This window comes from Geodermatophilus chilensis (assembly GCF_002802985.1).
In the GTDB taxonomy this organism is placed as follows: Bacteria; Actinomycetota; Actinomycetes; order Mycobacteriales; family Geodermatophilaceae; genus Geodermatophilus; species Geodermatophilus chilensis.
The window spans coordinates 1-57,671 of sequence record NZ_NVPT01000004.1 but is presented as its reverse complement, the minus strand read 5'-3'; the positions used below and the strand labels follow the sequence as shown (position 1 = coordinate 57,671).

Below are 57,671 nucleotides of genomic sequence, written 5' to 3'. Positions count from 1 at the left end.
CCTGGTCGAGCTGGCGTAGTGACATCGCCGTCCTACCGGACGGCACCGCGGCCACGGGCCGTCCCCGTCCACCGTTGAGCCGCTGCCCGTGTCCCGGTCGGGAGGCCCTCCGGGCCCCCGCGACCGTGCCACCCCGGCCGGGTGCCGTCCCCCTGTTGCGTCGACCCCGTGCCATCCCTGGATGCCGCTGGACCGGGCCCGCCGGCACCTGTGACGGCTCGTCATCGCCCGGCGCACGGTGTACGGCGTCCCAAGCGCGCACGGGGGCGCGAGGTGCCCGCGCGGCACGCTTCGGAGCCGTCCTGGCACCGTCGATCGGCGACCTCCCAGCTTCCTGTCTCCTTCGCGTGGCCGGTGTCGCCCGTCCGGGTGATCATGAGGTGGTGGGACGCCGAGGTCAGCGGGGCCCGGCGCCGACGGGACGAGCAGCCGCGCCGGGCCACGGGCCCGCGGCTGGTTGCTGACGGAGGGGAGTCATGGCCGACTCGAGCACCGCGGATCTCGGCAAGGGCAAGCGCATCACCGGGGGCGACCGCACCTCGCTGGCCGACGAGCTGCGCAAGCGCTACGACGGCGGCGAGAGCATCCGGTCGCTGGCGTCGTCGACCAACCGGTCCTACGGCTTCGTGCACCGGCTCCTGTCGGAGTCCGGTGCGACCCTGCGCAGTCGCGGGGGAGCCAACCGGAACAGCAAGAAGAGTTGACCGGGGTCGACCAGGACGGGTGGGTGAGGACGGCCCGCGACGGCGCCGTCCTCACCGTCACCCTCGACCGGCCGGAGCAGCTCAACGCGCAGACCCCGGCCACCTGGGCGGCCCTGGCCGCCGTCGGCGCCTCGCTGGACGACGACGTACGGGTCGTCGTGGTCCGCGGCGAGGGGCGCTCCTTCTCCGCGGGCCTGGACCGCAGCCTGTTCAGCACCGACCCCGGCACCGCCGGCGGCCTCGGTGAGCTGGGCCGGCTGCCCGCCGAGGAGACCCAGGAGCGCATCCGCCGCTACCAGGGCGGCTTCCGGTGGCTGCGCTCGCCGGGGATCGTCTCGATCGCCGCGGTGCAGGGGCACGCCATCGGTGCCGGCGCACAGCTGGCGCTCGCCTGCGACCTGCGCGTGCTGGCCGAGGACGCCCACCTGCGGCTGCCCGAGGCCACCCTCGGGCTGGTGCCCGACCTCACCGGCACCAGCACGCTGACCGAGCTGATGGGCTACTCGCGGGCGATGGAGATCTGCCTGACCGGCCGCCCGGTGCCCGCCGCGGAGGCGCTCGCGCTCGGGCTGGCCAACGCCGTCGTCCCGGCCGCCGCGCTGGACGAGGCGGTGGGCGCGCTGGTCGCGGCCATCACGGCAGCCCCCGTGGGCGCCAGCCGGGAGACCGCGGCGCTGGTCCGCTCCGCCGTCCGCAACGACCCGGAGGCCCAGGACGCCGCCGAGCGGGCCGCGCAGACCCGCCGCCTGGCCGAGCTGGTCGGGGGCCGCTGAACCGTCGGAGGGCGCTGCCAGACTCCCCGCGGAACAGCCCGCCCGGGAGGGGTGTTGGCCGGTCGGGAGAGGGGGTGGCAGCGACATGAGCGGTCCCATGACCTCCATGGCGGCGATGCGGTCGTTCCGCCGCGACCCGTCGGTCGTCGCGCGCGAGCTTCCCAAGGGCACCGTCCGGCGCATCCTCGGCATCGCCCGGCCCTACCGGCGCGAGCTGACCTGGTTCCTGCTGCTGGTGGTCGGCTCGTCGGTCATCGGCGTGCTGACCCCGCTGCTGGCCGGGCAGATCGTCAACCGGATCGCCGGCCTGGAGGGGACGGCGGGCGACATCGTCCGCATCGCGCTGCTCATCGCCGGCCTCGCCGTCGTCGACGCCGGCATCTCCCTGGCCACCCGCTGGTACTCGGCGCGGATCGGCGAGGGCGTCATCTACGACCTGCGCAGCCGGGTGTTCGAGCACGTGCAGCGGATGCCGGTCGCCTTCTTCACCCGCACCCAGACCGGCGCGCTGGTCAGCCGGCTGAACAACGACGTCATCGGCGCCCAGCAGGCCTTCACCTCGACGCTGTCCGGGGTGCTCTCCAACGTCATCGGCCTGGTGCTCACCGCCGGCGTCATGTTCTCGCTGTCCTGGCAGATCACCGCGCTCTCGCTGGTGCTGGTGCCGGTGTTCGTGCTGCCCGCCCGCCGGATCGGCCGGCGGCTGCAGGAGATCACCCGGGAGTCCTACGGGCTCAACGCCTCGATGAACGCGACGATGACCGAGCGGTTCAACGTCGCCGGCGCGCTGCTGGTCAAGCTGTTCGGCCGGCCCGAGGCCGAGGCGGAGGGCTTCCGCGGCCGGGCGGCCCGCGTCCGCGACATCGGCGTCCTGTCGGCCATGTACGGCCGCACCTTCTTCACCGCGCTCACGCTCGTCGCGGCGCTGGCCACCGCGCTGGTCTACGGCCTCGGCGGCTGGTTGGCCTTCACCGGGTCACTCAGCCCCGGTGACGTGGTGGCCCTGGCGCTGCTGCTGTCCCGGCTCTACGGCCCGCTGACGGCGCTGTCCAACGTCCGGGTCGACGTGATGAGCGCGATGGTCAGCTTCGACCGGGTCTTCGAGGTGCTCGACCTGCGGCCGATGATCCGCGAGGCGCCCGACGCCGTCCCGCTGCCCCCGGACGACCGGTCGATCGAGTTCGAGCACGTCTCCTTCAGCTACCCGTCGGCCGCGGACGTCTCGTTACCGTCACTGGAAGACGTGTCGCTGCCCGAGCACGGCGGGCCCACGGCGGTCCTGCACGACGTGTCCTTCCGCGTCGAGCCCGGCCAGCTCGTCGCGCTGGTCGGCCACTCCGGAGCCGGCAAATCCACGATCGCCAACCTGGTACCGCGGCTGTACGACGCGACCAGTGGCACCGTGCGGGTCGGGGGCATCGACGTCCGGCAGGCCACGCTGGCCTCGCTGCGCGACACGATCGGCGTGGTCAGCCAGGACGCGCACCTGTTCCACGACATGATCCGCGCCAACCTGCTCTACGCCCGCCCGACGGCGACCGACGACGAGCTGTGGGCCGCGCTCGGCGGCGCCCGCATCGCCGGCCTGGTCCGGTCGCTGCCCGACGGACTGGACACCGTGGTCGGCGACCGCGGCCACCGGCTCTCCGGCGGGGAGAAGCAGCGGCTGGCGATCGCCCGGGTGCTGCTCAAGGCGCCGGGCGTCGTGATCCTCGACGAGGCCACCGCCCACCTCGACAGCGAGTCGGAGGTGGCGGTGCAGCACGCGCTGGACACCGCGCTGGCCGGTCGGACGTCGCTGGTGATCGCGCACCGGCTGTCCACGATCCGCAGCGCCGACCAGATCCTCGTGGTCGACGACGGTCGCATCGCGGAGTCGGGTACACACAAGGAGTTGCTGGCGCTCGGCGGCCGGTACGCCGACCTGTACCGGACCCAGTTCGCCGTCGGGGAGGGGCGAACGGTGGGCGCGGCCTGACCACTACCGTTCCTCCTGTCCCAGCAACGCAGGAGGAGCCAGCGTGACGTCCGCGCACCCGAACGACGCCCAGATCCGCGCGCTCTACGCCCAGTTCCTCGACGGCTGGAACCGGCGCAGCGGCGCCGCGGTCGCCGCTGCCTTCGCCGACGACGGGGACATCATCGGCTACGACGGCACCCACCACCACGGGCGCCTGGCCATCGCCGCCGACTTCCGGCAGATCTTCGCCAGCCACCAGACGGCCGCCTACACCGCGGTGATCCGCTCCGTGCGCCCGGTGGCGTCGGGCGTCGCGGTGCTCCTGGCGCACGCCGGGATGATCCCGCCGGGGAACAACGACATCGACCCGCGTTACCACACGGTGCACACGGTGACCGCGGTCGACGAGGGCGCCGGCCGCTGGCGGATCTCCCTGCTCCAGGCCACCCCGGCGGCCTGGCACCAGCACCCCGGGGCGCGCGAGGCGCTCACCCGGGAGCTGCGCGGGCTGCTCGCACCGCAGTGACCTGCGGTTCGTCATCCCCGGTACAGCGACTGTAAGCGGCGTACCGGGGCGACGGCCGCCTCAGTGCAGGACCTTGAGCCCCACGACGCAGCCGACGATCCCGGCGAGCAGCAGCAGCCGCACCGCCGACACCGGCTCCTCGCCGGACACCATGGCGATCACGACGGTCAGCACCGCGCCGATGCCCACCCACACCGCATACGCCGTCCCGACGGGCAGCTCGCGCATGGCGTAGGCCAGACCGACCATGCTCAGCGTCATGGCGACGCCGAAGACCACCGACGGGACGAGGCGGCTGAACCCCTCCGAGCGGCCCAGCGCGGTGGCCCAGACGGCCTCCAGCACACCGGACAGGACGAGCACCAGCCAGGACACGACGGCCTCCACAGGCGCCGTCTTGTCGCTGTCCGGGTACGGCACCGCTCGTCCGGGGGCCTGGAGGAGGCCCGGGCCCCATGGTCCCAGACCCGGCTGCGGGCGTCAGCCCGCGGCGGACCAGGCGGCGACCGCGGCGTCGTAGCGGTCGAGCAGCACGGCGGCGATGCGGTCGTCGGGCAGCAGGGGAGCGGTGACCACGTCGGCGCCCGCACCGCCGAGCTTGTCGTGGAAGTGACCGGGCGCCAGCAGGTAGGCCGCGAGCACGACCCGCCGGGCGCCCGCGGACCGGGCGGCGGCGACCGCGTCGGGCACCGGGGGCTGCGCGGCCGACCCGTAGCCGGTCGTCACCGGACCGGTCCAGCGCTCCTGCAGCGCGGCGGCCGTGGCGTCGACGTCGGCGACCGAGCGCGGGTCGCTGGAGCCGGCGGCGGCGAGCACCACAGCGGTGGCCGGGTCGTCGGGGTCGGCGTCGGCGGCGAGCACCCGGTCGTGCAGGACGGCGACCAGCCGCGGGTCGGGGCCCAGCGGGCGGGCGGCGCGGGCCGCGGCGTGCTCGCGCACGGCCCGGGCGATGTCCACGTGCACGTGGTAGCCGCCGGAGAGCAGCAAGGGGACGACGACCGAGGGTCGCCCGTCGTCGGCCAGGCCCGCCACGACGTCGGCCACCGTGGGCGGCTGCACGTCGACGAACGCGGCGGTGGTGACCAGGCCGGGGCGCAGGGTCCGGGCGGCGAGGGCCAGCTCGGCGACCAGCCGGCGGCCGGTGGGGTTGCGGGTGCCGTGCGCACAGGCGACCAGTACGGGAGCGTCGGTCACGGTGTCCTCAGCCGGCCGCCGTCGACCGCGACGGTGGTGCCGGTGACGGAGGAGGCGGCGGGGGAGAGCAGGGAGGCGGCCACCCGGTCGAACCCGGCGGGGTCGCCGACCCGGCCGGGCGGGGTGTCCACGGCGTCGGTGGAGGGTGCGTCCGCCGGCGCCCGCGCCCCGTCAGCGACGAGGGCCCGGGCCGCCGCGGACCCCAGTCCCCGGCTCGCGCCGGTGACCAGGTGTCCGCGGCCGCCCAGGCCCAGGTCCATGCGGGGGATCAGCCGCGCAGCGAGCGCAGCACGTACTGCATGATCCCGCCGTTGCGGTAGTAGTTCGCCTCGCCGGGGGTGTCGATCCGCACGGTGGCGTCGAACTCGACGTCGCCGGCCTGCACCTTGACCGTGCGCGGCGTCTCGCCGTCGTTGAGCGCGGTGATCCCGGTGATGGTGAACTCCTCGTCGCCGGTCAGGCCGAGCGACTCCCGGTTCTGGCCGGCGGGGAACTGCAGCGGCAGCACGCCCATGCCGATGAGGTTGGAGCGGTGGATCCGCTCGTAGCTCTCGGCGATGACCGCCTTGACGCCCAGCAGCGCCGTCCCCTTGGCCGCCCAGTCGCGCGAGGACCCGGAGCCGTACTCCTTGCCGGCCAGCACGACCAGCGGGATGCCCTGCTCCTGGTAGGCGACCGACGCGTCGTAGATCGCCGTCGTCTCGCCGGTAAGGTGGTTCTTGGTGACCCCACCCTCGGTGCCGGGCACCACCAGGTTGTGCAGCCGGATGTTGGCGAAGGTGCCGCGGATCATCACCTCGTGGTTCCCGCGGCGGGAGCCGTAGGAGTTGAAGTCGCGCCGCTCGACGCCGTGCTCGCGCAGGTACTGCCCGGCCGGGCTGTCGGGCTTGATCGACCCGGCGGGGGAGATGTGGTCGGTGGTCACCGAGTCGCCGAGGACGGCGAGGGTGCGGGCACCGGTGATGTCCTCCACCGGGGTGGGCTCGGCCGGCATGCCCTCGAAGTACGGGGGCTTGCGGACGTAGGTGCTCTGCGGATCCCACGCGAAGGTGTCGCCTTCCGGCGTGGGCAGCGCCTGCCACTGCTCGGTGCCGGCGAAGACGTCGGCGTAGTCCTTGGCGAACATCTCCGCGGAGACGGCGTGGTCGATGACCCGCTGGACCTCCTGCGGGGAGGGCCAGATGTCGTGCAGGAAGACGTCGTTGCCGTCGGTGTCCTGACCAAGGGGGTCGGTGTTGAGGTCGACGTCCATCGACCCGGCGAGCGCGTAGGCGATCACCAGGGGCGGGCTGGCCAGGTAGTTCATCTTGACGTCGGGGTTGATGCGGCCCTCGAAGTTGCGGTTGCCCGACAGCACCGAGACGACGGCGAGGTCGGCCTCGTTGACGGCGTTGGACACCGGCTCGGGCAGCGGGCCGGAGTTGCCGATGCAGGTCGTGCAGCCGTAGCCGACCAGGTAGAAGCCGAGCTTCTCCAGGTACGGGGTGAGCTCGGCCTTCTCGTAGTAGTCCATGACGACCTTGGACCCGGGGGCCAGTGTGGTCTTCACCCACGGCTTGGAGGTCAGCCCCCGCTCGACGGCGTTCTTGGCCAGGAGGGCCGCACCGATCATCACCTGAGGGTTGGACGTGTTGGTGCAGGAGGTGATCGCGGCGATCACCACGTGGCCGTGGTCGGCGTAGGTCTCGGTGCCGTCCTCCATGACCACCCGGGTCGGCTTGGAGGGGCGGTCGGGCACCTGGTCGGGGACGACGGTGTGCGGCTTCCCCGCCTCGCCGTTGCCGTGCCCGCTGCCCGGCGCCGGGGTGGCCGGGTCGGAGGCGGGGAAGGACTCGGCCGAGGCCTCGTCGACGGCGGACTCGACGCCGTAGGGCTGCTCGTTGGCCGGCACGCCGGGCTTGCGGTCCTCGCCGCCGGTCTCGTCGTCCTGCACGTAATTGGCCAGCGCGGCACGGAAGGCGGTCTTGGCGTCGGTGATGGCGACGCGGTCCTGCGGCCGCTTCGGTCCGGCGATGCTCGGCACGACCGTGGACAGGTCGAGCTCGAGGTACTCCGAGAACGCCGGCTCGCGGGAGGCGTCGTGCCAGAGGCCCTGCTCCTTGGCGTAGGCCTCGACCAGCGCGACCTGCTCCTCGCTGCGGCCGGTCAGCTGCAGATAGGTGATGGTCTCCTCATCGATCGGGAACATCGCCGCGGTGGAGCCGAACTCCGGGCTCATGTTGCCGATCGTGGCGCGGTTGGCCAGCGGCACCGCGGAGACACCGGCGCCGTAGAACTCGACGAACTTCCCGACCACGCCGTGCTGGCGGAGCATCTCGGTGATCGTGAGGACCAGGTCGGTCGCGGTGGCGCCGTCGGGCAGCTCACCGGTCAGCTTGAAGCCGACGACGCGGGGGATGAGCATCGAGACCGGCTGGCCGAGCATCGCTGCCTCGGCCTCGATGCCGCCGACGCCCCAGCCCAGGACGCCCAGGCCGTTGACCATCGTGGTGTGCGAGTCGGTGCCCACGCAGGTGTCGGGGTAGGCCACGACGCGGTCGCCCTCGGGGCGCGGGAAGACCACGCGGGCCAGGTGCTCGATGTTGACCTGGTGCACGATGCCGGTGCCCGGCGGGACGACCTTGAAGTCACTGAAGGCGCCCTGGCCCCACCGCAGGAACTGGTAGCGCTCGCCGTTGCGCTCGTACTCGATCTCGACGTTGCGCTCGAAGGATTCCGGCGTGCCGAAGACGTCGGCGATGACCGAGTGGTCGATGACCAGCTCGGCGGGGGCCAGCGGGTTGATCTTCTGGGGATCGCCGCCGATCTCGGCCATGGCCTCGCGCATGGTGGCCAGGTCGACGATGCAGGGGACACCGGTGAAGTCCTGCATGACCACGCGGGCCGGGGTGAACTGGATCTCCTGGTCGGGCTCCGCGTTCGGGTCCCAGTTCGCCAGTGCGCGGATGTGGTCGGCGGTGATGTTCGCGCCGTCCTCGGTCCGGAGCAGGTTCTCCAGGAGGACCTTGAGGCTGAAGGGCAGCTTCTCGGAGCCCTCCACCGCGTCGAGTCGGTAGATGTCGTAATCGGTGCCGTCGACGCTGAGCGTCGCCCGGGCCCCGAAGCTGTCCTTGCTGGCTGCCACTTCTGCGCCCACCCCTCAGCTGGTCCGTCACGCTGCTGTCCACCCCGCATCATTTCAGGAGCCCGGCCGCCTGGGGGAGTGAGGCGACCCTTGCCGGCCCGGAGAGCGCCGGTCGGACCCCGCCGCCGGCCAGGGCGCGGGGTTTTTTCGCCGCGGGAGGCGGGGTAACGTCGCTAGGTGTCCCTCGGCCCGAGCCTCCAGGTCGACGGCGGCTCGGACAGGGACCGACGTGTCGTCGCCGGCCGGTACGAGCTGCACGAGCGGCTGGGCACGGGCGGCATGGGCACGGTCTGGCGGGGGCAGGACGTCCTCCTCGGGCGTCAGGTCGCCGTCAAGGAGCTGACCGTCCCGGTCGGGGCGTCGGCCGCCGACCGCGAGGTGCTGCGCGAGCGCATGCGGCGGGAGGCCCGAGCCGCCGCTCAGCTCGACCACCCCGACACCGTCACCGTCCACGACGTCGTCGAGGAGGGGGCGGCCACCTACCTCGTGATGCAGTACGTCGAGGCCCGGAGCCTGACCGAGGTCGTCGAGCAGGACGGGCCGCTGTCGCCGCAGGGTGCGGCCCAGGTGGGTCTCGTCGTGCTCGGCGCCCTCCGGGCGGCGCACGCGCAGGGCATCGTGCACCGGGACGTGAAGCCCTCCAACGTGCTGGTGGGCCGGCCGCGGGGCGGAGCGCCCGGCCGGGTCCTCCTCACCGACTTCGGCATCGCGTCCGTGCCCGGGAACCCGAGCCTGACCTCGACCGGCCTGCTGATCGGCTCCCCGGCCTACATCGCGCCGGAGCGCGCCCGGGGTGACACGCCGGATCCGCCGTCGGACCTCTGGGGGCTGGGCGCCACGCTGTTCACCGCGGTGGAGGGCCGGCCGGCCTACGACGGCGGCGACCCGATGACGACACTCGCCCTGGTGATGGTCGGCGAGCACGCGCCGTACGTCCGCGCCGGCATCCTCCGGCCGGTGCTCGAGGGCCTGCTGGAGCGCGACCCCGCCCGGCGCTACACCGCCGACCAGGCGGAGACGGCGCTGCGCGAGATCGCCGCTGCGCCGGCCGACGGCGACACCCGGCCGGCCCCCGCGGTGCCGGGAGCGGTGAACCCCGACGGGTCCGCCCGCACGGCCGTGCTCCAGGTGGGGCAGGGCGCGGACGCCGTCCCGGTCGGTCCGCCGCCGGTCCCGCCGCCGTCCGGTGCCCGCCGCCATCCGGCCGCGGCAGCTCCCGCCGCCCCGAGCGGGACGCAGCCGTCGAGGCGCCGCCGGGTCGCGCCGCTGGTGTGGGCCGGGCTGCTGGTCACGGCCGTGCTCGGGGTGGCACTCGTCCTCCTGCTCCGCGCCGGCGGGGGGGCGCTGCCCGGTGGCGGTGCCGCGACGCAGACCGGCGGTGCGGACTCGGGTGCCGCGACGCAGGCCGGCGGTGCGGACTCCGGTGCCGCGACGCAGACCGGCGGTGCGGACTCCGGTGCCGCGGATCCCGCGCCGTCGCCGGACACGTCTGGTGCGCTGCCGCTGCCGGACTCCGCCGACACCCCGGACGAGCAGTTGGAGGCGACGATCGGCGCGCTCGAGGACCGGGTCGCCACCGACCCCGACGCCGTGGGGCCGGGCGGGGAGCAGCTGCTGGAGGACCTGCGCGAGGTGGCGCGGCTCGACGGGCATCCGCGGCGCCTGGCCGCGGTCGTGACGAACGACTCCGCCGGGACGGCGGCCGAGGCGGGAGAGCTCGACGCCGACGTGGCGCGGCAGGTCCAGCAGGTTCTCGACGCCGTGGCCGCGCCCGCGCGGCTGATCGACGTCGTGCAGCTGGTCGACGAGGACCCGCCCGCGATCGGCCCGGCCGGCCCCGAGCTGTTCGACGCCCTCTTCGCCCTCGACCACGAGGTGCCCGCGGACGAGACGGCCGAGGCGGCCGACGCCCTGGCGCGGCGGGTGACGGAGGCCGTCGCGGACGGCGAGGTCACCGAGGGGTTCGCCAGGACCGCGCTGCCCACGCTGCAGCGGCTGGCCGACCCGGCCGCCTACCGGGCCCTGCAGGACCTCCTCGCCGACGTCGAGCAGGACCCGGGGAGCGCCGGCCCCGCCGGGGACCGGGTGCTGGTGTCCCTGCGCGCGGTCGCCGAGCTGCCGGTCTTCCCCCAGGGCAACGAGGCGTCCGCGCTGCTCGCGCTGGTCCGCGAGGAGGGGCAGGTGACCCCGGCCTTCCGGGACGAGGCGGTGCCGGTCCTCACCGCGCTGGTGCGCTGATGCCCGCCGTGCCGGCCCTCCCGTGACCGTTCACGAGCCGCTGCCCGGCTGGTTGACCGGTGCCCGGCGGATCACCGTCCTCACCGGTGCGGGTATCTCCACCGACAGCGGCATCCCGGACTACCGCGGGCCGAACGGCGTGTGGACGAGGGACCCGGACGCCGAGAAGCTGGTGACGCTGTCGTACTACGTGGCCGATCCCGACATCCGCCGTCGTGCCTGGCTGATGCGGCGGGACACGCAGGCCGGCGACGTCGCCCCCAACGCCGGGCACCGGGCGCTGGTCGACCTGGAGCGGCAGGGGCGGCTGCGGGCGTTGCTCACCCAGAACGTCGACGGGTTGCACCAGGCGGCCGGGTCGTCCCCGGAGCTGGTGGTGGAGCTGCACGGCACGGTGCACGCCGTCGAGTGCCTGGCCTGCGGCGACCGGACGACGATGGCCGAGGCGCTGGCCCGCGTCGACGCCGGGGAGCCCGACCCCGCCTGCCGGCTGTGCGGCGGCATCCTCAAGTCGGCGACGGTCAGCTTCGGCCAGGCCCTCGACCTGGCGGTGGTCGAGGCCGCCGCGGAGGCGACGACCGACTGCGACGTCTTCGTGGCCGTCGGCACCTCGCTGACCGTGCACCCCGCGGCCGGGCTGACCGACCTGGCCGCGCAGGCCGGCGCCCGGGTGGTCGTCGTCAACGCCCAGCCCACCCCCTACGACACCTTCGCCGACCTCGTCGTCCGCGAGCCGATCGGTACGTCGCTGCCCCGGCTGCTGGCCCGGTGACGCTGCTGGCCGTCCACCTGGCGCTGACCGCCGCCTACGCCGGCTTCCAGTGGACGGTGCGCGCGCTGGTCTACCCGCAGTTCGCGCTCGTCCCGGCGGTGGCCTTCCCGGCCTACGAGCGCCGCCACCAGCAGCGGATCACCTGGGTCGTGGGCCCGCTGTTCGGGGGGCAGGGGGTCACGACGCTGTGGCTGCTCGCCGACCGGACCGAGGGGGCGCTGCCCGCGGTGCTGGCCGGCGCGGCCTGTCTGGCCCTCGTGCTGGCGGCCACCGCGCTCGGCGCCGTCCCGCTGCACCGCCGGCTGGGGGAGGGGTGGGACGACGCCGCGCACCGCCGGCTGCTGCGGGTCGACACCGGGCGCGCGGTCGCGGGCACGGCGGGGACCGCCGCCGCACTGGTCGCACTGCTCAGCTGATCCGGGGAGCACCGGGCCGGGATCGGCCGCTAGCGTGACGGTCACCACGTCGAGCGGTGGCCGACCGCTGGTCGGCCCGAGGACCCGGGAGCTCCCCATGCGCGTGCCCTTGACCACCCGAGACTTCCTCGACCGGGCGGAGCTGGTCTACGGCGACCGCGTCGGCATCGTGGACGAGCCAAACCAGCCCGCACCGTCGCTGGGCGAGGTCACCTACCGGGAGGTCGCCCGCCGCGGTCGCGCGCTGCAGGCCGGGCTCGACGCGCTGGGTGTGGGGGAGGGCGAGCGGATCGCCGTCGTCAGCCACAACGCCGGCCGGCTGCTGGAGTGCCTGCTGGCGCTGCCGTCGTCCGGACGGGTCGTCGTCCCGGTGAACTTCCGGCTGCAGCCCGACGAGGTGAGCTACATCGTCGGGCACAGCGGCGCGCGGGTGCTGTTCGTCGACCCGGAGCTGGAGGCCTCGCTCAAGGGTGTGGAGGCCGAGCACCGGTTCACCACCGGCGAGGAGTACGAGCAGCTGCTGCGCTACGACACCGAGCCGGTGCCGTGGTCCGAGCCCGACGAGGACGCCACCGCCACGATCAATTACACCAGCGGCACGACGGCCCGGCCCAAGGGCGTGCAGATGACCCACCGCAACGAGTGGGTCAACGCGGTCACCTTCGCCATGCACATGCAGTTCAGCGACCGCGACGTCTACATGCACACGCTGCCGATGTTCCACTGCAACGGCTGGGGCCTGGCCTACAGCGCCGCCGGCGTCGGCGCCCGCCAGGTGGTGATCCGCAAGATCGACGGCGCGGAGATCCTGCGGCGGGTCGAGCAGCACGGGGTGACCGTCATGGCCGGCGCGCCGGCGGTATGGAACGCCGTCCTGGACGCCGCAGCCGAGTGGGACGGCGAGATCCCCGGGCGCGACCGGGTGCGGATCATCGTCGCCGGCGCCCCGCCGCCCTCGAAGACGATCGCGCGGGTCGAGGCCGAGCTCGGCTGGGAGTTCAACCAGATCTACGGCCTCACCGAGACCGCGCCGCTGCTCACCGTCAACCGGCCGCGGGCCGAGTACGACGACCTCGATCCCGAGGAGCGCGCCAAGCGGCTGTCCCGCGCCGGGGTGCCGGCACTGGGCACCCGCCTGACCACGAGCGAGAGCGGTGAGGTGCTGGCCCGGGGCAACACGGTGCTGGCCGGCTACTGGACCAACCCCGACGCCTCGGCCGAGGCTCTGGAGGGCGGCTGGTTCCACACCGGCGACGGCGGCTCGATCGATGACGGCGGCTACCTGACGATCTCCGACCGCAAGAAGGACGTGATCATCACCGGCGGCGAGAACGTCTCCTCGATCGAGGTCGAGGACGTCGTCTTCAGCCATCCGGCGGTGGCCGAGGTCGCGGTCATCGGCGTCCCCGACGAGAAGTGGGGCGAGATGGTGACCGCGGTGGTCGTCGTCGCCGAGGGTCAGCAGGTCACCGAGGAGGAGATCGTCGCCCACTGCCGCGGCCGGATCGCCGGGTACAAGATCCCCAAGCGGGTGGAGTTCCGCGACGAGCTGGCCCGCACCGCGACCGGCAAGATCCAGAAGTTCAAGCTGCGCGAGGGCTTCTGGTCCGACTCCGACCGCCAGGTGAACTGAAAAGGACCCCGTCCTCCCCACCCTTCGCAGGCTCAGGGTGGGACCCGGGACGGGGCCGCAGTCCTCCCCGCCCTTCGCAGACTCAGGGCGGGACCCGGCCACGCAGGCACCCTGCCTGACACCCCGTTTCCGGCGGCGGCCTCCCCCCAAGTGGGGAGTGCCCGCTCAACCCCTTCCTTGATCTTGTCGTTCCGGCACCGGAGTGCGCCTCCGGGCGCCGGTCGACGAGGTCGTGAGGAAGGTCGGACGTGGGCAGGACGAACGTGCAGGGGAGCCATCCGAGGCGCTCCGGGTGGCTGGTGCGCGCAGCCGGGACGGCGGTCACCGCGCTGGTCCTGGCCGGCCTGGTGCCGGGGACGGCGGTGGCAGCCCCGGGGGACGCCGAGGTCGCCGAGGCGCAGGCCGAGCGCGACGCCGCGGCTGCCCGCGTCGGCGAGATCGGCGCGCAGCTCGCGCAGGCCCAGGAGCGGGTGGACGCCGCCCGCCGGGGCGCGCAGATCGCGCTGCAGGAGTACGAGGTCCAACTGGCCGCCCAGGAGGAGGCGCGCGTCGCGGCCGAGGCCGCCGCCGCGGCCGCCGAGCGGGCCGCCGCCGAGCTGGGGCGCGGCCGCGACCAGGTGGTCGCCTTCGCGCGGTTGAGCTACATGCAGGGCAGCACGAGCCCGGGTGCGGCCGCGCTGGTCACCGCCGAGGGCCCGGCCCAGCTGGTGGAGCGCGCCGCGCTGCTCGAGGCCGCGGGCGACCACCGGGTGGACGTCGTCGCCGAGCTGACCGTCCTCGAGCAGCAGGCCGCCGCCGCAGACGACGCCGCGCGGACCGCGGTGCAGGCCGCCGACCAGGCCGAGGACGCCGCTGCGGTCGCCCTGGCCAGCGCCCAGGAGCAGGAGCTCTCGGCGCGCGCCCAGGCCGCCGCGCTCGCCGACCGGCGCGAGGCGCTGGAGGCCGAGCTCGCCGAGGCGCAGGAGGTCCTCTACGGCGCCCAGGGGGCGGCCGCCGCGGCCGCTGCCGCCGAGGCCGCGGCCGCTGCGGCGCAGGCGCGCCCGCCGGCGCCGCGCACGCCGTCGGTCTCCTCGTCGGCCGGGTCCTCGACGCGGGGCACGTCGTCCTCCGGGTCGTCGTCCTCCTCCGGCTCGTCCTCGGGCTCGTCGTCCTCCGGCGGCGGGTCGCCGACCCCCGTGGACACCACGGCCGGCGAGCCGACGGGGTCGGCGGTGGACCGGGCGATCGCGGCGGCGAAGAGCCAGCGCGGGCTGCCCTACAGCTGGGGCGGCGGCAACGCCACCGGCCCGACGTGGGGCATCCCGCCGGACACCGACGTCTTCGGGTTCGACTGTTCGGGCCTGACCGAGTACGCCTACGCGCAGGCGGGCATCCGGATCGGCGGCACCAGCCGCGAGCAGTACTGGCGCTTCCGCGACCAGACGGTCGCCGCCGACGACCTGCAGCCCGGCGACCTGGTGTTCTGGGGCGAGACCGCGGACTACACGTCGATCTACCACGTGGCGCTCTACATCGGCGGCGGGCAGGTCGTCCAGGCGCCGCAGAGCGGGGACGTCGTGCGCATCTCGGCCATGTGGTTCGGCAGCGACTACTACGGCGCCGTCCGGCCGACCGCCTGAAAGGACCCCGTCCTCCCCACCCTTCGCAGGCTCAGGGCGGGACCCGGGACGGAGCCGAGAGATGGGGCGTCGGGCAGCCACGGGGGGAGCTGCCCGACGCAGCACCGAGGCTAGCAGTCAGCGCTGGCTGCGGGCAGTGGTGTGCACGCGGCGTACGCACTGGGGGCGTCGGTCACCATGGGTGTCCGGTTGGCTCACCCGCGTGCGCGCCCGGCTGATGCCCAGGAACGTGTAGGACACTGGCGGGGACGGGCACGCCGTCCGTCGCCGACCCCGCGACGTCAGTCGGACGCGGGGCCGTGGACCGGCACGATCAGGGAGTTCCGTGAGCAGCGCCGCCAGCACCTCGCTCGAGCAGTCCGCCGGGCAGCCGGTCCCGCCGTCGGTCGACGCCGCCCACCTGGAGCGGGTGCTGTTCGAGATCAAGCGGGTGATCGTCGGCCAGGACCGGCTGGTCGAGCGGATGCTCGTCTCGCTGCTGGCCCGCGGGCACGTGCTGCTCGAGGGCGTCCCCGGCGTGGCCAAGACCCTCGCCGTCGAGACGCTGGCCACCGTCGTCGGCGGCCGCTTCGCCCGCCTGCAGTTCACCCCCGACCTGGTGCCGGCCGACATCATCGGCACCCGGATCTACAAGGCCGGGCAGGACGCCTTCGACACCGAGCTGGGCCCGGTGTTCGCCAACTTCGTGCTCACCGACGAGATCAACCGCGCGCCGGCCAAGGTGCAGTCGGCGCTGCTGGAGGTCATGGCCGAGCGCCAGGTGTCGATCGGCGGGGTCACCCACCCGCTGCCCGACCCGTTCCTCGTGCTCGCCACCCAGAACCCGATCGAGTCCGAGGGCGTCTACCCGCTGCCCGAGGCCCAGCGCGACCGCTTCCTCATGAAGGTGCTCGTCGACTACCCGAGCCCGGAGGAGGAGCGCGAGATCATCTACCGGATGGGCGCGACGCCGCCGGTGCCCGAAACCGTCCTCGGCCCCGAGGACCTCGTCCGCATGCAGCGCACCGCCTCCCAGGTGTTCGTGCACCACGCCCTGGTCGACTACGTCGTCCGGCTGGTGGTCGCCACCCGCGCGCCGCGCGAGCACGGCATGGACGACGTCGCGCAGTGGGTCTCCTACGGCGCCAGCCCGCGTGCCTCCCTCGGGCTGATCGCCGCCAGCCGCGCGCTGGCGCTGGTCCGCGGCCGCGACTACGTGCTGCCGCAGGACGTCCTCGACGTCACCGCCGACGTGCTGCGCCACCGGCTGGTGCTCTCCTACGACGCGCTGGCCGACGGCGTGCCGGCCGACCACGTGGTCAAGCGGATCCTGCAGACCGTGCCGCTGCCGCAGGTGGCTCCGCGCCAGCGCTCGGGCGGCTTCGGCCCGGGCAGCCCCGGCGGCCCTTCGGTGCCGACCGCGCCGCCGTTCGGTGCGCCGCAGTTCGGTCCGCCCGGACCGCAGTACGGCCCGCCGGGTCAGCCCTACAACGGCTCGGGCCAGCCCGGTCCCGTGCCGCCGTCCGCGCCCTTCGGCGCTCCCCAGGGCCAGCCGGCCGGGGGGCAGCCGGGTCAGGGGCAGCCGGGCCCGGCCCCGCAGGGCCGCCCGGACGCCTCCGCCAACGGCGCCGACCGCGGGTCCTCGCCGGCGTGATCCTGCGTCGCCGGTCCGGCGGCGCCGCGGCCCCGGAACAGGCCGGCCCTCCGCCCACCCCGGGTTCCGGCATCGACCCGGGGGCAGGGGACCACGCCCACGCGCCCGGCTCCGGCGGGGCGCCCCCGCACTTCGCCGAGGGCCCGGCCGACGTCCTGCTGCAGCGACTGGAGCTGACCGTCCGGCGCCGGCTCGACGGGCTGCTGCAGGGCGACCACCTGGGCCTGGTGCCCGGCTCGGGCACCGAGGCCGGCGACTCGCGCACCTACCACCCGGGGGACGACGTCCGGCGGATGGACTGGCCGGTGACCGCGCGCACCCAGGTGCCGCACGTCCGCGAGACGATCGCCGACCGCGAGCTGGAGACCTGGGCGGTGGTCGACCTCTCGGCCAGCCTGGACTTCGGCACCGCCACCTGCACCAAGCGGGACCTGGCGATCGCCGGGCTGGCCGCGGTCAGCCACCTCACCGTCCACGGCGGCAACCGGCTGGGCGCCGTCGTCACCACCGGCGAGCGGGTGGACCGGTACCCGGCCACGGCCGGCCGGCTGGCCGCCGACCGGCTGCTGCGCGCCGTCGTCGCGACGCCGCGGGCCGCCGGTGGACGGCGGGGCGACCTCGCCGCCGCGCTGGAGTCGCTGCGCCGTCCGCCGCGCCGCCGCGGCCTGGTGGTCGTCGTCTCGGACTTCCTGGGGTCCGACGCGCAGGGTGCGCCGGACTGGGAGCGCCCGCTGCGCGGCCTCGCCGCGCGGCACGAGCTGCTGGCCATCGAGGTGGTCGACCCACGCGAGCTCGAGCTGCCCGACGTCGGCCTGCTCACCGTCGTCGACCCGGAGAGCGGGCAGACCCTCGAGGTGCCCACCGGCGACGCCGGGTTCCGGGCCCGGTTCGCCGAGGGCGCGGCGGCCCAACGGCGGGCGATCGCCGCGGCGCTGCGCCGCGCCGGCGCCGGGCACCTGCAGCTACGCACGGACCGCGACTGGCTGATGGACGTCGTCCGGTACGTCGCGGACCGGCGACGAGCGGGCTCCGGGGGCGCGTCCCGATGACCGCACCGATCCCGATGAGCCGTTGCGACCGCCGGCGCGCCGGCAGCGGAGGAGCGTCCCGATGAGCTTCCAGGCCCCGTGGTGGCTGCTCGGCCTGCTGGCCGTGGTCGCGCTGGTGGCGCTGTACGTGGTGCTGCAGCTGCGCCGCAAGGCCTACGCCGCGCGCTTCACCAACGTCGCGCTGCTGGGCACGCTGGTGCCCAAGCGCCCCGGCTGGCGGCGGCACCTGGCCTTCGGGCTGGTCGCGCTCGGGCTGGCCGCGCTGATCGTGTCCCTGGCGATGCCCAGCACCGAGGTGCGGGTGCCGCGGGAGCGGGCGACGGTGGTCATGGCCGTCGACGTCTCGCTGTCGATGCAGGCGACCGACATCGAGCCCAGCCGCTTCGAGGCGATGCAGGTGGCGGCCAAGGAGTTCGTCGACGTGCTGCCCGAGCGGATCAACCTGGGGCTGGTGTCCTTCGCCGGCACCGCCACCACGGTGGTCACCCCGACGACCGACCGCGGCCAGGTGCGCACCGCGATCGACAACCTGGAGCTGGCCGAGTCGACCGCGATCGGCGAGGCGGTGTTCACCTCCCTGACGGCGATCGAGAACTTCCAGGCGTCGCTGGACGCCGACGGCGAGGAGGTGCCGCCGGCGCGGATCGTGCTGCTCTCGGACGGCTACAACACCGTGGGCCGCCCCGACACCCAGGCCATCGACGCCGCGCTGGACGCCGGCATCCCGGTCTCCACGATCGCCTTCGGCACCGACTACGGCACCCTGGACCTCGACGGCGAGCGGGTGCCCGTGCCGGTGGACCGCGCGACGCTCGAGGACATCGCCGACCAGACCGGTGGCAGCTACAGCGAGGCCGCCAGCGCCGCCGAGCTCGAGCAGGTCTACCAGGACCTCGGCAGCCAGATCGGCTACACGACCGAGCCGCGCGACGTCAGCTACTGGTTCGTCCGCGGCGGGGTGCTGTTCGCGCTGCTCGGCGTCGTCCTCAGCCTGCTCTGGACCAACCGCCTGCTGTAGCGGGCCCGGAGGAGCGGCGATTTCCGCGGAAATCGCCGCTCCGGCGGCGGTCCCCGCGGGGACCGCCGCCGGCGGCGCTCAACGGCTGGGGTCGAGGACGAGCTTGCCGGTGGTGCGGCGGGCGAGCAGGTCCTGGTGCGCCTCGCGGACGGCGGACAGCGGATAGCGGCCGCCGACGACGGGGCGCAGCGCGCCGTCGGCCACCAGGGCCAGCAGCTCGGTCATGGCGTCGTCGAGCATCGCGGGCCGGGCCATGCAGTGCGCCAGCCAGAAGCCGACGACCGCGCGGCTCTTCTGCAGCAGCATCCCCGGCGGGACGGCGGCGGTCTCCTGGCGGGCGGCCATCCCGTAGGTGACCGCCCGGCCGAACGGAGCCAGCGCGGCCAGCGAGCCGGCGAAGACGTTCCCGCCGGTCATCTCCAGGACGACGTCCACCGGCCGGCCGCCGTTGGCCTCGCGCAGCGCAGCGGTGAAGGCCTTGGGGTCGTCGTCGGCCAGGGCCGGGTCGACGGAGGCGTCGGCGCCGAGCTCCTCGGTGAGCGCCCGCTTCTCCGGGCTGGACGCGGTGGCGATCACCCGGCCGGCACCCCAGCGGCGGGCCAGCTGCACGGCCAGCGACCCGACACCGCCGGCCCCGGCGATCACGACGACGGTCTCCCCGGCGGCCAGGTGCGCGCTGGTGCGCAGCAGGTGGTAGGCGGTCGAGCCCTGCAGGACGACGGCCAACGCCTGCTCGTCGAGAACGCCGTCGGGCACCTGCCAGGTCAGCCGCGGGTGCGCGACGACCTTCTCCGCGTAGCCGCCGCCGTCGAGCAGGCCGACCACCCGCGGCCCGCCGCCGGTCGGCGTCCCCACGAACTCCGCGCCGGGCACCAGCGGCAGCTGCTGGGCGGCGAGGTAGCTGTTCTCGATCTGGTGCGTGTCGGCGAAGTTGATCCCTGCTGTCGAGACGTCGTAGACCTTCTGGCCCGGACCGACCTCCGGCTCGGGGATGTCGACGACGTCGAGGACCTCGGGGCCGCCGAAGCGGGTGATCTGCACAGCGCGCATGCAGTGGAGGCTAGGACTTCGCCCGCGGAGCGCGATCAGGGAGCCGGGCGACCGACCGCGCCGACCGTCACCGGGGTGTCCGGTCCCGACAGTGGGGGCCGATGGAGGACGTCCCACCCCGGAGCCACCGGCACGTCGCGGTCCGTATGTCCCCGCCCGTGCCGCTGATGCGCTGAATGGCCCCGCCCGGCGAGCGGATGCCCCGGCCCGCGCGGTCCGGGCCGGGGCATCCGGACAGGCCCTGCCTACCGCAGGTCGAAGCGGTCGAGCTCCATGACCTTCACCCAGGCGTCCGCGAAGTCCCGCACGAACTTCTCCTGGGCGTCGTCGGAGGAGTACACCTCGACGATGCCGCGGAGGATCGAGTTCGAGTTGAACACGAGGTCGGCCGCGGTCGCGGTGCGGACGACGTTCCCGTCGGCGTCCAGGCCCTCGTAGACATCCTCGGTCTCGACCGAGGTGCGCCACGAGATGCCCAGGTCGAGCAGATTGCGGAAGAAGTCCTGCGACAGCACGCCGGGCCGGTCGGTGAAGACGCCGTGCGTCACGCCGCCGGTGTTGGCGCCGAGCACCCGGAGCCCGCCGAGCAGGACCGTCATCTCCCGGGCGGTCAGCTCGAGCATGTAGGCGCGGTCGACCAGCAGCGTCTCGGGGGCGAGCTTGCTGCCCGGCGCGATCCAGTTGCGGAAGCCGTCGGCCCGCGGCTCGAGCCAGCGGAAGTTCTCGACGTCGGTCTGCTCCTGCGAGGCGTCGGTGCGGCCGGGCGTGAAGGGCACGGTCACCTGCACGCCGGCGTCGGCCGCGGCCTTCTCCACCGCCGCCGTGCCGCCCAGGACGATGAGGTCGGCGAGCGACACCTTCTTCCCGGTCTGCGACTCGAACTCGCTCTTCACCTGCTCGAGCACGGGCAGGACGTCCCGGACACCCTCGTTGACCGCCCAGCCGATCTGCGGTTCGAGCCGCAGCCGCGCGCCGTTGGCCCCGCCGCGCTCGTCGGTGCCTCGGAACGACGCGGCGGCCGACCACGCCGTGTGCACGAGCTGGGGGACGGTCAGCCCGGAGGAGAGCAGACGCTGCTTGAGGTCGGAGATCTCGGCCTCGCCGACCAGCTCGTGGTCGACCGCCGGGACCGGGTCCTGCCAGATGAGCTCCTCGTCCGGCACGTCCGGGCCGAGGTAGCGGCTCTTCGGGCCCATGTCACGGTGCAGCAGCTTGAACCAGGCGCGGGCGTACTGGTCGGCGAAGTACTCCGGGTCGTTGTAGAACCGCTCGGAGATCTGCCGGAAGCCGGGGTCGGCCATGAGCGCCAGGTCGGTCGTCGCCATCATCGGCGGGTTCTTCTTGCCCTCGATGTGCGCGTCGGGGACGAGCTCCTGCGCTTCGGGGTTCTTCGGCTTCCACTGCTTCGCGCCGGCGGGGCTCTGGGTGAGCTCCCACTCGTAGCTGAAGAGCATCTGGAAGTAGGTGTTGTCCCACGTCGTCGGCGTCGGCGTCCAGGCGCCCTCGAGACCGCTGGTGATCGTGTCGGCGCCCTTGCCCGTGCCGTGCTGGCTGATCCACCCGAGGCCGTTGCCGTGCACCGGGCACCCCTCCGGCTCCGGACCGACGAGCTCGGGGTTGCCGGCGCCGTGCGTCTTGCCGAACGTGTGCCCGCCGGCGATCAGCGCGACGGTCTCCTCGTCGTTCATCCCCATCCGGCTGAAGGTCACGCGGATGTCGTGGGCCGAGGCGAGCGGGTCGGGCCGGCCCTGCGGGCCCTCCGGGTTGACGTAGATCAGGCCCATGGTGACCGCCGCGAGGTGGCCCTCCTCGAGATCGAGGGGGGTGTCCCCGCTGTACCGCTCGTCACCGAGCCAGGTGTCCTCCGGGCCCCAGAAGACCTCCTCGGGCTGCCAGACGTCCTCGCGGCCGAAGGCGAAGCCGAAGGTCTTCAGACCCATGTCGTCGTGCGCGACGTTGCCGGCGAGCACGAGCAGGTCGGCCCAGGAGATCTTGCGGCCGTACTTCTGCTTGATCGGCAGCAGCAGGCGGCGGGCCTTGTCCAGGTTGGCGTTGTCCGGCCAGCTGTTGAGCGGGGCGAAGCGCTGCGCGCCGTCGCCACCGCCACCGCGGCCGTCGGCGATCCGGTAGGTGCCGGCCGCGTGCCAGGACATGCGGATGAACAGGGGCCCGTAGTGACCCCAGTCGGCCGGCCACCAGTCCTGCGAGGTGCGCATCACCTGGACGACGTCGCGCTTGAGCTCCTCGACGTCGAGCTTGGCGAACTCGGCTCGGTAGTCGAAGTCCTCACCGAGCGGGTCGGAGTCCCTCGAGGGCTTGTTCAGCACCGACAGGTCGACCTGGTTGGGCCACCAGTCCCTGTTGCCACGGGGGCGCTGGTCGGTGGCCGCGGTCGGCGAGGGGATCGCCGGGTTCTCGCTCTCGCTGGTGCTCTGGGTCCGGGCCTTGTCGAGCTCTTTTTGGTCGTACTCGCTCACGGGGCACCTCTCTGTGGTGGGGAACGGTCGGCGTTCGAAGAGGTGGCCCGACCCGCCGCGCACGACCGGCACCGACCCCAGTAGATGACCTCGGCCTCGTCGACGACGAAGCCCTCACCGCCCGCGGGGGAGAGGCAGGGAGGCTCGCCGGTGGCGCAGTCGACGTCGCTGATGGCACCGCAGGATCGGCAGACCAGGTGGTGGTGGTTGTCGCCGACCCGCGCCTCGTAGCGTGCCACCGAGCCCTGCGGCTGGATGCGCCGCACCAGGCCCCGGTCGGTCAGGACCTGCAGCACGTCGTACACCGCCTGGTGCGACACCGCGCCCAGGCGTGCGCGGGCGGCGCCGATCAGCGCCTCCGTGTCGACGTGCGGGTTCGCGTGGACGGCGTCCAGCACCGCCAGTCGCGGGCGGGTGACCCGCAGACCCACCGCGCGGAGTGCGCGCTCGAGGTCTGCGGCGTCCGGCACGGGTTCAGCTTCACGGTTGTCCTTGAACCAGTCAAGATCTGACCTGTCGCGGCACGCACGGGCTCGTGACGACGCGCTGACGAGGGTGTCCAGGAACGTTCGCGTCGAAGAAGCCGTTCCCGAGCGGCAGCTGAGGGTGCTCGAATCGCTGCTCAGTGCGGACGGCGGGAGGGAACCCCGCCGTTCCTGTGTGGTCGCCGCCCGCATGCGGGAAGCGTGTCGGCGTAGTTGAGCCCCGCCGTCGGGACGTCGTGGAGCTTCTGCCCCGGCCTGGCCTCCGGCTGCGGGATGTCGACGAAGTCCGAGCACGTCGCGGCCGCCGAAGCGGGTGATCTGCACAGCACGCATGACCGTGAGGCCAGGCCGGGCTCCACGCCGCTCCGCGACCTGCCCGTGGGACTGCCTGTGGTTGGCTTGCCGACGGCGGCTACGAGGGCCGCAGGGATCAGGTCCCTGCGGCCCGCAAAGTCGAGAGCGATCCTGTTCCGGGCCAGAGCCGCCCGAGCGCCCATCGAGGACGTGAGCATTGTGACGACGGAGGAGCTCCCCATTCCGGCTGACCGGATCCTGGATGTCGCGACGCGGATCGCCGACCACCTGCTCGACGTCCAGACCCGGGTGAACGGCCAGATCGATGCTGCGCTCGCGGAACTCCTGCCCGACGTCCAGCAGCGATTGGGCGTCGAACGAGCGAACGACGTCGACCTCTCCGACCTCGTGAATGCCCGGATCACCGGCTTGAGCGTCGTCGTGACTCCGGCAGCGGTCGCCACCGTCGCCCCGCTGTCGGCCGCGTCCGCCGCGACGACGCGGGCCGCGCGTCGTGCCATGACCGACATCGTCACGGGTGTCGACGACCGCCTGGCCGTCATCGCCGGCCCGTGCTCGATCCACGACCCGGAAGCCGCCCTGGAGTACGCCGCCTTCCTCGGCCGGATGCGGGAGCGCCACGGCGACGACCTGGAGATCCTCATGCGGACGTACACCGAGAAGCCGAGGACCGAGGTCGACTGGAAGGGGTTCGCCTACGACCCGTTCCTCGACGGATCGAGCCACATCAGCGTCGGACTCGTCGCGACCCGGTTGCTCATGTGCCGCATCACGGCCATGGGCGTGCCGGTGGCGGCCGAGCCGCTGAACGCGCTCACCCCGCAGTACGTCAACGGACTGGTCACCTACAACGGCGTCGGCGCGCGCAACGTCACCGACCAGACCGCCCGGGAGCGGGTGTCGGGCTTCTCCTCCGTCGTCGGCTTCAAGAACTCCCCGGAGGGCAGCATCGACGCCGCCATCTCGGCCGTGCTGACCGCGCGCGCTCCGCACGAGTTCCTGGGTGTCGACCACCACGGCGTGAGCGCCCAGCTGTCGACGACGGGCAACGACACCGGCCACGTCATCCTGCGCGGTGACAAGGACGGCCCCAACTACTCCGCCGCCCACATCGCCGAGACCAAGCGGAAGCTGGCGCAGCGCGGTCTGCCGGAGGTGGTCGTCGTCGACGCCTCCCACGGCAACAGCGAGAAGGACCACCGGCGCCAGGTCCACGTCGTGCGGGACCTGGCCGGGCAGGTCGCCGCCGGCGAGTGGGCGATCCGGGGCGTGATGGTGGAGAGCAACCTCGTCGCCGGGAGGCAGGACCTCGACCGCCGGCACCCCGAGAGGCTGGAGTACGGCGTGAGCGTCACCGACGCCTGCGTCGACCTCGGGACGACCGAGGTGGTGCTGGCCGAGCTGGCCGAGGCTGCGCGGGCACGGCGCCGGGGTGTCAGCGGGCCGTGACCGTCACACCCCTGCGTCAGTCGACGCTGGACGCGCTGCCCGGGCAGGTGCAGCGACCGGCCTACGACCGTGCCGCGGCCCGGAGCGGCGTCGTCCACCTGGGCGTCGGCGGCTTCCACCGCTCGCACCAGGCCGTCTACTTCGACCGGCTGCTCGCCCGGGGGCACGGGGACTGGGGCATCACCGGCGTGGGGGTCCTCGCCGCCGACCGCGGGCTGCACGAGGCGCTGCGCTCCCAGGACGGCCTGTACACCCTCGTGCTCAAGCACCCGACCGGGGCGATCGAGCCGGCCGTCGTCGGCTCGCTGCTGCGCCTGCTGCTGGTGGACGACGACCCGGACGCCGTCGTGGCCGCCATGGCGGCGCCGTCGACCCACCTGGTGACCATGACCGTCACCGAGGGCGGGTACAGCACCGACAAGTCGACCGGGCGGTTCCGGCTGGACGACGCCCTGCGCGCCGACCTCGCCGCCGAGCGTCCGCGCACGGCGTTCGGCCTGCTCACCGCGGCGCTGCGCCGGCGTCGGGACGACGGGACGCCGCCCTTCACGGTGGTCTCCTGCGACAACGTCGAGCACAACGGGGCCCTCACGCGGCAGACCCTGGTGGCGGTCGCCCGCCTGCAGGACGCGCGGACTGGGGACGACCTCGCCGACTGGATCGCCGCGCACGTCGCCTTCCCCAGCTCGATGGTCGACCGGATCACGCCCGTCACGACCGACGACGACCGCCGTCGGCTGGCCGAGGAGACCGGGATCGCGGACCGGTGGCCGGTCGTGGCCGAGCCCTACCTGCAGTGGGTGCTGGAGGACTCCTTCAGCGACGCGCGCCCGCCCCTCGAGGAGGTGGGCGTCCAGCTGGTGGCCGACGTGCGCCCCTACGAGCTGGTGAAGCTGCGGCTGCTCAACGCCGGCCACCAGGTGCTGTCCCACCTCGGCTACCTCGCCGGCCACCGCCGGGTCGACGAGGTGATGGCCGACCCGCTCTTCGTCGAGCTGGTCGACCGGTACCTGCGCGAGGAGGCCACCCCCACGCTGCCCCCGGTCCCCGGCACGGACCTCGACGGCTACCGCCGGGTCCTCCTCGACCGCTTCGCCAACCCGGCGGTCAGCGACTCCCTGGCCCGGAACTGCGCCGAGGGCTCCGAGCGCATCGCCACGTTCGTTCTGCCCGTCGTGCGGGAGCAGCTGCGCCGCGGCGGACCGATCGACGTCGCCGTCCTCACCGTGGCCGCCTGGGCCCGCTACGCCACGGGCGTCGACGAGCGGGGCGAGCCGATCGCGGTGGTCGACGCCCGCCTCGACCGGATGGCCCCGCTCCTGCGGCACTGGCGGGAGGACCCCGCGGCCGTCCTGGGGCTCGGCGACGTCTTCGGGGACCTCGCCGACGACGAGCGCTTCCGGCGTGCGTACCTGCACGCGGCCGGGCTGGTGGCCCGGTTGGGGGCACGCGGAGCGGTCGCGCACGTCCTGGGTCCGTCGTCCGGACGCCCGCGCTGAGGCCCGACGATCGAGCTCCAGCCCGACCCGAGGCCGGCCCCCGCCGGCGGCTGCGGGCCGGTCAGGCGGAGGACGGAGCGTCGCCCCCGAGGTACCAGGCGCGCAGGCGGGCGAACCCCTCGTCCAGACCCACCTCGGGCCGCCAGCCCAGGGCGGCCCGCGTCCGGCGCTGGTCGAACCAGTGGGCGGTCGCCAGCTGCTCGGCCAGGAAGCGGGTGAGCGGGGGGATCGACCGCCGGCGCGTCCCCGCCCAGACCGCCTCCGCGGCCGCGCCGGCGACCCAGGCCACGCCGAAGGGCACCCGGCCGCGCGGCCCCGGGACCCCGGCCGCCCGGCACAGCCGGTCGAGCACCTCGGCGACCGGGCGCGGCTCCCCGTTGGAGACGACCAGCGCCTCACCGTGCACCGGTCCGCACGCGTCCACGGCGGCGACCAGGGCCGCGGCGGCGTTGTCGACGTAGGTGGTGTCGATGAGCGCCACGCCCGACCCGATCACCGGCAGCCGACCGGCCCGCGCCCGCTCGACGATGCGCCCGACGAGCTGGGTGTCGCCCGGGCCCCACACCAGGTGCGGGCGGACGGCCAGCACGGCCAGCGCGGGGGAGTCCGCGGCCAGCGCGTCCTGCTCGGCCACGGCCTTGGAGCGCGAGTAGCGGCCGCGGGCCCGCGCGGGGTCGGCGGGTCCGGCACCGACCCCGGTCAGCGCCGTCCCCGCGTGCGCCACCGACGGGGAGGAGACGTGCACCAGCCGGCCGACGCCCGCGGCCCGGCAGGCGTCGAGGACGGTGCGGGTCCCGGCGACGTTGGCGTGTGCGTACTCGGCCCACGGGCCGGTGACGTCGACCTTCGCGGCCAGGTGCAGCACGGCGTCCCGCCCCCGGACGGCGCGCGCGACGACGTCCGGGTCGGCGACGTCCCCCAGCACCTCCGCGCACGGCAGGCCGGCGGGACGGCGCTGCAGCACCGTCACCTCGTCGCCCCGCTCGAGCAGCCCGGTGGCCGTGGCCCGGCCGAGCATCCCGCTCGCGCCGGTGACCAGCACCCTCACGGTCGGTGCGGGGCCCGTGCGCCGGCCAGCACCCGCGCCGCCCGGCGGGCGACCTCGCCCCGGTCGACCTTCGACTGGTGCCGGACGTCCACCGGCAGCCGGGAGGTGACCAGCACCGCGGCGACGTCGACGCCGGCGGCCGCCCGGACGGCGTCGGCCAGCTCGGTCCCGGCCAGGCGCAGCCGCGCCGCCCGGCCGCCGAGCCGGGCCCGGCGTCCCGACGGCACGACGACCACCACGACGACCTGCGCCCCGGCGGGCCCCACGCCGACCACCGCGGCGGCCGACACGCCGTCCACCGCCTCCACCCGCTGCTCCACCCCGACCGGCGTCACCGGCCCGGACGCCGTGAGGGCGACGTGCTGGAGACGCCCCTCGATCCAGAGCCGCCCGTCCGCGTCCAGGTGCCCGACGTCGCCGGTGCGGTGCCAGCCGGCGTCGCGGGACGTCGCCCGCTCCAGCGCCCACAGCGCGTCGTAGCGGTCCTTGACGTGCGCGGCCCGCACGCAGACCTCGCCGGGGACGCCCGGGCGGTCGGTGAGCTCGCCGTCGGCCCGCCCGTCGGGGGACAGCGGGCTGACCCGCACGTCGACGCCGGGCAGCGGGCGGCCCACGCACACCCCGTCACCGCTGCCGGCGGCCTCGATGCCGGTCAGCGAGGTGTCGGTGACCGGCAGCACCTCGGTCATCCCGTACGGCGTGTGCGGGTCGGCGGCGGGGAGCACCGCCTGCAGCGACCGCAGCAGGGACGCCGGGACGGGCGCGCCGGCGGACATGAGCAGCCGGACCCGGGCGAGGGCGGTGCGCTGCGGCGCGGAGAGGTCCGCCGCCGTGGCGACCACCCGGCGCAGCGCCGCCGGCGAGGCGAACACCACGGTCGCGTCGACGGCGGCCGCGGCGTCGGCCAGCGCGGCCGCGGTCAGCGAGCCGGGCGCGGTCACGTCGACGTCGGGCACCGCCGACCCGATGCCCAGCGCCGGCCCGAGGATCGCGAACGGCGCGAACGCCGCCACGAACCGGTCGTCGGCGGTGAGGCCGTAGGTGGACCGGACCAGCTCGAGCTGGGCGGCCGCCTGGCGGTGCGTGTAGACGACGCCCTTGGCCGGTCCGGTCGCCCCCGAGGTGAACAGCACGGCGCAGTCGGCGTCCAGCGGCGGCTCGGCGGGTGCCGGTGCCGACCGGCCGAGGGCCTCCAGGTCGGCGAGCGTGGCGTCCGCGCCCCGCCCGCGCCCGGTCCGGCCCGCGGCGATGCGCGAGCCGGGCAGGCCCATCAGCCGCGCGGCGGTCAGGCCCGCCCGGCTGCCGACGACGGAGTCGACCGCGGCGCTGCGCAGCGCCCGGCGCATCCCGGCCAGCCCGAGGCCCTTGTCGGCGACGACGACGACGGCCCCGGCCCGCCACAGGGCGTAGACGGTCGCGGTGAGGTCGACCGAGGGCTCCACCAGCAGGGCGACGCGGTGCCCCGGGCGGACGCCGCTCGCCGCGAGCCCGGCGGCCAGGTCGGCCACCCGCCGGGACAGCTGCGACCAGCTGACCGTCGCGCCACCGACCTCGACGACGGCGGGGGAGTCGTCGTCCGCCCGCTCGTCGAGGGCCGACCACAGCCGGCGGCCGGCCGCGGGGACCGCCGGCCGCGCGGGGGTGCGGTCCCCAGTGCCGAGGTCGGCCACCCACGAGGCCACGGCCTCGGCGTACTGCGGCGCGTCCTCGGGCAGCAGGTGCGAGGCGCCCTCGTAGCGGTGCAGCCGGGCCTGCGGCAGGCGGCTGCGCAGGTCGGTCAGGTAGCGCTCGCCGAACACCGGGTCGCGCGGGCCCCACAGCAGCAGCGCCGGGACGTCGAGCGCGCGGATGCCCTCGGCGATCGCCTCCTGCGCCGGGCGGGACGGGTGCCCGGGGGAGAACGGGATGTCCGCGACGAAGTCGCCGACCGACCGCCGTCGCGCCGGCGAGCGGTAGGGCTCGGCGAAGGCGCGCCGGACGTCGGCGGGCAGCGCCGGCCGGGACAGCGCCGTCGTCGCCCGGACGAACACCGGGGTGCCCACGGTGACCGCCGTCCGCACGCCGGGCGCGTGGGCCAGCCGGATCAGGGCCGGCCCGAGGTCGCCCTCGGGCATGGCGACGGCCGTGTTGGCCAGGACGACGCCCCGCAGCTGGTCGCGGTGCGCGAGCGCCCAGCCCAGCGAGATGACCCCGCCCCAGTCGTGCCCGACGGTGACCACCGGGCCGGTGACGCCCAGGGCCGCGGTGAGGTCGCCGAGGTCGGCCACCCGCTGCTGCAGCGACCGCGGCCCGGTCAGCCGGTCGGACCAGCCCATGCCGAGCTGGTCGGGGGCGACCACCCGCCAGCCGGGCGGGGCGGCGGCCAGCAGCCGGCGCCACAGGTAGGACCAGGTGGGGTTGCCGTGGACGCACAGCAGCGTGCCGACCGGGTCGGCGACGCCGTTGTCGAGGACGTGCCAGCAGTGCTCGCCGCCCTCGGCGTCGGGGACGGTCAGGAGCCGGGACCAGGCCGGGTCCAGCCCCGGGAGCACCGGCCGGGCGGGCGTCGCGTCGGCCGCCCTCACCAGGCGATCTCGAGGCAGGAGGCGTTGAGGCCCGAGCCGATCCCCATGAGCAGCACCCGGTCGCCGCCGACGAGCGAGTCCTGCTGGCCGGCCAGCGTGAAGGGGACCGAGGCCGGGCCGAGGTTGCCCCGGGTCGGGAACGTCGTCGGCACCAGGGCCGGGTCGATCGAGAATCGGTCGCACATCGCCTGCGTGTGCACCTTGGAGACCTGGTGGACGACGTAGCGGTCCATGCCGCGGGCCCAGTCGAACTCGTCCGCGGCGTCGGCCCAGAGGTCCTCGGACAGCGCGAGCCCGGCGTCCAGGAGGCCCTTCAGGTCGGTGCGCATCTCCTGGTTGTCGCCGAGGCAGAGCTCGTGGTGCTCGCTGCCGGCCCGGCTCGCGGACCCGACCAGGCGGTGCCCCTCCGGGTGCCGGTCGGCGCGCCCGAGGACCATCGCGACCGCACCCGAGCCCAGGGTCAGGGTCGCGAACTGCGCCAGCACGTCCTTGGACACGGTGTTCGGGCGGTTGAGCCGCTCGACGGTGCGCTCCTGCACCGGCCGGGAGTCCTCGCCGTTGACGACCAGGGCGTGGTCGACCATCCCCGAGTCGATCATCGCGGCCGCCAGCTCCATGCCGTTGACGAAGCCGAGGCAGGCGTTGGTCACGTCGAAGTTCTGGCACGACCGGGGCAGACCGAGCGCGTGGTGCACCGCGACCGCCGTCGACGGCTCGAGGTACCGGCGGCTCACCGAGGTGTTGACCATCAGCCCGATGGACGCCGGGTCGACGCCGCTCTCGCTGATCGCCTTGGCGCCGGCCATGGCGGCGCCGTCGACGAAGGTGACGCGGTCGGCCCACCAGCGGCGCTCCCGGATGCCGGCGAGGCGCTCGAGCAGGCCGCGCCGCAGCCCTACCCGCTGGTAGGTCGCCTCGAGCGCGTCGTCGAAGTCGTCGGAGGTGACCACCCGGGTGGCGTCCTCGGTCTGGACGGCCAGGACCGCCGTGTTGGTGAACTTGCGTGTGCTGTTGCTGCTCATCTGTGGGATCCAGTCCTCGGCAGGGCCGACTCCCTATCACGTGCCGCCCTCATCCGCTGCCCACTACCCGAGCCGTACACCGCTATGCCACCGGGTCGCCCACACCACACCCGCTCAGGCCGGACGCGGCGCCGCGACCGAGGGTCGCAGCCGGAGGGGCATCGGCACCCGGTGCTCCACGGGGTCGCGCTGCCCGTCGAGCAGCAGCGCGACCCCGCGCTCGGCGAGCGCCTGGTGGGGGAGAGCCACGCTCGTGAGGGAGGGGCGGAGCCAGGAGGCCAGCTCGCTGTCGTCGAAGGAGACCACCGACACGTCGGCCGGCACGCGCAGGCCGTGCTCGGCGAGGGCCTGGTAGGCCCCGAGGGCCACCCGGTCGTTGAGGCACACGAGCGCCGACGGCCGCACCCCGGTGTCCAGCCACGCGGAGATGGCGGCGAAGGCCGGCTCCGGCCACCAGCTGCAGTCCACCCGACCGGCCAGCTGCGTGCCGCCCGCCGCCAGCTCGGCGACGAGGCCCCGCAGCCGCTCGCGCCCGGCGAAGAGGTGCTCCGCCGGCTCGCCCACGAGGAAGACCCCCTCCCGGTGACCGGCGTCGAGCAGCACCCGGCCGGCCGAGCGGCCGGCCCCCTCCTCGTCCGGGACCACCGACGGCACCGACCCGTCGGTCGCCCGGCAGTTGACGGTGACCACGCGCTGCCCGGCCAGGGCTTCGGGGAGCTCGACGTCGCGCGTGTGCAGCGTCGCGTACAGGAAGCCGTCGACGCGCCGGTCGAGCAGGCCCTCGATCAGCGAGGACTCCAGCGCCGCGTCGTGCGCGCTCTCGGCCACGAACAGCAGGTGCTCGCGAGCCGCCGCCGCGGTCAGGCTGCCGTACACCAGGCCACCGGCGTAGATCTCGCTGGCGATCGAGTCGGTCACCAGGGCGATGGTCCGGGTGACGGCGGTGCGCAGGCCCCGCGCCATGAGGTTGGGCCGGTAGCGCAGCTCGGCGGCGGCCCGGAGGACCCGCGAGCGCGCCTCCTCGGAGATGCGCATCTGCTGGTCGCGGCCGGTCATGACGTAGTGGGCCGTCGTCCGTGACGTACCGGCGCGATCAGCGACGTCCTGAAGGGTCACCCGGCCGTTCACGGGGGCGAGTCTGCCCCGACACCTCGTGGGCGACCAGGTTCGTGGCCTCGTTCGCGCCGCGCTCCCGGGTGCGTCCCGGCGACCAGGGCGAGGTCGTCGTCGACACCGAGCGCATCCACTTCTGCGACCCGCAGACCGGGGTCGCCATCCGCGACCGAGGCCGGAGCGCCCGGGCGGCGCCCGTGCCGAGGTGTCCACCTCCTCGGCACGGGCGCTCGTCGTCAGGCGCCGGCCGGGCGCAGCCAGACCGTGGTGTCGGCGGGCAGGGTCCCCTCGCCCAGGGGACCGCTGGCGAGCAGGACCTCCCCGGCGGGGAGGTCGACGTCGGCGTCGGAGAAGTTGGTGACGCTCTCCCAGCCGGTCGACCGGCGCAGGTGGAGGACGTGGGTGGTCGCCGGGATCCCGTGGTCGATCCACTGCAGCGTCTCGTCGCCCTGCAGCTCCCGCCGCAGCCGCAGCGCCGCCCGGTAGAGCTCCAGCGTCGACCCGGGGGTGCCGTCCTGGGCCTCCGCGGACAGCTCGCCGAACGACGCCGGCTGCGGCAGCCACGCGCCGCCGTCCCCGAAGCCGAAGGACGCACCCTCCCGCGTCCAGGGGATCGGCACCCGGCAGCCGTCGCGGCCCTTCTGGGCGTGCCCCGTCCGTTCCCAGATCGGGTCCTGGAGCACGTCGGCCGGCAGGTCGGCCACCTCCGGGAGTCCCAGCTCCTCGCCCTGGTAGAGGTAGGCGGAGCCGGGGAGGGCGAGGAGCAGCATGCTCGCCGCCCGGGCGCGACGCAGCCCGACCTCGTCGTCCGGAGCGGGCTGTGTGCCACCGCTGCGCAGCCACGCGTCGAGGTCGGTCCCGGCCGGCAGCGCGTACCGCGACCGGTGCCGGACGACGTCGTGGTTGGACAGCACCCAGGTCGCCGAGGCGCCGCAGACGGCGGCCGCCGACAGGGCGGCGTCGATCTCCACCCGGAACTGCTCGGCCGACCACGGCGAGACCATCAGCTCGAAGTTGAACGCCTGCCCGAGCTCGTCGGGCCGGGCGTAGAGGACGCGGCGGCTCGTCGCCACCCACGCCTCGGCCACCGCCGACCGCGGCGGGTCGTAGCCGTCGAGCACCTTCCGCCACTCGCGGAAGATCTCGTGCACCTCGTCGCGGTCGAACAGCGGGTGGCTGCCGTCCAGCGGCAGCTGGGTCATCGGGTCGGGGTGGACACCGCCGTAGTCGCGCAGCGGCTCGCCGAGGTCCTTGGCCAGCCCGTGCGCGACGTCGACCCGGAACCCGTCGACACCGCGGTCGGACCAGAACCGCAGCGTGTGCAGGAAGTCCTCGCGGACCTCCGGGTTCGCCCAGTTGAGGTCGGGCTGCTCGCGGGCGAACAGGTGCAGGTACCACTGGCCGTCCGGCACGCGGGTCCACGCGGGGCCGCCGAAGTGCGACATCCAGTCCGACGGGGGCCGGCTGCCGTCGGGGCCCTTCCCGTCGCGGAACACGTAGCGGTCCCGGGCGGGTGAGCCGGGCGGGGCGGCCAGGGCCTCGCGGAACCAGGCGTGCCGGTCCGAGGTGTGGTTGGGGACGACGTCGACGACGACCCTGAGGCCGAGCTCGTGCGCCCGGGCGATCATCTCGTCGGCGTGGGCCAGGGTGCCCAGCTTCGGGTCGACGTCGCGGTAGTCGTCGACGTCGTAGCCGCCGTCGGCGAGGGCGGAGGGGTAGAAGGGGCTCAGCCAGACGGCGTCCACGCCCAGCCGCTGCAGGTAGGGCAGCCGCTCGGTCACGCCGCGGATGTCGCCCAGTCCGTCGCCGTCGAGGTCGCGGAAGCTCCGCGGGTACACCTGGTAGACGACGGCCTGACGCCACCAGTCTGCGGACGCCCCGCGCGCGGCGGGTCGGGGGTTCTCGGGCAAGGACGCTCCTCGGTCTGCGGTGATCGGGGGACTGGGCGGCGTGCGGGCGCGGACGCCTGTGGGACGGGTCGGGATCCGCCATCGGCGGTCGGGTAGCTGAACCCGTTCAGCCCGCCCAGTCTAGGAGCACGGGCCGACGCGTGCAGCCGACGTCGTCCCGGGCGTGGGGGACGGGAGGCGCCGTCCACGGGTGCACCGCCCGGGACCGTCCCCCGGGGACGTCGGAGGGCACCCCGTGTGCCGGTCCCGCCCGTGACCGGGTGTGACCTGCGCCCACCGACTAGGTTCGACAGCCGGACGTCAGGGATCGGCGCAGGGGGTGTGGCACGTGGCGAGATCGGTGCTCGTGACCGGCGGGAACCGCGGGATCGGGCTGGCGATCGCCCGCGCGTTCGCCGAGCAGGGCGACCGCGTGGCGGTGACCCACCGTGGCAGCGGCGCCCCCGAGGGCCTGTTCGGCGTGCAGTGCGACGTCACCGACGCCGGGGCGGTCGACCGGGCCTTCACCGAGGTCGAGGAGCACCAGGGGCCGGTCGAGGTGCTGGTGAGCAACGCCGGCATCACCCGCGACGGGCTGCTCATGCGGATGAAGGAGGAGGACTTCACCGACGTCCTCGACGCCAACCTCACCGCCGCCTACCGCGTCTCCAAGCGCGCCGCGGCCAAGATGGTCCGCGCGCGCAGCGGCCGGATGGTCTTCGTCTCCTCGGTCGTCGGCCTGCTGGGCTCGGCGGGTCAGACGAACTACGCGGCGTCCAAGGCCGGCCTGGTCGGGCTCGCGCGGTCGATCGCCCGCGAGCTGGGCAGCCGGGGCGTCACCGCCAACGTGGTCGCCCCCGGCTTCGTCGAGACCGACATGACGGCGCAGCTGCCGGAGAAGCGGCAGCAGGAGATCCTCGGGCAGGTGCCGCTGGGGCGGTACGCCTCGGCGGAGGAGATCGCCGGCGTGGTGCGCTTCCTGGCGAGCGACGCGGCCGGCTACATCACCGGGGCGGTCGTCCCGGTCGACGGCGGACTGGGAATGGGGCACTGATGAGCGGCATCCTCGAGGGCAAGAAGATCCTGGTCACCGGGGTCCTCACCGAGGCCTCGATCGCCTACGCCACCGCACGCATCGCGCAGGAGCAGGGCGCCACCGTCGTCCTGTCCAACTTCGGCCGCGCCCTGTCGCTGTGCCAGCGGATCGCCAAGCGGCTGCCGCAGGAGGCACCGGTCGTCGAGCTCGACGTGACGAACACCGAGCACCTGGCGACGCTGACCGACCGGCTGCGCGAGCACGTCGGCGACACCCTCGACGGCGTCGTCCACTCCATCGGCTTCGCGCCGCAGGAGGCGATGGGGGAGGGCTTCCCCGAGGTCGCCTGGGAGCACGCGGCGACGGCGTTCCAGGTGTCCACCTGGTCGATGGCCTCGCTCACCCAGGCCTGCCGGCCGCTGTTCGGCGAGCACGCCTCGGTCGTCGGGCTGACCTTCGACGCCACCGTCGCGTGGCCGGTCTACGGCTGGATGGGCGCGGCCAAGGCGGCGCTGGAGTCCACCTCCCGCTACCTCGCCCGCGAGCTCGGCCCCGAGGGCGTGCGGGTCAACCTCGTCGCGGCCGGCCCGCTGCGCAGCATGGCGATGAAGTCCATCCCCGGCAGCAAGCAGTTCGAGGAGGCGTGGGAGACCCGCGCCCCGCTGGGCTGGTCGGTCACCGACACCGAGCCGGCCGGCAAGGCCGTCGTCGCGCTGCTGTCGGACTGGTTCCCCGCCACCACCGGCGAGATCGTCCACGTGGACGGGGGCTTCCACGCCGTCGGCGTGTGACCTGCATCGTCCGGCGCCCGACCGCATCCGCCGGGGTCGTGGGGTAGAAGAGGAGACGTGCCCCTCGAGACCGACGTCGACATCACCCCCGCCGGCCAGCGCCCCGACGAGGACCCGTCGCTGGCCGTCCGCAACAACGGCGGGACGCCGCCGTCCGCCGACCCCGCGCCGTCCGGACGGCGGGAGGCGCTGCTCGTCCTCGGCTTCGGCGGCCCGGAGGGGCCCGACGACGTCATGCCGTTCCTCGAGAACGTCACCCGCGGCCGCGGCATCCCGCGCGAGCGGCTGCTCGACGTCGCCGAGCACTACATGCACTTCGGCGGGGTCAGCCCGATCAACGAGCAGAACCGGGCGCTGACCGCGGCGGTCGAGCGCGAGTTGGCCGCCGCCGGGCTGGACCTGCCGGTCTACTGGGGCAACCGCAACTGGGCCCCCTACGTCGAGCACGTCTGGCAGCAGATGGCCGACGACGGCATCGAGCACGTCTACGTCTTCCCGACGTCGGGGTTCGCCTCCTGGTCGGGCTGCCGGCAGTACCACGAGGACGTCGCCCGGGCCCGCTCCGTGTTCACCGGCGCCGCCCCTGGCGGCGGGCCGACCGCGGAGAAGCTGCCGCACTACGGCGACCACCCCCGCTTCGTGCAGGCCAACGCCGAGGCGCTCGCGGCCGCGCTGGCCGCGCTGCCGGAGGACCTGCGGGACACCGCGCGGCTGGTGGCGACGGCGCACAGCATCCCCGACACCATGGCCGCCGTGGCCGGTCCGGACGGCGGGGCCTACCAGGCCGAGCTGCTGCGCTCGGCGCGGCTCGTGGTCGACGCAGTGGCGCCCGGCCGCGACGTCGACCTGGTGTGGCAGTCCCGCAGCGGGCCGCCGTCGGTGCCGTGGCTCGAGCCCGACGTCAACGACCACCTGCAGGCGCTGGCCGGTGCGGGGGAGAAGGCCGTCGTCGTCTTCCCCATCGGCTTCGTCAGCGACCACGTCGAGGTCATCTGGGACCTGGACAACGAGGCCAAGGAGACCGCCGAGGAGCTCGGCATGGCCTTCGTCCGCGCGGCGACCGCGGGCACCCACCCGGCGTTCGTGACGATGGTGCGCGAGCTGATCGAGGAGCGCCGGTCCGGCACCCCGCCGCGGCTGGGCACCAACTGCCCCGCCTCCTGTTGTTTCACGGCGCCGCGTCGTCGCCCGACCGCCTGACCACCACTGTGCCGGCGTTCGTCGTGCTCTGCCGGTCCTGCAGCGCCGGCAGAGCACGACGAACGCCGGCAGTGCAGTCGGCCGCTACCGCGGGATGGCGTTGTACGCGGCGGTGACCGCCTCACGGACGGCGTCGCCGAGGGGGCGCAGCGCGTCGTCCCGGGCCGCGGCCTGGCGGTGGGTGACGGCACCGCCGGGGGCGTCGGTGAGCGCCAGGTCGAGCACCTTCGCCAGCCGCTGGGCCCGCGCCAGCAGCGACATCGCGACCGGGTCGGTGCCCGGCGGCATCCCCGGCACGTGCGCGGCCTCCGCCAGCCCGGCCAGCAGCGCCGGCACCTCGGGGTGCCACCGGGCCAGGTCCAGCTCGGCGAGCGTGCGGGCCGCGTCACCGACGGCGAGGTCGAGCGCGCCGGACACCGCCCGCAGCGACCCCTCGACCGGCGGCGGCAGCGGCGGGGCGCCGGTCAGGTCGAACGCCGTCCACTGCACCGCCTCCGGCCCCAGCGGCTCGGGCACCAGCGCGACCCGCTCGCCGACGGCGGCCTGCCCGGCCTCGACGGCCGGCTCGGCCAGACCCGGGACGCGCGGCAGTCCGCGGACGTCGCCGGGCACCGGCAGTACCAGCCGCACGCGACGCTCGCCGGCCCCGCGCAGCGCGCTCAGCGCCCAGCCGAGGGGGACTGCCTCGTCGGTGCCGGGCAGGCCGGAGACCCGGTGCGCGGTGTCGCCGACCAGGGCGTCGAGGGCGTCGTCGTAGGAGGCGCGGCCGGTCAGCCAGGCGGTCGCCCAGACCGCGAACCGGCCCGCGGGGAAGTCGTGCACCCGGCGAGGTTATGTCGCCGGCCCGGCGGGGTGACGGCGACCGCGAAGTGAGCCCGTACTCCCGCCGCGGTCTGCCAGGATGCCCACGTGGATGCCTGGGTGCTGTGGCTGATCGCCTCGGGCCTGTTCGCGGCCGGCGAGCTGGCCAGCGGCGACCTCTTCCTGCTGATGCTGGCCGGCGGAGCGCTCGGCGGCGTCGGGGTCGCGCTGCTCGGCGGCCCGGTCGTGCTGCAGCTGGCCGCGTTCGTCGTCGTCGCCGGGCTGCTGCTGGTGCTGGTCCGCCCCCTGGCCAAGCGGCACCTGACCGAGGGCACCCCCGAGCAGCTGGACGGCGTCGCCGCGCTCGTCGGCCGCACCGCCCGGGTGACCCGGGCCGTCGACGGCCACGGCGGGCGCATCCGGCTCGGCGCCGACGAGTGGACCGCGCGCAGCCAGTACGGCGGCGAACGGTTCCCGGTGGGCGCGACGGTGCGCATCCTGCAGGTGGACGGCGCCACCGCCGTCGTCGGGGACGCCTTCGAGCTGGAGTGAGCCCTCCCGCGGGGAACCGCGCGCCGCGTCGTGACCCCATCGTCACCGGAACCGGGCAGGATCGGCGACGGAACCCGGAGAAGGGAGCGTCCCCGTGACACCCGCACTGATCGCCCTCATCGTGATCGCCCTGCTGGTGGTGGTCGTCGTCGCCAAGAGCGTGACGATCGTGCCGCAGGCGCAGGCCAAGGTCGTCGAGCGGCTCGGCCGCTACAGCCGCACCCTCTCGCCCGGCCTGTCGCTCCTGGTGCCCTTCATCGACCGCGTGCGGGCCACGATCGACCTGCGCGAGCAGGTGGTCTCCTTCCCGCCGCAGCCGGTGATCACCTCGGACAACCTGCAGGTCGGCATCGACACCGTCGTCTACTTCCAGGTGACCGACCCGCGGCTGGCCACGTACGGCATCGCCAACTACATCCAGGGCATGGAGCAGCTGACCACCACGACGCTGCGCAACGTGGTCGGCGGGCTCAACCTCGAGGGCGCGCTGACCGGCCGCGACGGCATCAACAGCCAACTGCGCGAGGTCCTCGACGGCACCACCGGCCCGTGGGGCCTGCGCGTGGCCCGCGTCGAGATCAAGGCGATCGACCCGCCGCCGTCCATCCGCGACTCGATGGAGAAGCAGATGCGCGCCGACCGCGACAAGCGCGCCATCATCCTGCAGGCGGAGGGTGCCCGGCAGTCGGCGATCACCACCGCCGAGGGGCAGAAGGCCTCGGCGATCCTCTCCGCGGAGGGCAAGAAGCAGGCGGCGATCCTCGAGGCCGAGGCCGAGCGGCAGAGCCGGATCCTGCGGGCCGAGGGTGAGCGTGCGGCGCTGTTCCTGCAGGCGCAGGGCCAGGCCAAGTCGATCGAGACGGTGTTCCAGGCCATCCACGACGGCAAGCCCGACCAGGGCCTGCTGGCCTACCAGTACCTGCAGACGCTGCCGCAGATCGCGCAGGGCGACGCGAACAAGATGTGGATCGTCCCCAGCGAGTTCAGCAAGGCCCTGGAGGGCCTGGCCAAGCTGGGCGGGGCGGACGGCGACGGGCGGTCCTGGATGGACGTCGACCCGTCGCGGAACGGCGCCGGCCGGCCGACCGCCGAGATGGACACGTCCGGCTGGTTCGAGTCGGCGCTGCCGAGGGCGGCCGACCAGCCGGAGGCGAAGATCGAGCTGTCCAGCATCGCCGACCAGCCGGTGGGCAGCGTGCCGCAGGTGCCCACCCCGCCGCCGCTGTCCGAGGTCACCCCCGAGCTCCCGGAGGACGGCGGCCGGCCGAACGGCTGAACGGCACCGTCGAACACCGGAGGCCCAGAACCCGACGGGTTCTGGGCCTCCGACGGCCTCCGCCCCCCTGCGGGGGCCTCCTTCAGTCCTTGAGCAGGCCCTCGCGGAGCTTGGCCAGGGTCTGGCTGAGCAGCCGGGACACGTGCATCTGCGAGATGCCGATGTCCGCGGCGATCTGGGACTGGGTCATGTTGCCGAAGAACCGCAGGATCAGGATCCGCCGCTCGCGCGCCGGGATGGTGGCCAGCAGCGGCTGCAGCGACTCCCGGTACTCCACGCCCTCCAGCGCGGCGTCATCCTCGCCGAGCGTGGCGGCGAGGGTGGGGGAGTCGTCCTCACCGGAGAGCCGCTCGTCGAGGGAGCTGCTGCGGTAGGCGTTCGCGACGGCGAGGCCCTCGAGCACCTCCGCGCGCGGGATGCCCAGGTGCTCGGCCAGCTCCGACGGCGTCGGCGCGCGGCCGTTCTTCTGCGCCAGCTCACCGACCGCGGCGTTCAGCGACAGGTGCAGCTCCTGCAGCCGCCGCGGTACGCGCACCGACCAGCCCTGGTCGCGGAAGTGCCGCTTGATCTCGCCGGTGATGGTGGGGACGGCGAAGGAGAGGAACTCCACGCCGCGGCTCGGGTCGAACCGGTCGATGGCCGCGATCAGGCCGAGCGTGCCGACCTGCAGCAGGTCGTCGAAGGGCTCGCCGCGGTTGCTGAACCGGCGGGCGAAGTGCCGGACCAGCGGCAGGTGCTCCTCGACCAGGATCTCCCGCAGCCGCTCCCGGCGCGGGTCGTCCTTGTCCAGGGTGGCCAGCTCGGCGAACAGCGGCGCGGTCCGCTCGGCCCGCCGCCGGTTCTCGGACACGGGCGCCGCGCCGGAGGAGCCGGTGTCACCCGCGGCGGTCTCGTCCTCCGCGTCGTCGTCGGAGGAGGCGGTGTCCTCGGGCTCCTCGTCGGTGGCGTCGGCGTCCTCAGGCTCGGCGGCGTCGTCCGTCGTGTCCTCGTCGGTCGCGTCGCTCTCGGCCGGGCTGCCGGCGTCCGCGCCGGGCACGACCTCGCTGCGCGGGTCGGGCACCACGACGGGCTGCTCCTCGGACGCGACCTCTCCCTCCGGGCCGCGGCGGCCGGTCGGGAACTCGTCGTCGCGCAGGGTGTCCTCCTCGACGGTCTGGGGTTCCGGGGCTGGCGCCCCGGTCACCGCACGACCGAGACGTTCTGGCCCGAGTCCCCGAGCAGCTGGTCCGGGTGCTGTCCCGGCAGGTACTTGTCCATGGAGATGACCGCGACCGGAGAGGTCCCGCCGTCACCGGCCGGCACGGTGGCCTGGGTGGCGGGACCGGCCTCGACCTTGTCGACCAGGGTGTGCAGCACCGCCCAGCCGAAGCCGTCACGGGGGACGTCGGTGCCCTCGGCGGTCGGCACCCAGGCGTCGATGTGCAGGCCCTGGCGGGTGGTCTCGAAGACCACGGTCAGCCGGCGGTCGCCGGAGACGATCGCCGAGAGCGTCGCGCACGCCTCGTCGACGGCCAGTCGCAGGTCCTCCACCGCGTCGAGGTCGTAGTCCATCCGCATCGCCAGGTCACCGGCCATGGCCCGCACCGCGGGCAGCTGGGTGGGGGTGGTGGGCACCCGCAGTTCCAGTCGCTCGGCGCGCCGCCCGTCCTGCGTGAGGGCACCCCTCGAGTCCACCATCCGTCGTCCGCTCCTCATCCTCGCTGGCGACCGCGCGCCGGGAGCCCTGGAGACCCCGGTCCGCGCGGCCCGCACCCAATCCTGCCCGACCGGCCGCGGCGTCCTGCCGCGCGCCGTCGGGCGGTGCGCCTGACGAGGAGTGCTACCCCGGCGCGGGCAGCGGTCAAACGCCAGGTCACACGGCCGGTCAGCCCGGTTGCAGGCCCCTCGGGCGTGCGGTTCGCTGGCTCCAGATGAACACCAGCCAGGAGAGCCCGCCGTCCGGGCGCGCACCCGTCGACGATGCCGGCGGTCCCGCGCTCGTCGCGGCGATGGAGACCGCCTCCACCGCCATCTGGTGCCTCGCCGGACCCGAGCTGGAGCCGGTCTGGGCCAACGCGCGCGCCCGCGACGTCGGCCCGGCCGCCGGCGGCCTCGCCGCGGTCGCCGGTCGCCGTGTCGCGGAGCTGGCCGGCGAGGTGGCCCGCACCGGACGCGCCGAGACCGTCCACGGCGACCCGGGCCCCGACGGCCGGGTCGCCACCGTCGTGCTGCAGCCGCTGCAGGTGCACGGCCGACCCGGCGTCCTCGTGCTGGTCGAGGCCGACCGCGCCGACTGCGGGCACGCCCCCGCCGCGCTGGCCGAGGGGGACGTCGTCGACCAGGTGCAGCACTCGCTGCTGCCCCCGGCGCTGCCGCTGCTCCCGGACGTGCGCCTGTCGGGCAGCTACCACCGGGCCAGCTCGGTGCACGCGGCCGGTGGCGACTGGTACGACGCCGTGCCGCTGGGGCGCGGGCGGCTGGCGCTGGTGGTCGGCGACGCGGTCGGGCACGGCGTGCCCGCGGCCGCCGCGATGAGCCGGCTGCGCGGTGCCATGCGCTCGGTGGCGCTGCGCGACCCCTCGCCCGCAGCGGTCCTCGCGGGGCTCGACGCCTTCGCCGGGCAGATGGAGGACGTCGAGGGCGCCTCGGTCTTCTACGGGGTGCTGGAGGCGTCCACCGGGCGGCTGACCTATGCCGCGGCCGGGCACCCGGCCCCGTTGCTGGTCCGGGCCGACGGCAGCGCGGAGTTCCTCCGGCTCGACCCGCGGCCGCCGCTGGGCAGCCTGCCGGGCGCGCCGAGCGTGGCGGTCACCGCCCAGCTGCCACAGGGCGCGACCCTCGTGCTCTTCTCCGACGGCGCCGTCGCCGCCTCCGGTGCACTGTCGGCGGACGGCCTGGACCGGCTGGCCGAGCTGTCGCGCGCCGCGCTCGCCGGGCCGGGCGCCCTCGAGGGCGACGCATCCGGCGAGCTGGCTGCGGCGATCGTCGAGGGGCTCCTGGACTCCGAGGAGCGCCCCGACGACATCGCCGTCCTGGTCGCGCACCGCCGGGCGGAGACCACCGAGCCGCTGGAGCTGGACCTGCCCGCCGTCCCGGCCGCGCTGCCGACGGTCCGCCGGCACCTCGGCGCGTGGCTGACCGGGCTGGGCATGGGGGAGCAGGACCGGGTCGGCGTGATGGTCGCGGTGGGGGAGGCCACCGCCAACGCGGCCGAGCACGCCTACCGCGGGGTGGAGCCGGGGCGGATGCAGGTGACCGCGGCGGTCGACGTCGACGGGCAGCTCACCGTCACCGTGCGCGACCAGGGCCGGTGGCGCCCGCCGGACCGGGACCCCGGCGACCGCGGCCGCGGACTGCTGATCATGCGCCAGCTCGTCGACGGGGTGGTGCTGCAGGGCGAGCACGGCACGACGGTCACCCTGAGCATGCGGCTGCGCCGCGGCCCGGAGGAGGACGAGGAGCGCCCCGGCGGCACGAGCACGGCGGACGTCGTCGTCGACCGCAGTGCCGAGCGCCCCGTGGTGCGGGCGTCCGGCGCGGTGGACATGGTCGGCGCCGAGCAGATGCGCATCCGGCTGCTGGAGGCCAGCCACGGCGGCACCGGCCGGGTCGAGCTCGACCTCACCGGGGTCACCCTGTTCAGCAGCGCGGCGGTGCGGGTCGTCCTCGCGATGGCCCGGATCGCCGGCGAGGAGGGCTGGCGGCTGGTCGTGCACGCGCCCGAGGGCGGGGTCACCCGGCACATCCTCGAGATCAGCGGGCTGGGCGGGCTGGTCGAGCTGCGCTGAGGGGCGACCCGCCGACGCTCGGTGTTTGCGGCACGCCGGCGGTGCCCATCCCCCTGGCGTGAGACTCCGCCGCAGCGACGTGCACGGCCCGGGTTGGCGGCGTCGGCGAGCCGGCCGCGGCTTCGCCTACTACGACGAGGACGGCGCGCTCATCAAGGACGAGCGCCTGGAGCGGCTGCGCTCGCTGGCCATCCCGCCGGCCTGGAAGGACGTCTGGATCTGCCCCTGGCCGAACGGGCACATCCAGGCCACCGGGGTGGACGCCGCGGGTCGCCGGCAGTACCGCTACCACGACCAGTGGCGGGCCCGGCGGGACGCCGAGAAGCACGAGCGGGTGCTGGAGATCGCCCACCAGCTGCCCGACGTGCGCGACGCCGTCGTCGAGGCGATCCACGGCACGGGGCTGACCCGGGAGCGCGTGCTGGCCACCGCCGTCCGGCTGCTGGACCTCGGCGCCTTCCGCGTGGGCAGCGAGCAGTACGCCGAGGACAACGGCACCTACGGGCTGGCCACGCTGCGCAGGGACCACGTGCGGGTGCGCGGCGAGCGGGTCTTCTTCTCCTACACCGCCAAGGGCGGCATCGAGCGGGAGCTCGAGCTCACCGACAAGCCCACCGCGGACGTCGTCCGGGAGCTGCTGAAGCGCCCGGAGGAGGGGGAGGAGCTGCTCGGCTACTGGGTGGAGGACCCGGCCGGCGGGGGCCGCACCTGGCACGACGTGACGAGCACGGAGGTGAACGCCTACCTCAAGGAGATCAGCGACGCGGAGATCACGGCGAAGGACTTCCGCACCTGGAACGCCACGGTGCTGATGGCGGCGACGCTCGCCGAGACGCCGCAGCCGGCCTCCAAGACCGCACGCAAGCGGGTGCTCAAGCAGGCCTACGAGCGGGTGTCGGAGACGCTGGGCAACACGCCGTCGGTGTGCAAGGCCAGCTACGTCGACCCTCGGGTGGTCGACCGGTTCGAGCACGGCGACACGGTGGTGCACGCGCTGCGGGAGGCTGCGGAGGCGCCGGACGACCGGACGGCGCAGCGGGCGCTGGAGCAGGCCGTCTGCCAGCTGCTCAGCGCCTGACGACGAGAGGCCCCGCCGGAGCGGGGCCTCTCGTCAGGTCGTGGGGGTGCGGGCCGGGGCCCGCACCGGGTCAGGCGGTCAGCGGGCGCTGCCGTCGACGATCGTGAACAGGTCGATCAGGCCGGTGACCTCGAGCGGGCGGGTGACCGCGCGGGTGGTGGCGACGAGGCGGAGGTCGACGTCGCGGGAGCGGGCCGACTTCTGCGTCTCGACGAGGACCGCCAGGCCGGCGGAGCCCAGGAACTGGACGCCCGACAGGTCGATGACCAGGGCCTTGGGCTGCTGCTCGAGCTGGGTGTCCAGCGACGAACGGAGCACCGGGGCCGTGAACGTGTCCACTTCGCCGACGACCGTCACCGTGACCGCGCCGTCCTCGCCGGTGGAGGTCGAGAGCGTGATCACGTCGTCGAAGGGTGCCTCCGTGCCCTCGGTCGACACGTCGGGCTTCCCCTCGGCGGGCAGGTCGGATGTGGTCACGGGCTGAGCTCCTCTCAACGGCAGTACCCGGCGGCACGACCGCCCGGTCAATCTACCGCTGCGCGGCCCCCCGGGTGTCGTGGCCCCCGGACACGCACGTCTCGTTCGTGTCGGTACCGGGAGGTCGCCCGGCACGGCCGCGGCTGCCTGCTCAACCGCCCCATCAACGTAGACATGCGAGGTCGACCGCGCCAACCCGCCCCCGACGACCGCCACGAACTCGTGACGCCGTGCCCCTCCAGGGTGAAGGAGTACGGCGTCACGAGTAGTGAGAGTGGGAGTGCCCATGCGACCGGGGACGGAGCCCGGCCGAGTGGAAACTCACGAGCCGGGGACGGCACCCGGCTGGAGTGGCCCGTGTCACGGGGGCCCGGAGGGTCCCCTGACCGGGGCATGGGCAAGGGCTCAGCTCAGCAGGGGCACGGCACTTGGCCGCGGTGTCGGCCGGAGGCCGACAGATTGCTCAGTCCACGGCGTGGATGGCGGCCTCCTCCGGGCCCTCGCCGCCGACCACCGGGTCGAGGCTGGCCTCGACGTCGTCGGCGGTGCGGTTGGTGCCGGAGTCGGTGTCCGGGGTGGTGTCGTAGTCCTGCTCGAGCTGGCCGATGCCACGGGCCGGGTCCTCGGCGGGGCGCACGTCCGGGACGTCCTCGGCGACCTCCTCCTCCAGGCGCCCGGACAGCGACCTGCCCTCGGACTGCTCGAACGCAGTGGTGCCGAAGCCGACGGTCTGGTGGCTCTCCCGGTCGCCCGGCTCGGGGGCGAACTGCGGGTCCTCGGACCGCTGCATGGTCGGGAAGTCGTCCTGGGAGACGTCGGGGACGCCGTTGTCCTCGGGGAAGACGTCGCGGGCGGTCTGGCCCTCGGGGCCGGTGGCCCCGGTGTCACCGCGGACGTCGTCGCGGGTCCCGGTGAGGCCCCGCTCGTCGTCGGGGAACTCGGTGTCGTTGAGGGCGGAGTGGATCGCTCCGGAGTCGTTCGGGTCGGTCTCGGTCATGGGGTTGCCTCCGTTCTGGGTGCGTCCGCCGTGCGCACGCTGGTCCGTCCGTGGACGGGGAGCCGGTCCGGCGACCGGCGTCGTGATCTCGCCCTACCCGTCGGGCCGGGCCCCATGCGTGACCCGGCTCGCCGACACCGGTCGGGCGCGTTCCGCATGGCGACCGCGGGAGTGGGGTAGCGCGGCACCCATGGCCATCGCAGACGAAGTCCAGCGGATCGGCGCCCCGGTGCGCCGCTGGGCACGCCACCAGAAGCGCGAGTACACGCAGGGGGAGCCGCGCCCGCTAGCCGGTGACCTCGGCGCCATGGGCGTGTATCTCGGCCTGGTGTCGGCCGGCGCGGCCGCCGTCCGCGCCTCGGGCCGGGAGCTGCCCGAGCGGATCCCGCCCGGGGACGCGGCCCTGCTCGCGGTGGCCACCTTCCGGCTGGCCCGGCGGATCGCCAAGGACCCGGTGACCAGCCCGCTGCGGGCGCCCTTCACGACCTTCCAGGGCCCGTCGGGCCACGCGGAGGTCGCCGAGGAGGTCCGCGAGCACGGCGGCGTCAAGCACGCCGTCGGCGAGCTGCTCACCTGCCCCTTCTGCCTGGCGCAGTGGGTGGCGACCGGGCTGGTCTTCGGCTACGTGACCGCGCCGAAGGCCACCCGCCTGGCCGCGCTGACCATGACCCTGGTCGCCGGCTCGGACATCCTGCAGTTCGTCTACGACTCGATCCAGAACGGCGCGCTGGCGCCCGCGGGCGAGGAGGAGGCCGGCGTGCAGTGACTCCTCCGTCGGGAGGAGGCGGCGCCGCTCGACCTGCCGGAGGGGTGGCAGCAGTCCTATCCTGGTGATCTTGACCGCTCAGGCCTTCCCCGCCCGCGGTCCACGGACGGGTCTCTCGACAGGAGCAGGGGCATGCGGTCGATCTGGCGCGGGGCGGTGTCCTTCGGCCTGGTCAGCATCGGCGTGAAGCTGTACACGGCCACCGAGGACCACGACATCCGGTTCAACCAGGTGCACGCCGTCGACGGCGGGCGCATCAAGTACCGGCGGGTGTGCTCGATCGACGGCGCGGAGGTCGAGTACTCCGAGATCGCCAAGGGCTACGAGCTGCCCGACGGCCAGCTGGTGGTCCTCACCGACGAGGACTTCGAGGAGCTGCCGCTGGCCAGCCGGCGGGAGATCGAGGTGCTGCAGTTCGTCGACCAGGACGAGATCGACCCGATCCAGTACGAGAAGACGTACTACCTGGAGCCCGACCCCTCCGCGACCCGCCCCTACGTGCTGCTGCGGGACGCCCTGGAGAACGCCGGCCGGGTCGCCATCACCAAGATCGCCATCCGGTCGCGGGAGTCGCTGGCGGCGCTCCGGGTGAAGGACGGCGTGATGGTGCTGCACACCATGCGCTGGCCCGACGAGATCCGCCGTCCCGACTTCGCGTTCCTCGACGAGGACGTCGCCGTCCGGCCGCAGGAGCTGCAGATGGCCGAGGCGCTGATCGGGTCCATGACCGGCGCCTTCGAGCCCACCGAGTTCACCGACGACTACCGCGAGGCGATGGCCCAGCTGCTGGAGGCCAAGCAGAGCGGCGGCGAGGTGCAGCCGCTGCCCGAGACCGCCGACTCCGGCGCCGCCGTCGTCGACCTGATGAGCGCGCTGCGGCGCAGCGTGGAGGCCGCCCGCGGCGGCGCTCCTGCCGAGGAGGTCCCGGCCCGCCGGGCGCCGGCCAAGAAGGCGACCGCCGCGAAGAAGGCCACGCCCGCGGCCGACGACGAGGCCCCGGCCCGCCGGACGACGGCGAGGAAGACGACCGCAGCGAAGAAGACGACCGCGGCAGGGAAGGCCACCACGGCGGAGAAGACCACCGCGGCGAAGAAGGCCACCGCCGCGAAGGCGCCGGCCAAGCGGTCCCGCCGCACCGCCTGAGGTGCCGGCCCGGGGGAGCGCCCGGCGGACGTCCCCGCCGGCCGGGGAGCCGTTCGCCGTCACCGAGTGCCCGTCCGGGCTGGAGCTGCGGCTGGAGCGGGACGGCGTCCCGTGGTGCTGGGCGCTGCCGGAGGGGCCGCCGACCGGGCGGGGGCCCGCGCTGCCCGCCGTCCCCACGACGGGCGGCACCGCCACCGGGACGCGGCCGTGGGACTCCGGTCGCTACGCGGTCGAGGAGTGGCGCGAGGACCGCGTCGTCGTCGCCCTCGCCGGACGGCGGCTGCGCGGCCGGCACGTGCTCTTCCGGGGCGCCGACGGCGGCTGGTGGGTCCGCGCTCTCGACGCACCCGCGGAGGGGCCGCCGCTGGCACCGATGCTCGCCACCCCCGGCGAGTTGCCACCCCCGGCGCAGGACGACGCGTGGGGCTACGAGTTCAAGTGGGACGGCGTCCGCGCGGTCGCCGTCGTCGAGGCCGGGGCGCTGACCCTGTGGGCGCGCAGCGGGACGGACATCAGCGTCCGTTATCCCGAACTGAGCCGACTACCGGAGGCGCTGGCCGGGCACGACGCGATCGTCGACGGCGAGGTGGTCGCCCTCGACGCGCGGGGCCGGCCGGACTTCGGCGCCCTGCAGGGCCGGATGCACCGCACCGGCCCGGAGGTGCGCCGGATGGCCGCGGCCGCCCCGGTCACCTACCTGGTGTTCGACCTCCTGCAGTGGGACGGCGAGAGCCTGCTCGGGCTGCCGTACGCGCAGCGCCGGGAGCGGCTGGAGGCCCTGGGCGTCGCGGGGGAGCGGTGGGTACCCACGCCGTGGTTCCGCGGCGGCGGGGCCGCGGTGCTGGCCGCCAGCCGGGACAACGGTCTCGAGGGGATCGTCGCCAAGCGGCTGGACTCGCCCTACCGGCCGGGGCTGCGCGGGCCGGACTGGCGCAAGGTGAAGAACGTCCGCACGCAGGCGGTCGTCGTCGGTGGCTGGCGGCCCGGTCAGGGCCGGCGCGCCGGAGGAGTGGGCTCGCTGCTGGTGGGCGTGCACGACGACGCCGGCCGGCTCGTCTACGCCGGGCACGTCGGCACCGGCTTCACCGCCGCGGCCCTCAAGGAGCTCGAGCCGCTGTTCACCCCCGCCGACCGCGCGCCGTTCGCCGACGCGCTGCCCCGCGAGGTCACCCGCGACGCGCACTGGGTGGAGCCGGAGCTGGTCGGGGAGGTGGCCTTCGCCGCGTGGACCGCCGACGGCCGGATGCGCCACCCCTCGTGGCGCGGACTGCGCGACGACCTGGTGCCCGAGGACGTGGTCGAGGAGTGGTGACCGCCCGGCGGGTACTGGTGTGCCCGTGAGCAGGCAGCTGGTGCGCGTGGACGGGCGACAGCTGCACGTCTCGAACCTGGAGAAGGTCCTCTTCCCCGAGGTGTCCTTCACCAAGGCCCAGGTCATCGACTACTACGTGCGCATCGCGCCGGTGCTGCTGCCGCACCTGTCCGGCCGGCCGGTGACCTTCACCCGCTGGCCCGACGGGGTCGAGGGCCAGGCGTTCTTCGAGAAGAACAGCGCCCGGCACGCCCCCGACTGGGTGCGGAAGGTGACCGTCCCGAGCCCCGGCAGCTCCCGCGGCCGGGAGACCCTGGAGATGGTCGTCCTGGAGACCGTCGCCGACCTGGCGTGGGCGGCCAACCTGGCGGCGCTGGAGCTGCACGTGCCGCAGTGGCAGGTGGGCAGCCGGTTGCAGCCGGCGCTGCCGGACCTGCTCGTGCTGGACCTGGACCCGGGGCCGGACGCCGGGATCCTGGAGTGCTGCGAGGTCGCCGACCGGCTGCGCGAGCGGCTGGTGGACGACGGCCTGGACCCGGTGGTCAAGACGTCGGGTTCCAAGGGGATGCAGGTGTACGCGCCGATCCGGGTGACCGACCGGGAGCACCCCAGCCGCTATGCCCGCGCGCTGGCCCAGGAGCTCTCCGCCGAGACCCCCGACCGGGTGGTGTGGCGCATGGAGAAGGTGCTGCGCCCGGGCAAGGTGCTCATCGACTGGAGCCAGAACAACCCGGCCAAGACCACCGTGGCGCCGTACTCGCTGCGCGCCCGTCCCGACGCCCCGGTGTCGACGCCGATCGGCTGGGACGAGGTCGAGGCCGTGCTCGACGGCGCCGACCCCGGCGCGCTGCGCTTCCGCACCGAGGACGTGCTGGCCCGCGTCGAGGACTACGGCGACCTGTTCGACATCGCGGGGGCGCAGCGCGCCGTCCTGCCCCCGGCGTGAGCCGCCGCGTGGAGCCGCGTGAGCTGGCCGCTGCGGCCTCCCCGCCGCGGTGATCATGGAGACGCGGTGGCGACACGCCGGGCGGCCCAGGTGTGTCGCCACCGCAGGTCCATGATCGTTCTCCGGGTCGCCTCGACGGGAGCCGCCGCCGCGCGGTGGGTCGTGCCTGGCATCCTCGCTTCCTGTGTCCGCTGAACTGCCCTCGCCCGGCCCGCGCGACGACCGGCTGGACGACGTCGGGCGCCTGGTCGTCCGCTGCCCCGACCGGCCCGGGATCGTCGCCGTCCTCAGTGGGCTGATGGCCGACGTCGGGGCGAACATCATCGACTCGCAGCAGCACTCGTCGGACCCCGTCGGCGGCACCTTCACGCTGCGCCTGGAGTTCTTCCTCGCCGACCTGGCCGCCCGGCGCCGGCAGCTCGAGGGCGCCCTGGCGTTGCTGGCGCAGGCGTGGCAGTTCACCTGGCGGCTGACCGAGGCGGCGCACCGGCCGCGGCTGGCGGTGTTCGTGTCGAAGACCGACCACGTGCTGCAGGAGCTGCTCTACCGGGTGCGCGCCGGCGACCTGCGTGCCGAGATCGCCGCCGTCGTCTCCAACCACCCCGACCTGGAGCCGGTCGCGCGGGCGGCCGGCGTCCCGTTCCACCACGTGCCGGTGACGCCGGAGACCAAGGCGGAGGCCGAGGCGCGGGCGCTGGAGCTGATCGGGGACGTCGACCTGGTGGTGCTCGCGCGCTACATGCAGATCGTCTCGGCGGACTTCTGCAGCCGGTTCCCGGAGCGGCTGATCAACATCCACCACAGCTTCCTGCCGGCCTTCGTCGGGGCGAACCCGTACCGGGCGGCGCACGACCGCGGCGTGAAGCTGATCGGGGCCACGGCGCACTACGTGACGCCCGAGCTCGACGCCGGGCCGATCATCGAGCAGGAGGTCGCCCGCGTGGACCACCGGGCGACGGTGGAGGACATGCGGCGGATCGGCCGCTACGTCGAGCGTCAGGTCCTGGCCCAGGCGGTCACCTGGCACGTCGAGGACCGGGTCATCGTGGACGGCGAGAAGACGATCGTCTTCGCCTGATGAAGGCCCCCTCTGCCCCCCACCACACGCAGGCTCGCGGTGGGCCCCTGCAGAGGGGCCGTTCCAGCAGGTCACCAGGCTCGCGGTGGGCCCCTGCAGAGGGGCCGTTCCAGCAGGTCGCCAGGCTCGCGGCGGGCCGCCCCTGCAGAAGGGCCGTTCCAGCAGGTCACCAGGCTCGCGGCGGGACCCTGCAGGGGGCCGGCGGGGCCCGGGACGGGGGCCGGGTGGCACCGGGCCCTGCGCGCGTCTTGATTTGACTCGTTCAAGAAAACCGTGTTGGCTGGGCCACGATGGAGACGACCTGGCAGGAGCAGCTCCGCGCGGCGGGACTGCGCGTCACGCGGCCTCGCCTGTCGGTGCTGCAGGTGCTCGCCGAGCGTCCGCACGCGGACGTCGACACCATCGTCACCGCTGCCCGCACCGTGCACCCGACCTTGTCCCCGCAGGCGGTGTACGGGGTGCTCGAGGCGCTCGTCGCCGGTGGGCTCGCCCGCCGGATCGAACCGGCCGGCGCGCCCGCGCTCTTCGAGCTGCGCGTCGGTGACAACCACCACCACCTGGTCTGCCGCTCGTGCGTTGCCGTCGCCGACGTCGACTGCACCGTGGGGGCGGCTCCGTGCCTGACGCCTTCCGACACGGCGGGTTTCGTCGTGGACGAGGCGGAGGTCGTCTTCTGGGGTCTGTGCCGGGCATGCCGGGCACAGACCCCAGCGGACACCGTTCAGGTCCTTCAGCACGACAATCGAGGAGGAGCGAGAGGATGACCGACGTCGCATCGCAGGGCCCTGCCCAGAGCGAGGCGGACCGTCCGGTCCTGACCAACCGTCAGGGCCACCCGGTCTACGACAACCAGAACCAGCGCACGGTGGGTGCCCGCGGCCCGGCGACGCTGGAGAACTACCAGTTCCTCGAGAAGATCAGCCACTTCGACCGGGAGCGCATCCCGGAGCGCGTGGTGCACGCTCGCGGCACGACCGCCTTCGGCTACTTCGAGGCGGACGGCACCGTCGGTGACGAGCCGATCAGCAAGTACACCCGCGCCAAGCTGTTCCAGGAGAAGGGCAAGCGCACCGACGTCGCGCTGCGCTTCTCGACCGTCGCCGGTGGGCGGGACTCCTCGGAGTCCGCGCGCGACCCGCGCGGCTTCGCGGTGAAGTTCTACACCGAGGACGGCAACTGGGACCTCGTCGGCAACAACCTGGGCGTCTTCTTCATCCGGGACGCCATCAAGTTCCCCGACTTCATCCACTCGCAGAAGCCGGACCCGGTCACCTTCGAGGCCAGCGCCGCCGAGCGCGCGTTCGACTTCTTCAGCCAGACCCCTGAGGCCATGCACATGGTCACGCTGGTCTTCAGCCCCCGCGGGACCCCGGCCAGCTACCGGTTCATGCAGGGCTTCGGCGTGAACACCTACAAGTGGGTCAACGCCCAGGGTGAGACCGTCCTGGTCAAGTACCACTGGCTGCCCAAGCAGGGCGTGAAGTCCTGGGCCGCCGCCGACGCCTCGGCCGTGCAGGCCCAGACCCTCGGCGCGCACACCAAGGACCTGCACGACGCCATCGCCGCCGGCGACTACCCGTCGTGGGACCTGCACGTGCAGATCATGAGCGACGACGAGCACCCGGAGCTGGACTTCGACCCGCTCGACGACACCAAGGTCTGGCCGGAGGAGGTCTTCCCGCTCCGCAAGGTCGGGACGATGACCCTGAACCGGATGCCCGAGGACAACTTCACGCAGAACGAGCAGATCGCGTTCGGCACCGGTGTCCTGGTCGACGGGCTCGACTTCTCCGACGACAAGATGCTGGTCGGCCGGACGTTCTCCTACTCCGACACCCAGCGCTACCGGGTGGGCCCGAACTACCTGCAGCTGCCGGTGAACCAGCCGAAGGCGCGGGTGGCCACCAACCAGCGTGACGGCCAGATGGCCTACGGCGTCGACCGCGCCGAAGGCACCAACCCGCACGTCAACTACGAGCCCTCGATCCTGGGTGGCCTGCGCGAGGCGCAGTACCCGACCCACGACGAGCAGGGCCCGGTCATCACCGGTCGGCTCACCCGCAAGCGGATCCCGCGCACCAACGACTACACGCAGGCCGGCGAGCGCTACCTGCTGTCGGAGCAGTGGGAGAAGGACGAGCTCGTCGCCAACCTCGTGGGCGCGCTCCAGCAGTGCAACCGCGAGATCCAGGAGCGGATGGTCTGGCACTTCTTCATGTGCGAGGACGAGCTGGGCCAGCGCGTCGGCGAGGGCCTGGGCATCACCGCGGACGACGTCCGTGGCCTGCCCCCGCTGCAGACGCAGACCCTCTCCGAGGCGGAGCAGCAGCGCGCCGCCAACCTCGGCAAGAACGGTCCGCGTGACGTCACCGGTCACGTGATGACGCACTGCGTGCCCAACGAGCACGTCGTCGTCGCCGGCTGACACCAGCGCACCTGCACGACGCGGCGGGCCGCGACCGGGAACCCCCGGTCGCGGCCCGTGCTGTGTCGGCTGTCGGCCTACCGGCCGACCCCGCGGCCACGTGCCGTCCCGGCTCGCGCTGAGCCGCTGCCTGGCCGGCACCGTCGCCGACCGCATCGGCATCCGCACCTCCGACATCGCCTGGTTCGCCTCCGGCGCGCTGTTCCTCGCACTGCTGTCGGTCCGGCTGCCCACCGCGGGCCTGTACGCGATGTGCTTCCTCACCGGCTGCTTCGTCTTCAGCGCCCAGGTGCTCGTCTACGCCTTCGTCAGCGCCAACCACCCGCCGCAGGTGCGCGCCACCGCGCTGGGCTGGTCGGCCGGTGCCGGACGGATCGGCGCCATCGTGGGGCCGGTGATCACCGGTGCGCTGGTCACGGCCGGCGTCGCGTTCCCCTGGGGCTTCTACGTGTTCGCCGTCGTCGGCGTCCTCGGCGCACTGGCCCTCACCACCGCCAGGGTGAGGTCCCGCACCTGGGGGCACACGTCGAAACACGGCAGGGGGCGGTCACCGGGCACCCGGTGACCGCCCTCAGCCGCATCTCGACGCCGAGGTGCCCGTTCAGTCGCCGCGGCGCTCCTGCTCGGCGAGGAAGCGCTCGAACTCCGCGCCGATCTCCTCGCCGCTGGGCACCTCGCCGATCTCGCTGAGCAGGTCGTTGCCCTCGCGGGCGGCGGTGAACTGGTCGAACTGCTGCTCGAGAGCGGCGACGACGGCGGTGTTCTCCGGCGAGCGGGCGATCTGCTCGTCGACCTCGGTGCGGTGCGCCTCGGCGGCCTCCCGCAGGGCCTCGGTCGGCACGTGCAGCCCGGTCAGCCGCGACAGGTGCTCGAGCAGCGTCAGCGACGCCGCCGGGAAGGTCGCCTGCGCCAGGTAGTGCGGCACGTGCGCGGCCACGCCGTAGGCGTCGACGCCGGCCTCGCCCATCCGCAGCTCCAGCAGCGCGGCGACGCTGCCGGGGATCCGCATCTCGCCCCAGTAGACCGGGTACTCGGCGATCAGCGAGCGCCGCGTCGCATGGGCGGTCACGGTGACCGGCCGGGTGTGCGGCACCGGCATCGGGATCGCCTGCAGCGCCACGACCGAGGTGACGCCCAGCCGCTCGACCAGGACGCCGACCGCCGCCACGAACCGCTCCCAGGCGAAGTCGGGCTCCGCGCCGTGCAGCAGCAGGAACGGCTCGCCCGCGTCGTCCTCCAGCGCGTACAGCGACAGCTCCGGCGCGGCGAAGGACTCGTAGCGGTCGCCGTGGAAGGTGATCCGCGGCCGGTGCGCGCGGTAGTCGACCAGGCTGTCGACGTCGAACCGGGCGATGACCTCGTGCGGCAGCGCGCCGAGCAGGTGCGTACCGGCCATCGCGCCGGCCGAGGCGGCGTCGAACTCACCGGCGAGGTCGTGCACGAGCACCAGCCCGCGGCGCTCACCGGCCTCGCTGACCGCGGCCTCGCGGGCCAGGAACGGCTCGGCCTCGGGGAGCAGCTCGACGAGCTCCTCCGGTCGCTGCGCCACGGTGGTGCCTCCTCACGATACGGGTCTGCGACCTACAGCTCCCCCCGCACCGGCCGCATTCCCGGGGGCCCCCCGGAGGGGTCAGGCCGGCGGACCGACCGGGGCGTCGTCGTCGGCGGCCGGGGCGTCCGCGGCGGGGTGCCCGGGAGCCGGGGTCGTGACGCGCTCCCGGACGACCGCGGCACCCTTCTCGTCCCCGGTGACCTGCACGCGGGTGCCGTCGTCGGCGACCTCCGGCGTCCGGCCGTCGAGCTCGTCGCGGATGTAGCGGTAGACGACGGCGATCAGCGCGGCCACGGGGACGCCGAGGAACGTGCCGAGGATGCCGTACAGACTGCCGCCGGCGGTGACCGCCAGGATGACCACGGCGGCGTGCAGGTTGAGCCCACGCCCCTGCAGGATCGGCTGCAGCACGTTGCCCTCGAGCTGCTGCACCACCAGCACGATGACCAGCACGATCAGCGCCGTCTGCCAGCCGTTGCTGACCAGGGCGATGAGCACGGCGAAGGCGCCGGCGACGAAGGCACCGATGATCGGGATGAAGGCGCCGAAGAAGGTCAGGACGGCGAGCGGCAGCACCAGCGGGACGCCGAGGACCCACAGGCCCAGGCCGATGAAGAAGGCGTCGATGAAGCCGACGAGGGCCTGCTGCCGGATGAACTCCGACAGCGTGGTCCACGTCTTGTACGACAGCGCAGCCACGTGCGGGGCCACCTTGGGGCCGGTCTGGGCGGCCAGCCACGGCAGCCAGCGCGGGCCGTCCTTGATGAAGAAGAAGGCCAGGACCAGGGCCAGCACCAGGTTGAGCAGCCCGCTGCCGACCGCGGAGACGCCGGTCAGCGCGTAGCCGGCGATGTTCTGCGCGTTGCTCTGCACGCTGTTGATGACCTGGTCGACGGCCTGGCCGACCTGGTCCTCGCCGAGGTTCAGCGGCGGCCCGGTCACCCACTGCTGCACGTCCTGCAGTCCGGCGGTGGCGGCGTCGGCGAGCTCACCGGCCTGGCCGGCGACCTGGGGGACGATCCACGAGAACAACCCCCCGACGACCGCGAAGAAGGCCAGCAGCACCACGAGGGCGGCCAGCGCCGGGGGGAAGTGCAGCCGGCGCAGCAGCCGGGTGGGCGGCCACAGCACGGTGGCGAACAGCAGGCCGAGGATGACCGGCAGCAGGACCGGCCAGAGCTTGCCGAGGACCCAGCCGACCACCACCAGCGCGGCCGCGATGAGCAGCAGCTGCGCCGAGGCGACGGCGACGGCCCGGACGCCCTTCTGCAGCCGGGGTCCGCGCTCGGTGCCCGGGGCGGGGCTGGCCGTCACTGCTGAGGTGGGCACCGCCGGGAAGCTGGGCGTCCGCCCCGTGGCCGGAGTTGCGTCGCCGGTCGGGTCAGCGGACGACGCGCCCGAGCGGCCGGGCATGCGGAGCCTCATACGGTCGATCACAGCACGGCGGGTACCCCGGAACGGCTCCGGACGATCATGACGTGGCCGTCGTAACGTCCTGGCCATGCCGAGAACCGCCACCGCCGACCGCGTCGACCGCGCCGCCCTCGATGAGTTCCTCCGCCCCCGCCACAAGGCGGTGCTGGTCACCCGGCGCAGCGGAGGGGGCGTGCAGCTGTCCCCGGTGACCTGCGGCCTCGACTCGGAGGGACGCGTGGTGGTCTCCACCTACCCGCAGCGGGCCAAGACCGCCAACGCCCGGCGCGACCCCGCCGTCTCGCTGTGCGTGCTCTCCGACGACTTCGACGGTCCCTGGGTCCAGGTCGACGGCCGGGCCGAGGTACTCGACCTGCCCGAGGCCCTGGAGCCGCTGGTCGACTACTACCGCGCGATCAGCGGTGAGCACCCGGACTGGGACGAGTACCGGGCGGCGATGACCCGGCAGGGCAAGTCGCTGCTGCGCGTGACCGTGGAGCGCTGGGGCCCGATCGCCACGGGTGGATTCCCGCCGGACGTCGTCGACAAGCTCTGAGGCTTGCTCCGGACGAGGAAAGCCGTCAGACTTGCGGGGTGCCATACGTGCTGACCGTCGACCAACAGGGCTCCCGCCGGGGCCCGGACCGGGTGGCCGGTGTGCTGCGACGACTCGCGGACGACGTCCCGACGGTGCTGCCCTTCGAGCGGACGACGGGCGACGAGTTCCAGGGGGTGCTGGCCGACCCCGCGGTCGTCGTGGACGTCGTCCTCCGGCTGGTGCGCGAGGGCGGCTGGAGCATCGGCGTCGGCGCGGGCCCGGTGCAGACGCCGCTGCCCGACAGCACCCGCGCCGGCGCCGGGCACGCGTACCTGTGCGCCCGCCGGGCGGTCGACGCGGCCAAGCAGTGCAGCGTCCGGCTGGCGGTGCGCGGCGCCGTCCCGCCCGACGCCGGGGACGCGCAGGCCGTGCTGAGCGCGCTGGCCGTCGTCGTCCAGCGGCGCAGCGCGCAGGCGTGGGAGGCGATCGAGCTGGTCGGCGCCGGGCGCACGCAGGCCGACGCCGCCACCGCCCTCGGCGTCTCCCGGCAGGCGGTGGGTCAGCGACTGACCGCCGGGCTGTGGGAGCTGGAGCGCGAGCTGCGGCCCACGGCCGCCCGGCTGCTCACCCGGGCGGCCGGGTGAGCGCCGCCGTCCTGGTCCTGCTCGGCGTCACCGCGGTGGCCGGGCTGGCGCTGGCCGCCGTGGGGGAGCGGGCCCGCCCGGGCTGGGCCGGTGTCGTCGTCGCCGTCCCCCTGGGGACGGCGGCGCTGCTGGCCTGGCCGGTGGAGGCCTCGGGGAAGCTGACCCAGCAGGCGGCCGTGCTGCTCGCGGTGCTGGCCGCCGTCGCCGGCGGCCTATACACATGCGACGATGCAGACGACGTCCTTGCTGCAGATGCACATGTGACGTTTGCCACGACAGATAACGATAACATATGACTTACTCAGTATA

Annotated in this window: 52 protein-coding genes and 1 riboswitch (1 of these 53 running past the window's edge); of the genes, 33 read left to right on the top strand and 19 right to left on the bottom strand. The window is 74.4% G+C overall.

All coding sequences use genetic code 11. The annotated features are described in order from the left end of the window. The 5 genes from CNO22_RS01430 to CNO22_RS01410 form a co-directional block, all read left to right on the top strand. A protein-coding gene (locus tag CNO22_RS01430) for an ABC-F family ATP-binding cassette domain-containing protein (RefSeq protein ID WP_100497586.1) crosses the window boundary here: on the top strand, window positions 1–19 show its 3' end. It extends 1,583 nt beyond the left edge of the window; 19 of the gene's 1,602 nt are visible here — the last part of the coding sequence; its start codon lies off the left edge, out of view; its stop codon occupies window positions 17–19. Between the two features lie 457 nt (window positions 20–476). Continuing rightward, complete coding sequence (locus CNO22_RS01425; protein WP_100497576.1) at window positions 477–704, top strand: helix-turn-helix domain-containing protein; 228 nt, start codon at window positions 477–479, stop codon at window positions 702–704. Between the two features lie 23 nt (window positions 705–727). Next, window positions 728–1,477, top strand: a complete 750-nt coding sequence (locus CNO22_RS01420) for an enoyl-CoA hydratase/isomerase family protein (RefSeq protein ID WP_232806712.1) — start codon at window positions 728–730, stop codon at window positions 1,475–1,477. Between the two features lie 85 nt (window positions 1,478–1,562). After that, entirely contained in the window at window positions 1,563–3,455 is a 1,893-nt protein-coding gene (locus CNO22_RS01415; protein ID WP_100497574.1) for an ABC transporter ATP-binding protein, read from the top strand. Between the two features lie 43 nt (window positions 3,456–3,498). Next, entirely contained in the window at window positions 3,499–3,963 is a 465-nt protein-coding gene (locus CNO22_RS01410; RefSeq protein ID WP_100497573.1) for an SgcJ/EcaC family oxidoreductase, read from the top strand. Window positions 3,964–4,023: 60 nt separating this feature from the next. Here CNO22_RS01410 and CNO22_RS01405 read toward each other — a convergent pair whose 3' ends face one another. From CNO22_RS01405 to CNO22_RS01385, 4 genes are all read right to left on the bottom strand, one after another. Next, window positions 4,024–4,338, bottom strand: coding sequence for a DMT family transporter (locus CNO22_RS01405; RefSeq protein ID WP_198588036.1), 315 nt, complete (start codon window positions 4,336–4,338; stop codon window positions 4,024–4,026). Window positions 4,339–4,349: 11 nt separating this feature from the next. Continuing rightward, window positions 4,350–4,415: riboswitch (guanidine-III (ykkC-III) riboswitch) on the bottom strand. Between the two features lie 28 nt (window positions 4,416–4,443). Beyond that, on the bottom strand, window positions 4,444–5,157 hold the full coding sequence (locus CNO22_RS01400) for a sirohydrochlorin chelatase (RefSeq protein ID WP_100497571.1): 714 nt from the start codon (window positions 5,155–5,157) through the stop codon (window positions 4,444–4,446). Continuing rightward, window positions 5,154–5,417 (bottom strand): hypothetical protein, encoded by a 264-nt coding sequence (locus CNO22_RS28720; RefSeq protein ID WP_232806711.1) that lies wholly within the window; start codon window positions 5,415–5,417, stop codon window positions 5,154–5,156. The genes CNO22_RS01400 and CNO22_RS28720 overlap by 4 nt, the downstream gene beginning before the upstream one ends. Before the next feature lie 8 nt (window positions 5,418–5,425). Further along, window positions 5,426–8,281, bottom strand: a complete 2,856-nt coding sequence (locus CNO22_RS01385) for an aconitate hydratase (protein ID WP_100497570.1) — start codon at window positions 8,279–8,281, stop codon at window positions 5,426–5,428. A 177-nt stretch (window positions 8,282–8,458) separates the two neighbouring features. Here CNO22_RS01385 and CNO22_RS29590 point away from each other — a divergent pair, with 177 nt between their 5' ends. The 8 genes from CNO22_RS29590 to CNO22_RS01345 all read left to right on the top strand — a co-directional run bounded on the left by CNO22_RS29590 (window position 8,459) and on the right by CNO22_RS01345 (window position 18,659). Next, a complete protein-coding gene (locus CNO22_RS29590; RefSeq protein ID WP_100497569.1) occupies window positions 8,459–10,519 on the top strand; it encodes a serine/threonine-protein kinase in 2,061 nt (686 codons plus the stop codon). A 22-nt stretch (window positions 10,520–10,541) separates the two neighbouring features. Continuing rightward, window positions 10,542–11,291 (top strand): SIR2 family NAD-dependent protein deacylase, encoded by a 750-nt coding sequence (locus CNO22_RS01375; protein WP_100497568.1) that lies wholly within the window; start codon window positions 10,542–10,544, stop codon window positions 11,289–11,291. Next, window positions 11,288–11,707 carry a DUF1772 domain-containing protein gene (locus CNO22_RS01370; RefSeq protein WP_100497567.1) on the top strand — a complete coding sequence of 140 codons (420 nt, stop codon included), beginning with the start codon at window positions 11,288–11,290 and terminating at the stop codon, window positions 11,705–11,707. The genes CNO22_RS01375 and CNO22_RS01370 overlap by 4 nt, the downstream gene beginning before the upstream one ends. Window positions 11,708–11,804: 97 nt before the next feature. Next, on the top strand, window positions 11,805–13,340 hold the full coding sequence (locus tag CNO22_RS01365; RefSeq protein ID WP_100497566.1) for an AMP-binding protein: 1,536 nt from the start codon (window positions 11,805–11,807) through the stop codon (window positions 13,338–13,340). 299 nt (window positions 13,341–13,639) lie between these two features. Further along, complete coding sequence (locus tag CNO22_RS01360; RefSeq protein ID WP_232806710.1) at window positions 13,640–14,959, top strand: C40 family peptidase; 1,320 nt, start codon at window positions 13,640–13,642, stop codon at window positions 14,957–14,959. 325 nt (window positions 14,960–15,284) lie between these two features. Next, window positions 15,285–16,592, top strand: coding sequence for an AAA family ATPase (locus CNO22_RS01355; RefSeq protein ID WP_100497564.1), 1,308 nt, complete (start codon window positions 15,285–15,287; stop codon window positions 16,590–16,592). Then, window positions 16,589–17,641 carry a DUF58 domain-containing protein gene (locus CNO22_RS01350; protein WP_100497563.1) on the top strand — a complete coding sequence of 351 codons (1,053 nt, stop codon included), beginning with the start codon at window positions 16,589–16,591 and terminating at the stop codon, window positions 17,639–17,641. The genes CNO22_RS01355 and CNO22_RS01350 overlap by 4 nt, the downstream gene beginning before the upstream one ends. 61 nt (window positions 17,642–17,702) lie before the next feature. Then, on the top strand, window positions 17,703–18,659 hold the full coding sequence (locus tag CNO22_RS01345) for a VWA domain-containing protein (RefSeq protein ID WP_100497562.1): 957 nt from the start codon (window positions 17,703–17,705) through the stop codon (window positions 18,657–18,659). A 78-nt stretch (window positions 18,660–18,737) separates the two neighbouring features. Here the strand turns inward: CNO22_RS01345 and CNO22_RS01340 are convergent, their stop codons facing one another. The 3 genes from CNO22_RS01340 to CNO22_RS01330 all read right to left on the bottom strand — a co-directional run bounded on the left by CNO22_RS01340 (window position 18,738) and on the right by CNO22_RS01330 (window position 22,656). Further along, the gene (locus CNO22_RS01340) at window positions 18,738–19,709 is read right to left on the bottom strand and encodes a quinone oxidoreductase family protein (protein ID WP_100497561.1); all 972 of its coding nucleotides are present in this window, start codon (window positions 19,707–19,709) and stop codon (window positions 18,738–18,740) included. A 245-nt stretch (window positions 19,710–19,954) separates the two neighbouring features. After that, a complete protein-coding gene (katG, locus tag CNO22_RS01335; protein ID WP_100497560.1) occupies window positions 19,955–22,186 on the bottom strand; it encodes a catalase/peroxidase HPI in 2,232 nt (743 codons plus the stop codon). Next, window positions 22,183–22,656, bottom strand: a complete 474-nt coding sequence (locus CNO22_RS01330; protein ID WP_232806709.1) for a Fur family transcriptional regulator — start codon at window positions 22,654–22,656, stop codon at window positions 22,183–22,185. The genes katG and CNO22_RS01330 overlap by 4 nt, the downstream gene beginning before the upstream one ends. Before the next feature lie 528 nt (window positions 22,657–23,184). On the opposite strand from CNO22_RS01330, the gene CNO22_RS01320 reads away from it, so the two are divergent. Together CNO22_RS01320 and CNO22_RS01315 are read left to right on the top strand one after the other, a co-directional pair. After that, the gene (locus CNO22_RS01320) at window positions 23,185–24,435 is read left to right on the top strand and encodes a 3-deoxy-7-phosphoheptulonate synthase (protein WP_232806708.1); all 1,251 of its coding nucleotides are present in this window, start codon (window positions 23,185–23,187) and stop codon (window positions 24,433–24,435) included. Next, a complete protein-coding gene (locus tag CNO22_RS01315) occupies window positions 24,432–25,934 on the top strand; it encodes a mannitol dehydrogenase family protein (protein WP_100497558.1) in 1,503 nt (500 codons plus the stop codon). The genes CNO22_RS01320 and CNO22_RS01315 overlap by 4 nt, the downstream gene beginning before the upstream one ends. A gap of 61 nt (window positions 25,935–25,995) precedes the next feature. On the opposite strand, the gene CNO22_RS01310 is transcribed toward CNO22_RS01315, so the two are convergent. The 5 genes from CNO22_RS01310 to CNO22_RS01290 all read right to left on the bottom strand — a co-directional run bounded on the left by CNO22_RS01310 (window position 25,996) and on the right by CNO22_RS01290 (window position 33,591). Further along, entirely contained in the window at window positions 25,996–26,982 is a 987-nt protein-coding gene (locus CNO22_RS01310; RefSeq protein ID WP_100497557.1) for an NAD-dependent epimerase/dehydratase family protein, read from the bottom strand. After that, window positions 26,979–29,546 carry an alpha/beta fold hydrolase gene (locus tag CNO22_RS01305; protein WP_232806707.1) on the bottom strand — a complete coding sequence of 856 codons (2,568 nt, stop codon included), beginning with the start codon at window positions 29,544–29,546 and terminating at the stop codon, window positions 26,979–26,981. The genes CNO22_RS01310 and CNO22_RS01305 overlap by 4 nt, the downstream gene beginning before the upstream one ends. Next, complete coding sequence (locus CNO22_RS01300) at window positions 29,543–30,568, bottom strand: 3-oxoacyl-ACP synthase III (RefSeq protein WP_100497556.1); 1,026 nt, start codon at window positions 30,566–30,568, stop codon at window positions 29,543–29,545. Before CNO22_RS01300 ends, CNO22_RS01305 begins: the two co-directional genes overlap by 4 nt. Window positions 30,569–30,682: 114 nt before the next feature. Then, window positions 30,683–31,696 (bottom strand): LacI family DNA-binding transcriptional regulator, encoded by a 1,014-nt coding sequence (locus tag CNO22_RS01295; protein ID WP_198588034.1) that lies wholly within the window; start codon window positions 31,694–31,696, stop codon window positions 30,683–30,685. Window positions 31,697–31,917: 221 nt separating this feature from the next. Beyond that, window positions 31,918–33,591: a glycoside hydrolase family 13 protein gene (locus CNO22_RS01290; protein WP_100497555.1), complete on the bottom strand. Its 1,674-nt coding sequence runs from the start codon at window positions 33,589–33,591 to the stop codon at window positions 31,918–31,920. A gap of 328 nt (window positions 33,592–33,919) precedes the next feature. Here CNO22_RS01290 and fabG point away from each other — a divergent pair, with 328 nt between their 5' ends. Genes fabG through CNO22_RS01275 form a run of 3 tightly spaced genes read left to right on the top strand, consistent with a single transcriptional unit; the run spans window position 33,920 to window position 36,597 of the window. Next, window positions 33,920–34,624, top strand: a complete 705-nt coding sequence (gene fabG, locus CNO22_RS01285) for a 3-oxoacyl-[acyl-carrier-protein] reductase (RefSeq protein ID WP_100497582.1) — start codon at window positions 33,920–33,922, stop codon at window positions 34,622–34,624. Next, complete coding sequence (fabI, locus tag CNO22_RS01280; protein ID WP_100497554.1) at window positions 34,624–35,397, top strand: enoyl-ACP reductase FabI; 774 nt, start codon at window positions 34,624–34,626, stop codon at window positions 35,395–35,397. Before fabG ends, fabI begins: the two co-directional genes overlap by 1 nt. Before the next feature lie 57 nt (window positions 35,398–35,454). Next, on the top strand, window positions 35,455–36,597 hold the full coding sequence (locus CNO22_RS01275; RefSeq protein ID WP_100497553.1) for a ferrochelatase: 1,143 nt from the start codon (window positions 35,455–35,457) through the stop codon (window positions 36,595–36,597). A gap of 84 nt (window positions 36,598–36,681) precedes the next feature. Here CNO22_RS01275 and CNO22_RS01270 read toward each other — a convergent pair whose 3' ends face one another. After that, a complete protein-coding gene (locus CNO22_RS01270; protein WP_100497552.1) occupies window positions 36,682–37,419 on the bottom strand; it encodes a hypothetical protein in 738 nt (245 codons plus the stop codon). Between the two features lie 87 nt (window positions 37,420–37,506). Here CNO22_RS01270 and CNO22_RS01265 point away from each other — a divergent pair, with 87 nt between their 5' ends. Together CNO22_RS01265 and CNO22_RS01260 are read left to right on the top strand one after the other, a co-directional pair. Beyond that, the gene (locus CNO22_RS01265; protein ID WP_100497551.1) at window positions 37,507–37,950 is read left to right on the top strand and encodes an NfeD family protein; all 444 of its coding nucleotides are present in this window, start codon (window positions 37,507–37,509) and stop codon (window positions 37,948–37,950) included. Window positions 37,951–38,044: 94 nt separating this feature from the next. Then, complete coding sequence (locus CNO22_RS01260; RefSeq protein WP_100497550.1) at window positions 38,045–39,226, top strand: SPFH domain-containing protein; 1,182 nt, start codon at window positions 38,045–38,047, stop codon at window positions 39,224–39,226. 82 nt (window positions 39,227–39,308) lie between these two features. Here CNO22_RS01260 and CNO22_RS01255 read toward each other — a convergent pair whose 3' ends face one another. Both CNO22_RS01255 and CNO22_RS01250 read right to left on the bottom strand, forming a co-directional pair. Then, on the bottom strand, window positions 39,309–40,409 hold the full coding sequence (locus CNO22_RS01255; RefSeq protein ID WP_198588033.1) for an RNA polymerase sigma factor SigF: 1,101 nt from the start codon (window positions 40,407–40,409) through the stop codon (window positions 39,309–39,311). Next, window positions 40,406–40,903 (bottom strand): ATP-binding protein, encoded by a 498-nt coding sequence (locus tag CNO22_RS01250; RefSeq protein WP_100497549.1) that lies wholly within the window; start codon window positions 40,901–40,903, stop codon window positions 40,406–40,408. Before CNO22_RS01250 ends, CNO22_RS01255 begins: the two co-directional genes overlap by 4 nt. A gap of 233 nt (window positions 40,904–41,136) precedes the next feature. Between CNO22_RS01250 and CNO22_RS01245 the strand changes: the two genes are divergently transcribed. Together CNO22_RS01245 and CNO22_RS01240 are read left to right on the top strand one after the other, a co-directional pair. Next, entirely contained in the window at window positions 41,137–42,993 is a 1,857-nt protein-coding gene (locus CNO22_RS01245) for a SpoIIE family protein phosphatase (protein ID WP_100497548.1), read from the top strand. Between the two features lie 58 nt (window positions 42,994–43,051). Beyond that, the gene (locus CNO22_RS01240; protein ID WP_100497547.1) at window positions 43,052–44,071 is read left to right on the top strand and encodes a DNA topoisomerase IB; all 1,020 of its coding nucleotides are present in this window, start codon (window positions 43,052–43,054) and stop codon (window positions 44,069–44,071) included. A 78-nt stretch (window positions 44,072–44,149) separates the two neighbouring features. Here CNO22_RS01240 and CNO22_RS01235 read toward each other — a convergent pair whose 3' ends face one another. Next, window positions 44,150–44,548, bottom strand: a complete 399-nt coding sequence (locus tag CNO22_RS01235; RefSeq protein ID WP_100497546.1) for an STAS domain-containing protein — start codon at window positions 44,546–44,548, stop codon at window positions 44,150–44,152. 463 nt (window positions 44,549–45,011) lie between these two features. Further along, window positions 45,012–45,545 (bottom strand): hypothetical protein, encoded by a 534-nt coding sequence (locus CNO22_RS01230; RefSeq protein WP_100497545.1) that lies wholly within the window; start codon window positions 45,543–45,545, stop codon window positions 45,012–45,014. 190 nt (window positions 45,546–45,735) lie between these two features. Between CNO22_RS01230 and CNO22_RS01225 the strand changes: the two genes are divergently transcribed. The 8 genes from CNO22_RS01225 to CNO22_RS01190 all read left to right on the top strand — a co-directional run bounded on the left by CNO22_RS01225 (window position 45,736) and on the right by CNO22_RS01190 (window position 53,780). Next, window positions 45,736–46,311, top strand: coding sequence for a DUF1360 domain-containing protein (locus CNO22_RS01225; protein ID WP_100497544.1), 576 nt, complete (start codon window positions 45,736–45,738; stop codon window positions 46,309–46,311). 132 nt (window positions 46,312–46,443) lie between these two features. Further along, window positions 46,444–47,454 (top strand): non-homologous end joining protein Ku, encoded by a 1,011-nt coding sequence (ku, locus tag CNO22_RS01220; RefSeq protein WP_100497543.1) that lies wholly within the window; start codon window positions 46,444–46,446, stop codon window positions 47,452–47,454. A 1-nt stretch (window position 47,455) separates the two neighbouring features. After that, a complete protein-coding gene (gene ligD, locus CNO22_RS01215) occupies window positions 47,456–48,766 on the top strand; it encodes a non-homologous end-joining DNA ligase (protein ID WP_100497542.1) in 1,311 nt (436 codons plus the stop codon). A 25-nt stretch (window positions 48,767–48,791) separates the two neighbouring features. Further along, window positions 48,792–49,712, top strand: coding sequence for a non-homologous end-joining DNA ligase (gene ligD, locus CNO22_RS01210; protein ID WP_198588032.1), 921 nt, complete (start codon window positions 48,792–48,794; stop codon window positions 49,710–49,712). A gap of 184 nt (window positions 49,713–49,896) precedes the next feature. After that, window positions 49,897–50,790 carry a formyltetrahydrofolate deformylase gene (gene purU / locus CNO22_RS01205; RefSeq protein ID WP_100497540.1) on the top strand — a complete coding sequence of 298 codons (894 nt, stop codon included), beginning with the start codon at window positions 49,897–49,899 and terminating at the stop codon, window positions 50,788–50,790. A 290-nt stretch (window positions 50,791–51,080) separates the two neighbouring features. Then, on the top strand, window positions 51,081–51,554 hold the full coding sequence (locus tag CNO22_RS01200) for a Fur family transcriptional regulator (RefSeq protein ID WP_100497539.1): 474 nt from the start codon (window positions 51,081–51,083) through the stop codon (window positions 51,552–51,554). Beyond that, window positions 51,551–53,215 (top strand): catalase, encoded by a 1,665-nt coding sequence (locus CNO22_RS01195; RefSeq protein WP_100497538.1) that lies wholly within the window; start codon window positions 51,551–51,553, stop codon window positions 53,213–53,215. The genes CNO22_RS01200 and CNO22_RS01195 overlap by 4 nt, the downstream gene beginning before the upstream one ends. Window positions 53,216–53,315: 100 nt before the next feature. After that, a complete protein-coding gene (locus tag CNO22_RS01190) occupies window positions 53,316–53,780 on the top strand; it encodes an MFS transporter (protein ID WP_100497537.1) in 465 nt (154 codons plus the stop codon). 36 nt (window positions 53,781–53,816) lie between these two features. On the opposite strand, the gene CNO22_RS01185 is transcribed toward CNO22_RS01190, so the two are convergent. Both CNO22_RS01185 and CNO22_RS01180 read right to left on the bottom strand, forming a co-directional pair. Continuing rightward, window positions 53,817–54,764, bottom strand: a complete 948-nt coding sequence (locus CNO22_RS01185; protein WP_198588031.1) for a proteasome assembly chaperone family protein — start codon at window positions 54,762–54,764, stop codon at window positions 53,817–53,819. A gap of 81 nt (window positions 54,765–54,845) precedes the next feature. After that, window positions 54,846–56,096, bottom strand: a complete 1,251-nt coding sequence (locus CNO22_RS01180; RefSeq protein ID WP_232806706.1) for an AI-2E family transporter — start codon at window positions 56,094–56,096, stop codon at window positions 54,846–54,848. 172 nt (window positions 56,097–56,268) lie between these two features. On the opposite strand from CNO22_RS01180, the gene CNO22_RS01175 reads away from it, so the two are divergent. From CNO22_RS01175 to CNO22_RS01165, 3 genes are read left to right on the top strand one after another with little or no spacing between them, the layout of a single operon-like run. Next, entirely contained in the window at window positions 56,269–56,736 is a 468-nt protein-coding gene (locus CNO22_RS01175; RefSeq protein WP_100497535.1) for a PPOX class F420-dependent oxidoreductase, read from the top strand. Between the two features lie 38 nt (window positions 56,737–56,774). Next, window positions 56,775–57,362, top strand: coding sequence for a hypothetical protein (locus CNO22_RS01170; protein WP_100497534.1), 588 nt, complete (start codon window positions 56,775–56,777; stop codon window positions 57,360–57,362). After that, a complete protein-coding gene (locus CNO22_RS01165) occupies window positions 57,359–57,658 on the top strand; it encodes a hypothetical protein (protein ID WP_100497533.1) in 300 nt (99 codons plus the stop codon). Before CNO22_RS01170 ends, CNO22_RS01165 begins: the two co-directional genes overlap by 4 nt. Window positions 57,659–57,671: the final 13 nt, after the last annotated feature.

Bases quoted from the DNA above. Each gene is read 5' to 3' on its own strand.
- CNO22_RS01425 (WP_100497576.1), top strand. From the start codon at position 477: ATGGCCGACTCGAGCACCGCGGATCTCGGCAAGGGCAAGCGCATCACC.
- CNO22_RS01415 (WP_100497574.1), top strand. From the start codon at position 1,563: ATGAGCGGTCCCATGACCTCCATGGCGGCGATGCGGTCGTTCCGCCGC.
- CNO22_RS28720 (WP_232806711.1), bottom strand. From the start codon at position 5,417: ATGGACCTGGGCCTGGGCGGCCGCGGACACCTGGTCACCGGCGCGAGC.
- CNO22_RS01365 (WP_100497566.1), top strand. From the start codon at position 11,805: ATGCGCGTGCCCTTGACCACCCGAGACTTCCTCGACCGGGCGGAGCTG.
- CNO22_RS01345 (WP_100497562.1), top strand. From the start codon at position 17,703: ATGAGCTTCCAGGCCCCGTGGTGGCTGCTCGGCCTGCTGGCCGTGGTC.
- CNO22_RS01340 (WP_100497561.1), bottom strand. From the start codon at position 19,709: ATGCGCGCTGTGCAGATCACCCGCTTCGGCGGCCCCGAGGTCCTCGAC.
- CNO22_RS01300 (WP_100497556.1), bottom strand. From the start codon at position 30,568: ATGAGCAGCAACAGCACACGCAAGTTCACCAACACGGCGGTCCTGGCC.
- fabI (WP_100497554.1), top strand. From the start codon at position 34,624: ATGAGCGGCATCCTCGAGGGCAAGAAGATCCTGGTCACCGGGGTCCTC.
- CNO22_RS01250 (WP_100497549.1), bottom strand. From the start codon at position 40,903: ATGGTGGACTCGAGGGGTGCCCTCACGCAGGACGGGCGGCGCGCCGAG.
- CNO22_RS01245 (WP_100497548.1), top strand. From the start codon at position 41,137: ATGAACACCAGCCAGGAGAGCCCGCCGTCCGGGCGCGCACCCGTCGAC.
- CNO22_RS01230 (WP_100497545.1), bottom strand. From the start codon at position 45,545: ATGACCGAGACCGACCCGAACGACTCCGGAGCGATCCACTCCGCCCTC.
- CNO22_RS01225 (WP_100497544.1), top strand. From the start codon at position 45,736: ATGGCCATCGCAGACGAAGTCCAGCGGATCGGCGCCCCGGTGCGCCGC.
- ku (WP_100497543.1), top strand. From the start codon at position 46,444: ATGCGGTCGATCTGGCGCGGGGCGGTGTCCTTCGGCCTGGTCAGCATC.
- CNO22_RS01200 (WP_100497539.1), top strand. From the start codon at position 51,081: ATGGAGACGACCTGGCAGGAGCAGCTCCGCGCGGCGGGACTGCGCGTC.
- CNO22_RS01195 (WP_100497538.1), top strand. From the start codon at position 51,551: ATGACCGACGTCGCATCGCAGGGCCCTGCCCAGAGCGAGGCGGACCGT.
- CNO22_RS01175 (WP_100497535.1), top strand. From the start codon at position 56,269: ATGCCGAGAACCGCCACCGCCGACCGCGTCGACCGCGCCGCCCTCGAT.